Origin of the sequence: Pseudomonas sp. HY2-MNA-CIBAN-0224 (assembly GCF_040310285.1) — a bacterium.
Taxonomy (GTDB): Bacteria; Pseudomonadota; Gammaproteobacteria; order Pseudomonadales; family Pseudomonadaceae; genus Aquipseudomonas; species Aquipseudomonas helleri.
In genome coordinates this window covers 1-55,171 of the sequence record NZ_JBEOPQ010000034.1, presented here as the reverse complement: position 1 = coordinate 55,171, position 55,171 = coordinate 1, and the positions used below count along the sequence as shown (strand labels likewise).

Below are 55,171 nucleotides of genomic sequence, written 5' to 3'. Positions count from 1 at the left end.
GCTTGCTCGCGATCTTTTGATCGTTAAAAGATCGCGAGCAAGCTCGCTCCTACAGCTCGTGTTTACAGCGCGGAGGCCTCAAACCGGGCCTTGGCGCGGATCAGGTCGGCATCCACCGCATCCAGCCCGTCGATAAACGCCGTGGCAAACGAGCCGGGCCCTTTGGCTGTGGCTTCAGCCAGTTCGGCGGCCAGGGCAAAGTGCACATGGGCGCTCACCAGCGCGGTCAGGTAATCGCTGGCCACGGCGGTGTACGCCGCCACCAGCGCACCCAGCGAGCAACCCGACGCGGTCACTTTGGGCAACCAGGCGCTGCCACCGGCAATCTTGATGAGCCACGGGCGCGGCGGGTTTTGTGCATCAGCGACCCAGCCCACTACATGGTCAATGGCGCCCGAGGCCGACACGGCGGCAGTGTGCTCCAGCAACTGCACGGCGGCGGGCACCGCCTGTGCCGGGTCGTTGGAGGTGTCAAAACCACGGGCATGGCTGCCCAGCCCGGCCAGCCCGATGATCTCCGAGGCATTGCCGCGAATCACCGCTGGCTTGAACGCCAGCAATTGCGCGGCCACCGAGCCACGCCATGCCAGCCCGCCTGCGCCAATCGGGTCCAGCACCCAAGGGCGCCCGGCATCATGGGCAGCGGCCACGGCCAGGCGCATGCCTTCGACCTGCGCCGTGTTCGGCGTGCCGAGATTGATCAGCACCGCCCCGGCGATGCGCGCAAAATCGGCGGCTTCTTCCGGGTTGTCGACCATCGCTGGCGCGGCACCGGCGCTGAGCAGCACATTGGCCATAAAGTTGGCCGACACCACATTGGTCAGGCACTGCACCAGCGGCGTATTGGCCCGCAACGCCGCGTGCGTGGCAATCACAGACTCAATAGTCGGGGCAGCAAGGGCAGGGGAGTGATAGCTCATAAACACCTTCGTTGATAAACCAAAATATGTGACACACCCCCCTGTAGGAGCGAGCTTGCTCGCGATCTTTTGATCTTTAAAAGCTCGCGAGCAAGCTCGCTCCTACAGGGGATGTCTATTTCTTTTTAAAACACATGAGCCAAACGCAAGTTCAGTTGATAGTCGCGTTCAAACCCGCCGCGAACGTTCAGGTCCCTGGCCAGTGTCACCTGCACCTGATCCTTGGCGGTAACGTTGGTGGCGTACAGTGCGCGCCACTGATCAACCCGTGTGCGGGTGCCGTTGTCCACGCCGTCCAGCTGTTGCGCGCCGCCCCAGGTGTGGGAGTAGCCGATCGACACATGGGACGTGTCAGTCGGGTGATAACTCAACCAGTTGATCACCTGGTAAGAGCGGTCTTGCTTCAGCGTCTGATCACCGCCACCGGCGTCCGTGTTTTTGCCGTACCAGGTGATGTCGCCGATCAAGTCCCAGCTCCAGTATTGCCCGAAGCCCTGCACAAAGCCGCCCTGCACAATGCCCTTCCAGCGGTTTTCACCCAGGTTGAAGGCTTCGTGCTTATCGTAAGTACCGGTAGGCGCGACGATAAACGGCGAAATACCAAACCAGCGGCGCGCTTGCGGGTTGTTCACCAACCACACCGTCGAGGTCAGTTGCACGTCACCGATACCGCTGTTGCCATCAATGGACTGGCCGCCGATTTTCGCGTCATGCAACTGCCCGAACGGCAACACCACTTGCGGGTCAATCGTGTAGCCGAGCACCTCCATAAAATGCACGTAACGCAAAATGCCAATGTCAGACCTGAACCGATTACTGCCGTCGACTTTATTACCCGACGCATCGCGGTAAGTGTCGGCCGACGAATGTTGGTAATACAACAGCCCCAGATCAGTGCCCGGCGGCGCGGCAATGTAATCACCCGGGTCGGCTTCTGCGGCCTGGGTCTGTTGGGTGATGGATAGCAGGCTGAACAGCGTTAACGGTAAGGCGTAGTGGGTCTTCTTCATGGATTTATTGAAACGTCTGTCGTCATGTTTACGGGGATGTGGAAATCCGCAGGGGCGACGGTTGTTTCCTGTGGTGATCAGCGTACGCAGGCCGTGCTTATAATCAAAATCACATTTATCACTAACGATAGTGATATAAAAAAGCTGTCCATATGCCGTAAATACATAAGCTTATGACTTTTAATTTAAGCCGCGTATTGCGTTGACAGTCACGAAACAGGCTCATTAGTCTTCGCCCAATCTGAACAGAGGAAGACCCCCGTGGCCCTGAAAGTTTTATGGTATTTGAGCTTTGCCGACGGTACTTATCCGTGGTGCCCGGGCGGGTTATATCCGATTGATTTCGAGCGTTATCGAACGCTGGCGCACACCATTGAACAGGGCGGGTTTTATGGGGCGCATGTTGCAACTTGGCCGAATGATCCCTTTATATCGGCCTCGTTTGCGGCCAGTTATACCCAGCGCATCAAGTTCCTGATTTCTTTTTATTCGCGCATGGTCCCGGCCAAGTTATTGGCCCAACAAGCGCTCACGTTTGACCAACTGACCCAGGGCCGGTTGTTGGTCAATCTGGTCAATGGGCGTGACAACATCATGCAGGGCTACGGCATTACCACCTCCCATGCCGACCGCTACACCCTGGGCATTGATTACTGGCGCAAGTTTGCTTTTTCGTATGCCCAGGGCTGCAAAACCTACTTCCCGAATACCCCGCTGGAAATCCACCCGCAGCAAAAAGACGGCGTGCAACTGTGGGGCACAGGGGATTCAACGGCGGGCGTGGCCCACGCCGGCGAGTTGGTCAACGTGTACATGACCATGCTCCGTGAAGTGGCGGTAGTGAGCGAAAAGTTTCACAAGGCGCAGCAGGCTGCGCAGGCTGCAAAGCGCCAGTTCAGCGGGCTGGGCGCATTGGCCAGCGTGGTTGTACGGCCGACTGACAGCGAGGCGCTGGCGCACTTTTATGCGATGTTCGAAGCCACCGGCGTTGAGGTGTTGCGCGACAAAATAAACGAGTCCATCGTGCGGCGCAGTGGCGGCAAGTTCAACTTTGCCAACTTTGTCGCCCCGGATGCCAAGCGTGCCGGTTGGCTTGCCCGGCTACGTCAGCGGCAACTGCCGACCCTCGAAGAATTGCGCCTGGAAAACAACCTGTACGCCGGGATTACAGCGTGGTCAACGCTGGATGTATTCGGGACTGGCTCGTCGTCGGCGTACCTTGTCGGATCGCCCGACAGTATTGTGAATACACTGGGTATTTATCAACAAAAAGCCGGACTTAATGTCATTAGCCTGTCGGGTTGGCCCTTGCAGGAAGAAGCCGATTACGTGGCTAAGTTGCTGTTGCCCCGACTCATTTAATTAACAACTATTGATCTAAGGTGCTGCTAAAAGTTTATAAACAATTTTTTACAAGTGTTGGGAAACAAACACGTGTTCGGCAGTAGCGCTGTAACGCAACAGTCGCACTTACAACATTAAAACCTTAAACACCCGCAAATAAGGCACTTAGCCAGTTGGCACGTTCGCTGCAATAGCGTTGTCATCGTGAGATTGACTATGCCAATAGAAACTCGCCTATTTTCTATTCAGGTGGGGTAATAATTTGAAACGCGTGCACTTGGCTACTTCTGCTGTTAAACGGCATTCCTCCTTATTCGCTGTCAGCAGCGCCTTATTAACCCTTGCCCCGTTTGCCCTGGCCGATGACGCCAGCCCGAACGGCGAGCGACGTCTGGGCACGGTCACCGTGCAAGCCGCCCAACAAACCGAGGTGCAAGCGGCGAAAGCCAAACTCGACGAAGTGGCCGGCGGCACCAGCCTGGTCACTCAGGCGGAAGTCGAAAAGGGCCGCTCGGCCACCCTTGAAGACACTCTGGCCTATCAGCCGGGCGTGTATGCCCAGGCGGCGGGCGGCAACGATGCGATCAAGATCTCGATTCGTGGCTCCGGGGCTAACACCTCACCGGGGTATTTCCGTGAAGGCACCAAGTTTCTCTTTGACGGCCTGGCGCTGACCGGCGCGGGCGGTACACCTTATGAGTTGCTCGACACCCAGGGCCTGAACTACACCGAAGTGCTGCGCGGGGCCAACGCTTTTGAATACGGCGCCTTGTCGTTGGGCGGCGCCATCAACTTTGTCACCAACACCGGGCTGACTGCACCGGGCACGCGCATCAAGGTCGAAGGCGGCAGCTTCGGCTGGGAAAAAGAAACCCTCAGCACCGGCGGTGTGGTGGGCGATGCCGACTACTTTGTCAGCGTCGACAACTCCAAGCGCGACGGCTTCCAGGACTTCACCTACACCAAGGCCAAGGGCATCGTCAGCAACTTCGGCTACCGCTTCAGCCCCAAATTGGAAACCCGCGTGTACCTGCGTTATCGCGAGGAATACCACGAAAACTCGGGCCAACTGACCTTGGCCCAGTTGAAGAAAAAACCCTCGCAAACCAACATCGCCACCCGTGATACGCGCGGCGATTCGACCAAGCTCGGCTCCACCTGGATCGGCAGCAAAACCACCTACACCTTTGACGATGACGCCAAGCTCGAAGCCGGGCTGGTGTACCACGACTACCCGCAGATACTCAGCCGCAAAAGTACCGTCAACCCCAACTACTGGGATTGGCGCGACATCAACTACTCGCTTAATTACACCCGTACCGATCACCTGTTCGGCCTGTCCAGCACCAGCACGGCGGGCTGGACCAGCACCCAGCACATCAATGCTGGCGTGCGCACCTACAAAGGCAATAAAGACCTCGGCATCCTGCAAAAAGACGTGAAGTACGACGGCTCGTTTGACCACGTGTTCAGCCTCTGCAACGACCTGGGCCTGACCGACAACCTGTATCTGTCTACTGGCGTGTCAGCGATCCAGATCAAGCGCAACGTCAAGGTCTCGTACAGCGACCGCCCCAACACCAGCGGCCTGCCGAGCGAGTACCTCTACGATGAGTGGCGGTTCGCCCCGCGCATTGGCCTGCGTTATTACATCGCCCCCGACGTGCAACTGTTCGGTAACGTCAGCCGCACCATCGACCCGCCAAGCTCCTGGTCGATTTCCGGCTCGGGCGTCACCACCAACTACACCAAGCCACTGGTGCCACAAACCGCCAACACCGTGGAGTTCGGCATCAAGGGCAAATACGGCATCTTCGACGGCAGCCTGGCGTTCTATAAGTCGTGGGTGAAAAACGAGCTACTCAACGTGCAGGTGCTTCCGGCCACTGCCACCGCGGCTGCCGTGGTGTCTACCTCCAACGCGACACCGACCATTCACCAGGGCATTGAAGCCGGTTTGAGCACCCGCCTGTGGGAAGGCGCCAATGGCGACACCTTGAACTGGCGTCAGGCGTACACCCTCAACGACTTCCACTACGAAAACGACCCGCTGTTCAAAAAGAACGAACTGCCGGGCTTGCCCAAGCACATCTACCAGGCCGAGTTGCAGTACCAGTTTGCCAACGGTTTGTATGCCGGGGTCAACGTGCGCACTGCGTCCAGCACCGCCGTGGACTACGCCAACAGCTTCTACGCGCCGTCCTACACCCTGTGGGGTGCCCGCTTTGGCTTCGACGATCCGGGCAAAACCTGGCAGGTGTACCTGGACCTGAAAAACCTCACCAACAAGGCCTACGTGACTGCCGTGGCACCGTCGTATGACGTGCAGGGCAAAGACACGGCGGTGCTGTACCCCGGTGATGGTTTCGGCGCCTTTACCGGCGTGACTTACAACTTCTAAGCCTGCGCAGCCAGCGTCGCGAAGTACGCGGCGCTGGTGGAGGAAGCACATGACCCTGACCACAAGGCTTGCCCGCCTGGCGCTGATCGCCGGTATCGGGCTGCTGGGCGCCTGCAAACCGGCCAGCGAAGCGCCGCGCGCCATCGTCGTCAATGCCGATGCCAGCGCCAGCCAGCCCGATGACTACCGCGAAAGCAGCCCCGGCAAACCGGGCGGCACGCTGCGCCTGTCGACCTCATCCGACACCACCACGCTCGATTTGCATTCGATTTCCCACGGCAACACGCAATGGCTAGGGCGCATCCTGTTTGACTGCCTGGTGTACCAGGACGAGCAGGGCAACATCACGCCTTGGCTGGCCAAGTCCTGGGAAATTTCGCCAGATGGCAAGACCTACACCTTTCATCTTCGTGACGACGTGACGTACAGCGATGGCGAAAAATTCAACGCCCGCGCGCTACAGCTCAACCTCGAACACATGCGTGACCCCAAGACCAAATCACCGCTGGCGGCGGCCTACATCGCCCCGTACGTGGACGGTCGCATCATTGATGAGTACACCTTCGAAGCGCACCTGCGCGAACCCTATTCACCGTTTCTCGATGTACTGGCGCAGTCGTACCTGAGCATGCTGTCGCCGCGCCAGATCGTCGAGGCACCCAAATCCATTGCCGAACACCCCATCGGCACCGGGCCGTTTGTGCTCGAAAGCTATACGCGCGACCAAGGCCTGAACTTCGTCAAGCGCAAGGGTTATCACTGGGCACCCGAAGTCACCGGGCATCAGGGCGAGGCCTACCTCGACCGCCTCGAAGTGAGCATCGTGCCCGAGGCGATGATCCGCTTCAGCTCGCTGGAGTCGGGGCAGTCCGACTTCACCGTCGATGCGCCGGCGCAAAACGCCAAGGCCATCCGGCAAAACCCCGATTTGCATATCCGTAGCCTGATCCGCAAGGGCAACCCGTTTCGCAGCCTGCAGTTCAACACCGAGAAGTTCCCGTTTCAGGACGTGGTGGTGCGCCGTGCCGTGACCAAAGCGGTTGATCGCGATGGCATTGCCTGGATCGCCGGTTTTGGCGAGTACCAGCCTAAAAGCGATTTTCTGGCCAGCAACACGCGCTTCTACGACCCGGCCTACAAAGACGTGCTCAAGTACGACGTGGCCGAAGCCAACCGCCTGCTCGACAGCGCCGGTTGGGAGCAGCGTGACGCTGAGGGTTACCGGGTTAAAAATGGCCGGCGCCTGGCGGCCGAGTTGCTGACTTACGAAACCGGTGCCTACCCCAGCAGCATTGCCGTAGCGATTCAGGCTGACCTGAAAAAGGTCGGCTTCCAACTAACCATCGACCTCGCGCCGCTGCCGCAAATCCTCGAAAAACGCTATGCCGGCAACTTCCAGGTCATCGCCGCGGGCTACTGGCACACCAACACCCCGGACGGCCTGTACATCCTCTACCACAGCAAATCCATCAGCACGCCGAGCTTTATCGGGCAGAACATTGGCAGCTTTCGCGACGAGCCACTCGACGCCGCCCTCAGCGCTGCACGGCAGACCACCGACCCGGTTGAGTTGCAAAAGCTCTACAGCATCGCCCAGCAACGCCTCACCGAAAACGTCCCGGCAGCGCCGGTGTACGAGAGCCATGTGCTGGTGGCCTACCGCAACGCGGTCAAGGGCTTGATCTTCGACACCTCGCACAACACCCCGATTTTCACCACGGTCTGGCTCGACCAGGAGGCCAAATGAATCCGCTGCGCCTGATCCTTCGTCGATTGTTGTCCGGCATTGGCGTGCTGTGGGGCGCGGCAACCCTGACCTTTCTGGCCATCAACCTGAGTGCGGGCGACCCGGCGATGGCCATTCTTGGCGGGCCGGGGGCCAACCCGAGCGCCGAGCTGATAGCTCAGGTGCGCGCGGAATACGGCCTCGACCAACCCTTGATCGTGCAGTACGGCCAGTACCTGGGACGCCTGGCCCAGGGTGACTTGGGCGACTCGTACAACTTGCGCCGGCCAGTGGGGCAGGTCATCAGCGGGCAACTCGGCGCCACTGTGCAACTGTCGTTGAGCGCTGCGGCGCTGGCGGTGCTGCTGGCCGTGGTGGTGGCGGTGCTCAGTGCCAACCGGGCGCCGTGGGTGCGCTCGCTGGTGTCGGGCACAGAACTGGTGCTGTCGTCAGCGCCTTCGTTCGTGATCGGCCTGGGGTTGCTGCTGGTGTTCGCGTTTGGCTGGCACCTGTTGCCGCCGTCCGGCTCCAACAGCTGGCAAGCCTTGATCCTGCCCAGCGTGGCTCTGGCCTTGCCGGTGGCGGCAGTGCTCAGCCAGGTGTTGCGCCAGGAACTCGAAGACACCCTCGAACAACCCTTTATCGCCATGGCTCGCGCCCGTGGCCTGTCTGAAACCGGGGTGCGCCTCAAGCATGCCTTGCGCCATGCGCTGGTGCCGCTGGTGACCTTGTCCGGCTTTGTGTTTGCCAGCTTGCTGGGCGGGGCGGTGGTGATTGAACTGCTGTTCTCGCGCCAGGGCATCGGCCGCCTGATGCTCGACGCCGCCAACACCAAGGATGTGCCGCTGCTGCTGGGGATCACCCTGCTGGCGGCAGCGATTTATGTGGTCGTGAATTTTCTCGTCGACCTGATCAATCACCTGGTGGACCCGCGAGCGAAAGCCGTGTGACGCCATCTTTTCGCAAGGACTTGCCATGACCGACACCACTTCCTACCGCGCATTGAAGGCGCGTTTCCAACCGCTGTTCGACCAGATCGCGGCCGGGGCCATCGAGCGCGAGCAGCACCGCGAACTGGCCTTTGACGCCGTCAACCAACTGCGCGAGGCGGGCTTCACGGCGCTGCGTGTGCCGCAGGCTTTGGGCGGCGCGGGCGTCAGCTTGCCGGTGTTGTTCCAGCTGTTGATTGACCTGGCCGAAGCCGACTCCAACCTGCCGCAGATCGTGCGTGCGCATTTCGGTTTTGTTGAAGGGCGCTTGTCCAGCCGCGACGCCGCCTCGCAGGATTACTGGTTTGCCAAGGTGGTGGCCGGGCAATTGTGGGGCGCGGCCATGGCCGAGCGCAGTGACAGCAGCACCAATTCGGTGTCGCTGGCGCCCAACGACCCGCACAACGAAAACGCGGGCTGGGTGCTCAACGGCGAAAAATACTACTGCACCGGCACCATCTACGCGGACTGGGTGGCGGCGGTGGCGATGCACGACAAAGACTTTTTCAGCGTGGTGGTGGCCGTCGATGCGCCGGGCGTGACCCGTGAAGACGACTGGGACGGTTTCGGCCAACGCCTGAGCGGCAGCGGCACCACGCGCTTCGACCAGGTCGCGGTGGCGCCAGAGCACGTGCTGCGCCGTTTCAAACCCGGCGAACTGCGCGCCGAATCGTACATCTCATCGTTCTACCAACTGTTCCACCTCGCCACGCTGGCCGGTATCGCCCGGGCCGCCTTGCGCGATGCCACGGCTTTTGTGCAGGGCCGCACCCGCGCGTTCGGCGTGCCGGGCCAGTCCAGTCCCAAGGATGACCCGCTGGTGCAACGGGTGATCGGCCGCCTGTCGAGCCTGGCCTATGCCAGCGAAAGCCTGGTGCTGGCCACCGCCAACGTGCTGGAAGGCGTGCATCAGGCTGAACTGACCGACAGCGCGCAGGAAACCGATTACGTCGACGCCGACATTCGCACCTTCCAGGCCCAGCAAGTGGTGCTGGAGCAAGTGCTCGAAGCCACCACGCTGTTGTTCGAAGTCGGCGGCGCCTCGGCCACCAGCCAAGCCCGCCGTCTTGACCGGCACTGGCGCAACGCCCGTACCCTGGCCTCGCACAACCCGGCCATCTACCGCGAGCGGGCGCTGGGCAATTACTACCTCAACGGCATCAGCCCCGGCGCGGCCTGGCGTGCCCTGCATGAGCAGGACAGCGCCCACGGCGCCACCCGCGATGAAGCCAGCGCGGTTTAAGCCCGCCCTCAGGAGTTGCACATGAGCCAGTCCATCCACCCAGGCACCGTTGCCAGCGTGATTCAGGCCGAGCCGTTGTTCGCCATGCAATCGCGCAATGCGCGGCGCTGGGCGATACGCCCGGGCCTATTGCTGGCCGGGTTGTTCGTATTGCTGCTGTTGATCGCGGCTATTGCGCCGGGCTGGCTGGTGGCGGGCGACCCGCTCGACGCCAACTCGCGTCTGGCCTTTAGCGCCCCCAGCAGCCTGTTCTGGCTGGGCGCCGATGAAAACGGCCGCGACATCCTCACCCGGCTGGTCTACGCCGTGCGCCCGTCGCTGGTGCTGGGCGTGGCCGCCACCGCGGTCGGCCTGCTGTTGGGTACTTTGTTGGGCCTGACGGCGGGGCTCGGCCCGCGCTGGCTGGACGGCGCCGTCATGCGCGTGATTGACGTGCTGCTGGCGTTTCCCGACCTGTTGCTGGCGCTGGTGATCATCACCTTCTTCGGCCAGGGCCAGCTCAACATCATCCTCGCTATCGGCATCGCCAACGTGCCGCGTTATGCGCGTCTGGTGCGGGCGCAAACTCTGGTGGTGCGCGGCGCCGGTTACGTCGAAGCGGCCACCACCCTGGGGCTGCCCCGGCATTTGGTGATCTGGCGGCACGTGCTGCCCAACGCGATCAAACCGATTTTGATCCTGGCCACCATCGGCATTGGCGGCAACATCGTCAACGGCGCGGCCTTGAGCTTTTTGGGCTTTGGCGCCGCGCCGCCAGCGCCGGAGTGGGGCGGGATGCTCGCCATGGGCCGCAACTACCTGGCCAACGCCTGGTGGCTGGTGGCATGGCCCGCCCTGGCAATCACATTGACCGTGGTCTCGATCAGCGCGATCGGCCGCGAACTGTTGCGTCGCAGCGAAGGGAAACGGGCATGAGTACACAACCTCTGATCGATGTGCAAAACCTCTATGTGCGCTTTGGCGCGCACGCGGCGCCGACTCTCAAGGGCGTGAGCTTCCAGGTGCATCCCGGCGAGTGCCTGGCGCTGGTGGGCGAGTCCGGCTCGGGCAAAAGCGTGACCTCGCGCACCCTCGCCGGGCTCACCGGCGCCCGTGCCCAGGTTCAGGCCAGCACACTGGCGTTTGCCGGGCAGGACCTGCGCCAGTTCGATGAACGCACCTGGCGCAAAATACGCGGCGCACAAATCGGCTTTGTCATGCAGGACGCCCTGGGCTCCCTCGACCCGTTGCGCCTGGTGGGCAAAGAAGTCGCTGAACCGCTGCACCTGCACACCGACCTCGACCGGGCGCAGCGTGACGCCAAAGTCATCGAACTGCTGCGCGCGGTGGGCGTGCCCGAGCCGGAATTACGCGCGCGGCAGTACCCGTATCAATTGTCCGGCGGCTTGCGCCAACGGGCGCTGATTGCTTCGGCCATCGCCTGCAACCCGCGCTTACTGATCGCCGACGAACCCACCACGGCCCTCGACACCACCGTGCAGGCGCAAGTGCTGACCTTGCTCGAATCCCTGCGCGGCGAGAGCACCGCGATGCTGATCGTCAGCCATGACCTGGCCGTGGTCTCGCGGCTGGCCAACCGGGTGGCGGTGATGCACAACGGCATCATCGTCGAGCAGGGCAACGTCGACGACGTGCTGCACGACCCGCAGCATCCCTACACCCAATACTTGCTGCGCACGGGCAGGGCGGTGCACTTTCGCCGCAACCAAAGCGCGGCGCGTACCCCGCTGAGCATCGTCACGGCCAAGGCCGAGCAAACGCCGCCGCTGTTGCAGGTCAACGGCTTGAGCAAATCCTTCAAGGGGCCGGACGGCAAACAGCGCACCGTGGTCAATCAGGTGTCACTGCAACTGCGCCGGGGCAAAACCTTGGGCATTGTTGGTGAGTCCGGCTCGGGCAAAACCACCCTGACGCGGATGATCCTCGGTCTGGAAACCCCCGACAGCGGTGACATCCACATCAAAGGCCAGCCGTGGCTGAGCCTGTCTGCGGCAGAAAAACGCCAACTGCGGCGCAGCATTCAAGTGGTGTTCCAGGACCCACTCAGCTCCTTCGACCCGCGCTACAGCGTGCGCCGTGTGCTCAACGAAGCGCTGGAAGTGGCCGGGCACAAGCGCAGCGAATGGCCCCGCCGCGCGGAGGAACTGCTGACGCTGGTCAAACTTGACGTGGCACTGTTGGAGCGCCGCCCGATCGAACTGTCGGGCGGCCAGCGTCAGCGCATCGCCATCGCCCGCGCCCTGGCGGCGCAGCCGCAGATACTGGTGTGTGACGAACCGGTGTCGGCGCTGGACGTCTCGGTGCAGGCGCAAATCCTCGAACTGCTCGACGACCTCAAACAACGCCTGGGGCTGGCCTGCCTGTTCATCTCCCACGACCTGGGCGTGATCAACCACGTCAGCGACGACGTGCTGGTAATGAAAGACGGCGTGGCCGTCGAAAGCGGGCGCGTGCGCGACGTCTTCGACCACCCGCAACACCCGTACACCCAAGCCCTGCTGGACGCCATCCCGCACCTGGAAAGCGGCCGCCGCATGGCCTTCGACTTCCTTAAATTAGCCATTTAACCCGTAGTCGCAGCCTCGTGCCTCGTCAGCGGCTACAAAACCGGCCGTAAGGCCGTTGCGCAGTAAATGGATATGCCCACCTGACAACCACGTATCCTCACCGAGAACCCCCTGAGTGACCATCGCCCAAACCCTCCCGCACACGCGCCCGTTATCGCGGCGCGTGCCGATGATCATTGGCTGTGCGCTGTGCATGGAACTGATCGACTCCACCGTCGTCATGACCGCCTTGCCGCAAATGGCCAGCGACTTCGGCGCGCCGAGCATCCGCATGAACCTGGTGGTTTCGCTCTACATGCTCGGGGCTGCGCTGTGTGTGCCGGTCAGTGGCTGGGTGGCCGACCGCTACGGGCCGCGTCGATTATTCGTGATCGCCATCTCGCTGTTTATCGCCTCATCTCTGGCCTGCGCTGCTTCCAATTCCCTGCTGCAACTGTGCCTGGCGCGCATGCTCCAGGGCGCGGCGGGGGCGATGATGGTGCCCGTGGGGCAGTTGATCCTGTTGCGCTGGTCACCCCGTGAAGACCTGCTGCGCAACCTGTCGTACCTGACCATCCCGGCGTTGATCGGCCCCATGCTCGGCCCGCCGTTGGGCGGCCTGATGGTCACCTATTGGTCGTGGCACTGGATCTTCCTGATCAATGTGCCCATCGGTTTGGTCGGCATCGTGCTGGTGCTGCGCCATGTGCCGTACTACCCCGGCGTGCGTGAGCAGGGGCTCGACGTACGCGGGCTGGCGCTCAGCGCGGTGGCCATGGCGACGCTGGTGTTTGGCTTCGAAGCGCTGGGGCACGGCCTGTTGCCGCATCTGTGGGTGGCGCTGATGATCGCCCTCGGCGTGCTCTGCGGCGCGTTATACATCCGCCACGCACAACGCTGCGCCGAGCCGCTGCTGGACCTGAAACTGCTGCGCATCCCCAGCTACGGCATCAGCTTTTGGGGCGGCAACCTGCTGCGTCTGGGCACCTCGTCGTTACCGTTTTTGCTGGTGCTGATGTTCCAGCTGTGTTTTGGCCTGAGCCCGTTGCACGCCGGGCTGCTGACCTTGGCCGGAGGCGCCGGGGCCTTTGCGATGAAACTGCTGGCCGTACGCGTGGTGCGCCGTTACGGCATCCGCCGCACGCTGGTGATCAACGCCGTGTTAACCGGCCTCACCCTGGCCTCATGCGCGAGCTTTACCGACGCCACCCCCTACAGCGTCATCGTGCTAATGCTGTTCGGCAGCGGGGTGATTCGCTCATTGCAATACAGCACCCTCGGCGCGCTGACCTACGCCGACGTGCCTGCCGCACTGAGCAGCCGCGCTAGCAGCCTGTCGGCCATGACCGTGCAATTGAGCATGAGCCTGTCGGTGGGTCTGATGGCCTCACTGCTGGGCGTGTTGATGAACCTGCGCGGGCACAGCGTGCCGCAAACCAGCGATGTTGCCGCCATGCTGGTGCTCTGCGGCATCGCCTGCATGGCCTCGGCGCTGGTATTCCGCCGCCTCGCCGCCGGTGCGGGCGAAGCAGTCTACTGATGCACCCAACCCCCCTGTAGGAGCGAGCTTGCTCGCGATCTTTTTAAAGATCAAAAGATCGCGAGCAAGCTCGCTCCTACACGTTTTGTGTCGTGCGCCAAATCCCTCAATAGAAACTCCTCAAGCCTACACGCACTGCCGACCCGCCTGATTTCTAGCGCCTATTCATGCCGATACCGTGCGGCGCTCTCCTACAGGAAGGCGTCCTATGAGCAACAAGCAAGGCGTGACGCAAACACGTCGGCGTGCGGGTGGCGATGGTGGTCAAGGGGCTTCGTACTTTGACGACATGACCCCCGCCGAACTCAAAGAACGCGACGACGGTATCAAGGCCTACGAGGCCATTCAGGCCCGACAAGATGCCTACATGGAGCGACGCCGGGCTGAATCGGTAGCTCAGCAGAGCTCGCAGAAACCTGAGCGTCGGGGCTGTGTATTCGCCAAGTGCAGCAAGCTGCCCGATGCCGTTATCAACTACACCGACCCCACGGGCTTTGTGCCCGTCGACAGCCTGAGCGATTACGGCCATTTCGCGATTCTGGGTGCCCGTCAGGCAGACAGTTCCGGGCTGGTCCCGTTAGAAATCATCAGTGGTGCGGTACCGGCGGGTGTCGGCGGTTTGGCTTTGGGCGGCACAGCCATGGGAGTCGCAGCAACGGCCGGTGGAACCATGATTGCGAGCCTTTTGGCAGGCTTGGTGGCCTTTTTCTGGCCGTCTGATCTTGCCGACAGCGCCCTGTACACCGAAGACCAACTGCGCTCACTCAAACAAGCCCGTACCCGCATGCGCTTGTACGTTGAACAACAGGCAGATGGCGCGCTCAAGGGCTATGGCTTCTATACCGGCACAAAACCCGAATGGGAAATGATCGACGTTATCCAGTTCAGCCAGCGCGGCTCGCAATACGTGGCGGACTTTGGTGATGGCGTCGAACTGATCTGGACACCTGCGATAGATCCACACGACACGCTCGGCATCCCGCCGCTAAAAGGCGCTCCTCACATACCGCCTATCTGGATCTTCCCGCCGACCAAGAGCGCCGACACAATCATCGTCAACCCGATCTACCCGCCGGACTACAAGGACTTCATCCTGGTGTTCCCGGCTGATTCGGGGGTGGCACCACTTTATATTGTGTTGAGTGTGCCGGGTCCAAGAATGGACTATCACCAGGCACCCAAGTCTCTACCTGGTTTTTCGGATGCAGTTTCTGCCACGAAAAAAACATCTGTCAAAGGAGGAGGAAAGCTGAGACATCGCTGGAAAACAGCCAAGGGATTCATCTTGGAGTGGGATTACCAGCATGGAGCCATTGAACTGTATGACAAAAGAGGCAAGCACCTTGGTGAATATAATCACGTAACAGGTGAACAGAATAAACCTGCAGATTCAACCAGAAGGATTGAGCCATGACTCACACAATTTCGGCCTTCGATAAAACGACCGAACTTATGGTTTTTGAAATTGAGATTCCGCAAAAGAATCTCCCAGAGCTCAAAGTCATCATGGCGTGGACAGAGCCTGAAGATGAAATATTTGGATATGACTTGAGTTCTGAGCAGCTTCAGAAGCTTGAAGAACTCCTTGGTCAAAAAATTTATGACCATCGCTATGATTTTCAGCTAAGCAGCTATGCCTAGTTATTGGGGTAGCAGGCGCTGCCAATCCAGCGCCTGTCACTGCGCAATGCCTTACCCCAACAACCCGCGCCCGGCCAGGTTCTTCATCAGGTCGCCCACCCCGAACGTCCAGCGCGGGGCCTGGTCGCTGGTGGTCACGCGGTTGTGCAGGGCGCCCAGGGTGGTGGAGGCAATGCTCACCACATCGCCCGGTTTGTGGGTGAAGCCTTGGCCGGGATGGTCGCGGTCGTCGGTGGGGGCAAACAGGGTGCCGAGAAACAGCACGAAGCCGTCCGGGTATTGGTGGTTTTCGTTGAGGGTTTGCGCGGCGAGGTCGGCCGGGTCGCGGCTGATCTGGTTCATTGAGCTTTTGCCGTTGAGCACGTAGCCGTCTTGGCCTTCAACCCGCAAGGTCACTTCGCAGTTGCGCACGTCGTCGAGGCTGAAATGCTCGTCGAACAGGCGGATAAACGGCCCCAGGGCGCACGAGGCGTTGTTGTCTTTGGCCTTGCTCAGCAGCAGCGCGCTGCGGCCTTCGAAGTCGCGCAAGTTGACGTCGTTGCCCAAGGTCGCGCCGTGGATGCGGCCCTGGCTGTCGACGGCCAGCACCACTTCAGGTTCAGGGTTGTTCCAGCTGGAGCCGGGGTGGATGCCAATTACGTTGCCGCTGCCGACGGCGGCCAGTATCGGCGCTTTGGTGAAAATCTCGGCGTCCGGGCCGATGCCGACTTCCAGGTACTGCGACCACATTTTTTGTTCGATCAGCACCTGCTTGAGGCGCATGGCTTCGGGCGAGCCGGGTTTGAGGTCGCGCAGGTTGTCGCCGATGGCTGCTTGCACCAGGGCGCGGATTTCTTCGGCGCGCAGGGCATCGCCACCGGCTTTTTCTTCGATGACCCGCTCGATCATGCTGGAGGCAAACGTCACGCCTGCGGCCTTGATCACTTGCAGGTCGGTTGGGGCCAGCAAGTAAGGTTTTGCCGGGTCGCGCTGTTCGCCGCTGTTGGCCAGCAACGCCTCGATCGAGCCCAGCGACGTGCCGCTGATTTCGCGCATCGCTTGCAGGGGTTGATCATGGTCGAGCAACAGGCTCAGGGTCGCGAAGCGGGCACTGCAGTCGATCACTTCACCGTCACGAATCACCACCACGGCCGGGCCGCCGCGTTCGCCGGGGAGCCACACGCGACCGACCAGGGTTGCCCGTTGCCAGTCGTGCGGCAGGGAGTTTTCTATGTTCAAGTGCAGCGTGTTCATGGGGGCAATCCTCGAATTTTGGGCGAACGCCCCCCGTAGGAGCGAGCTTGCTCGCGATCTTTTGATCTTAAAAGCTCGCGAGCAAGCTCGCTCCTACAGGGGGTTGGGAAGGTTAATGAGAGTGGCGCGGCGGGCCGTTTTCCGGGATGACGCGCCAGTACAGGGTGGCCGGTTCCAGGCAGCCGCCGGTGGACAACTGGCCGACCAGTTGGCGGTACAGTTCCTGCCACGGGGTTTGCGACGGGGCCAGCGGTGGCAGCGGTTCTTTGCGGCGTTCGTCGAGTTCGGCTTCGTCCACCAGCAGGTTGACGCTGCGCGCATTGAGGTCGACGCGCAGGCGGTCACCGGTGCGCAGCAACGACAGGCCGCCGCCCACCGCCGATTCCGGGGACATGTTGAGGATCGACGGGCTGGCCGAGGTGCCGCTCTGGCGACCGTCACCCATGCATGGCAACGAGTCGATACCGGCCTTGATCATCGCCGACGGCGGGGTCATGTTGACCACCTCGCCACTGCCGGGGAAGCCCACAGTGCCGCAGCCGCGAATCACCAGAATGCAGCGCTCGTCGATGTCCAGCGACGGGTCGTTGATGCGCGCCTGATAGTCTTCCGGGCCTTCAAAGACGATGGCCCGCGCTTCAAAACTGTTGGGCTGCTCGGGGTCGCTGAGGTAGGTGCTGCGGAACGCCTCACCGACCACCGACATCTTCATGATCGCGCTGTCGAAGAAGTTGCCGCTGAGCACGATAAAGCCTGCGCGGTGCATCAACGGGTCTTCGTAGGAGCGGATCACATCGCGGTCGCCGGTCACACAATCGGCCACCACTACGCCCATCTTGCGGCCGCTCACGGTCAAGCAATCGCGGTGCAGACGGCCGACTTTGTCCAGTTCGTGCATCACCGCCGGAACGCCGCCCGCACGGTGGAAGCTTTCGCCCAGGTATTCACCGGCGGGCATGCAGTTGACCAGCAACGGCACGTCTTCGCCGACACGCTGCCAGTCGTCCAGCGACAGGTCGATGCCGCTGTGACGGGCGATGGCGATCAAGTGAGGCGGGCAGTTGGTGGAGGCGCCGAGGGCCGAGGCCACGGCGATGGCGTTTTCGAAGGCGGCGTGGGTCATGATCTGCGACGGGCGCACGTCTTCGCGCACCAGATCGACGATGCGCATGCCGGTGGCGTAGGCCATTTGCCCGCGCTCGCGGTACGGCGCCGGAATGCTCGCGCAACCCGGCAACGACATGCCCAACGCTTCGGCCAGCGCGTTCATCGACAGCGCGGTGCCCATGGTGTTGCAGTGGCCCACCGAGGGCGACGAGGCGGTGGTCAGGGTCATGAACCCTTCGTAGTCGATCTCGCCGGCGCTGAGCAAATTGCGCGCATGCCACAGCACCGTGCCGGAGCCGATGCGCTGGCCTTTGTGCCAGCCGTCGAGCATCGGCCCGCCGGACAGCACGATAGACGGCAAGTCGGTGGTAGCGGCGGCCATCAGGCACGCCGGGGTGGTTTTGTCGCAGCCGGTGGTCAGCACCACGCCATCCAGCGGGTAGCCGTGCAGCACTTCGACCAGGCCCAGATAGGCCAGATTGCGGTCCAGTGCGGCGGTCGGGCGGCGTGATTGCTCGGCAATCGGGTGCACCGGGAATTCCATCGGGATCCCGCCCGCATCGCGGATGCCATCCTTGACCCGCTTGGCCAGTTCAATGTGATGACGGTTGCACGGGGTCAGGTCGCTGCCGGTCTGGGCGATGCCGATAATCGGCCGGCCCGATTGCAGCTCGGCGCGGGTCAGGCCCTGGTTCATGTAGCGCTCAACGTACAGCGCGGTGAGGTCAGCATGGCTGGGATCATCGAACCATAACTGGCTGCGCAGGCGGCGTGGGGTGGATTCGGTCATGGCAGGCTCCAGCAAATTATTTTTATTCAGGCAAAGTGTTGTTGCGGCGTAACTGGCGGATCAATCCGGCGTGATCAAGCTCGCCGTCACCGGCCTCGACCATGGCTGCAAACAGCCCGTCGACGAGGCTGGCCACCGGCAGCGACAAGCCGAGCTTGTGCGCCTGGGCGAGGGCGGTGCGGGTGTCTTTGAGTTGCCATTTGGCCGGGCCACCGGGGGTGAAGTCGTTGGTCAGCATGCGCTGACCGTGTTGACGCCAGATCGGTGAATCGACAAAGCCGCCCATCAAGGCTTCATGCACCTTGGACGGGTCGGCGCCGCCGCGCTCGGCCAGCAGCAGGCCTTCGGCGACGGTGGCGATGGTGCTGGCCACGATCAATTGGTTGACCAGTTTTGACAGCTCACCGGTGCCGGCCGGGCCGACATGCACCGGGCGGCCCATGGCCGCCAGCACGGCGCGGCCTTGTTCGAAGGCGGCGGTTTCGCCGCCGACCATAATTGCCAGGCTTGCTTCACGGGCCCCGCGCTCGCCCCCCGACACCGGGGCGTCGAGGTACAGCAGCCCGCGCTCGGCGCTCAGCCGGGCGTGTTCGACGGCGGTGTCGACCGGGATCGAACTCATCACCACCACCAGCGCGCCCGGCGTCAGGGCCTTGGCGGCGCCGTTTTCACCAAACAGCACCTCGTCACAGGTCGGGCCATCGCTGAGCATGCAGATCAGCACCTGAGCGCCTTCGGCCGCCTCGGCCGGGGTGGCAAACACCTCGGCGCCCTGGGCGGACAATTCCTCGGCCTTGGCCGCCGAGCGGTTCCAGGCCCGTACCGGGTAGCCGGCGTGCAACAGGTTGCGGGCCATGGGCTTGCCCATGATCCCGGTGCCAATAAACGCTACGGTTTGCAGGCTCATGCCTTGCCTCCTACGGTTGCAGAGGTTGCGCCGGCTGCGTTGCCCAGCGACACCTTGTTACGTGGCATCAACACCATGCCCAGACCACCGGCGCCGACCAGTGCGGCAATCACCAGGAAGCCCGGGGTGTAGCTGCCGGTCACGTTGAACAGGTAACCGGTCAGGTAAGGGCCGATAAAGCCGCTGAGGTTACCGATGGAGTTGATCAGGCCAATCCCGGCGGCAGCGCCCAGGCCAGTGAGCACTTGCCCGGGGACGGCCCAGAACACGTTGATCGCGCTGTAAACGCCCATGGCCAACAGGATAAAACCGACCACGATGATCCACGGCTGGTTCAGCCACAGCGCCACCGCGATGGACACAGCGGCGAGCATGGCGGCACCACCGGCGTGCCAGTGACGTTCTTGCAGGCGGTCCGAACGACGGCTCCACCAGATCATCGCAACAGCGGCCAAGGCGTAGGGAATGGCGGTGATCAGGCCGTTTTGCATCAGGCCGATTTCCAGCCCGAACGAGCCACGGAACGAGGCCAGTACGGTGGGCATAAAGAAGTTCATGGCGTTGGAGCCCGAGGTGATGCCGAAGTACACCAGCGCCAGCAGCCATACCTGACGGCTGGACAACGCCTTGCGGATCATCTGCCATTTGGTCGGTTGGATACCCACCACCAGCGGTTTGTTGCGCTCTTCATGCTCCAGTGTGTTGATCAGCCAGTTACGCTGCGCATCGGTCAGCCAGTGGGCCTGACGCGGATGGTCGGTGAGGTAGAAGTAGCAGACCACGCCGAGAATCACTGCCGGTACGGCTTCGACGATGTACATCAGGCGCCAGCCGACGAAGCCCAGTGCGTCGCCCATTTCCATCAGGCCCACCGACAGTGGCGCGCCGATCACTTGTGCAATGGGTACGCCGAGGTAAAAGGTGGCGATCATGCGTGCCCGGTAGCGGCTCGGGAACCACAGCGACAGCAAGTAAATCACCCCCGGGAAGAAGCCGGCTTCAGCGATGCCCAGCAGAAAGCGCAGTGAGACAAAGTGCACCGGCGTCTGCAAAAAGCCCATGGCCCCGGCGATGATGCCCCAGGTCACCATGATCCGGGCGATCCACACGCGGGCGCCGTAGCGGTGCAGCAAGACGTTGCTCGGCACTTCGAAAATGAAGTAACCGAGGAAGAAAATACCGGCACCCAGGCCATACAGGGTTTGGCTGATACCAATGTCGTCGTTCATGCGCAGGGCGGCAAAACCGACGTTGTTGCGGTCCAGAAAGGCGACCACAAACAGCAGGATCAGAAAGGGGATCATGCGCTTGGTGACGCGCTTGATCGTTTGTTGCTCGATGTCAGTGACATCCGGAAGCGGGGTGGTGGTCATATCGCACGGCCTCATTTTTTATTGTTGTTTGTGGGAGCGGGCTTGCTCGCGATCCAGGCGACGCGGTGTGGCAGTAGACCGAATCGATACCATCGCGAGCAAGCCCGCTCCCACAGGGGAGGTGTAGAGCGGCTGTCAGTTAGTGTGCAGTATCTTCTATGTGCGCACGCACGATGACGTCGAAGTCCGGGTCGGCGGTAAAGCCCAGTGCACGGGCACGCGGGGCTTCTACCTTGCTTGGCCAGCTTTCGACAATACGCTGGATGGTTGCATCCGGCTCCCAGCGAATCAGTTGCGTGGCTTTGTCACCGGCCACCCGTTGCAGCGCCGCGACCATGTCGGCCACGGTGGTGGTCACGCCCGGCAGCGGGATGATGCGCTCGCCGCCCAGGGTTTGCGGCGACAGGGTCATGCCCAACAACATCGACTCGACAATGCGCCGTGGCGAGGTCAGGTACACGCGGGTGTCGGGGCGCACCGGGCATACGGCAGGCAGGCCCACCAGCGGCTCGCGGATGATCGAGCTAAAAAAGGTCGACGCGGCTTTGTTCGGTTTGCCGGGGCGCACCGCCACGGTCGGCAGGCGCAACACGCGGCCATCCACAAAGCCTTTGCGGGCGTAGTCGGCCACCAGCAATTCACCGACGGCTTTTTGCATGCCATAGGACGATTGCGGGGTGAGCACGGTGTCGTCGTCCACCACCTCCGGCAGCTTGCCGCCGAACACCGCGAAGCCGCTGGCGTACACCAGACGCGGCGCGGTGCCTTGCTTGCGCAGGGTTTCGAGAAGCAGCATCAGGCCGTGCAAATTCACCTGCATGCCCAAGTCAAAATCCGCTTCGGCGGCCGAGCTGACCACTGCCGCCAGGTGCCACACCAGGTCCACGCCATCGGTGACACGGGCGATCACTTCAGGGTCGGCAACATCGCCGGTCACCAGTTCAATGCGCGGGTCGCTGGGCACGTCTTCACCGGCAAAGGCGTCGAACAGCACAATGCGTTCGATGGTGCGCGGTGCTTCGCCTTCCAGCGTCAGGGTGTTCAAATCTGCCAGGCGTTGAGCCAGTTGCTTGCCGATAAAGCCGGTACCGCCAGTGATGAGGATGCGCATGTGAAGCTCCTGTTTCTTATAGTTGTTTGAGCGGTGTAATCAGTCGGCTTGCACCGTGCGTTGCTGCTGTTCGCCCAGCCCTTCGATGCCCAGGCGCATCTGCTGGCCGGCGCGCAGGTAAACCGGCTCAGGCTTGACCCCAAGGCCCACGCCCGGCGGCGTGCCGGTAGAAATCACATCGCCCGGTTGCAGCGACATGCAGCGGCTCAGGTAGGCAATCAGCGCCGGGATCTGGAACACCATGGTGTTGGTATTGCCGTTCTGGTAGCGCTGTCCGTCGACCTCAAGCCACAGCTTGAGGTGGTGCGGGTCGCGGATTTCGTCACGGGTCACCAGCCATGGACCAATGGGGCCGAAGGTGTCAAAACCCTTGCCTTTGTCCCAGGTGCCGCCGCGTTCCAGTTGCCATTCACGCTCGGACACATCGTTGATCACGCAGTAACCGGCGACGTGGTCCAGGGCGTTGCTCTCGTCGATGTAGCGGCCGCCTTTGCCGATGACGACACCCAGCTCGACTTCCCAGTCAGTTTTGACCGAACCGCGAGGGATTTCGACGTCATCATTGGGGCCGCAAATGGCGCTGGTCCACTTGTTGAAAACCACCGGCTCCGACGGCACGGCCAGCCCGGATTCAGCGGCGTGGTCGGCGTAGTTAAGGCCGATGCAAATGAACTTGCCGACCTGCCCGACGCAGGCGCCGATACGTGGCGAGCCGTTGACCAGTGGCAGGCTGGCCGGGTCGATTTTACTCAGGGCTTCAAGGCTTGCAGGCTCCAGCGCCTTGCCAGCGACATCGGCGATATGCGCCGACAAATCACGGATATTGCCTTGGGCATCGAGCAGACCGGGTTTTTCCTGACCTTTTTCGCCGTAGCGCAGCAGTTTCATAAAAGCTCCTGTTCTAAAGTTGAAACCTGTTTTTGTAGGAGCGAGCTTGCTCGCGATCTTTTGATCTTTTAAAAGCTCGCGAGGCAAGCTCGCTCCTACAGTGGGAATTAGTTGCTCATTCCGCCATCAATAATCTGCGTGGTGCCAGTGGTGTAGCTGCTGGCGTCGCTGGCCAGGTACACCACCAATTGCGCGATTTCTTCGGCGCTGCCGATGCGGCCCATGGGCTGGCGAGCCACGAACGCCTGATACACCTCAGCCACCGAACGCCCTTGCTCACGGGCCTGTTCGGCAATGCGCTGGCGCAGCGAAGGTGAATCCACCGTGCCTGGGCATATGGCGTTACAACGAATCCCTTGACTGATGTAATCGGTCGCCACCGATTTGGTCAAGCCAATCACCGCCGCTTTGCTGGCGGTGTAAGCAAAACGGTTCGGTACGCCCTTCACGCTGGACGCCACCGAGGCCATGTTGATGATCGAGCCGCCACCGTTGTCCAGCATGCCCGGCAAGAACGCACGGATCATCCGGTACATGGCGGTGACGTTGAGGTCGAAAGAGAATTGCCAGGCACTGTCGTCGCATTCCAGCAGTGCGCCGCTGTGCACGTAGCCTGCGCAGTTGAACAGCACGTCGAGGGTGCCGACTTGCTGGCGAATGGCGTCGATGGCTGCCGGTTGCGTGACGTCCAGCGATAACGCCTGAATACCCGGAATGTCGTGCAAGGCATCGACGTTCAAGTCGGTGGCGATGACCGTGGCGCCTGCATCGCGCAAGGCCAGTGCCGAGGCACGACCAATGCCGTTTGCCGCCGCGGTAATCAAAACGCGTTTGTTGGCGAGGTTCATGAGTGCGGATCCATTGTTCTTATGGGGCCAACACTAATGTTGCGCTGCGATAATCGCCAATGAGATATTCTCAAGCCTTAATAACGGGAGGTTATCGGATGGCGGATGTCGCGTTCAATCAACTGTGCAACTGGTTACGGTTCCGCCATTTGGTGCTTATCGACACCCTGGCGCGCACGCAAAACATGCACGCCACGGCCCAGGAAATGAACATCAGCCAGCCGGCGGTGAGCAAGATGCTGCGCGAGATCGAGCACCAATTGGGCTTTGATGTGTTCCAGCGTTTGCCGCGCAGCATGTCGCTGACGGACCTTGGCAGTCACGTGGCGCGCTTTGCGCAAATCGCCCTCAATGACACCCAGCAGTTTGTGGTCCAGATCAACCACCTGCGCCAGGGCGGGCATGGCTTTCTGAAAGTCGGCACCATCTACGCGGCTGCGGCGGTGGCAGTGCCCGCGGCGATTGTCGAGGTCAAACAACAATGGCCCTTGCTCACGATCGAAGTGTTGGAAGGCACCAGCGCCAACATGCTGACCATGCTCGAACACAAGGAGCTGGACCTGGTGGTGGCGCGCTTCACCCTCGACCGTCACCGTGAATTGTTTGATTTTCAGCCGTTGGCCCCCGAGCCGCTGTGTCTGGTTACGGGCAGCCAGCACCCGTTGGCGGGCGCCAGCGAAACCCCGCTGACCGACCTCGGCAGTTGGCCCTGGGTGGTCTACCCGACCGGCACACCGATGCGCGCGCGGCTGGAGCGGGCGTTTATCGAAGCCAACATGCAAACCCCGGAAAACACCGTCGAAACCGTGTCGCTGCAAACCACCATGCAACTGCTGCAAACCGCCCCGGTGGTCGCGATGCTGGCCGAGTCCATGGCTGAACCGGAAATCCAGGCCGGGCGCCTGACCCGTCTGGCGTTGCCGTTTCCGCTGGTGCTGGCTGACTACGGCATCATCACCCGGCGCAACGAACCGCCGAGCTGGTCGATGCAGGCGTTTATCGACGCGTTGTTAAGCGGCCCCGATGCCGTGCGCGGAGCCCGGCAGACGCCTTGATAACGCGCGGTTATTAACCGATGGGATCTTGTGATTGGGCAGCGCGCAGGTGGGCATTTAGAGTGCAAGTCGCCCACCCGCCGATGTGTTGCGCGGGTAGGGCGCCACCGCTCACTAGAGGCGCGTATGAAAACAATAAAAAGCTACAAAACGCTGACGATTTTTTTCCTGTTCATGATTGGAGTCGTCAACTACCTCGATCGCAGTGCCCTGTCCATCGCCAACACCACCATCCAGAAAGACCTGGCCATCAGCCCCATGCAAATGGGCGTCATGCTCTCAGCCTTCTCCATCGCTTACGCCTTTTCGCAATTACCCCTCGGCGCGTTGATCGACAAACTCGGCAGCAAACTCGCCCTGGGCGGTTCGCTGGTGGTGTGGTCGGTGGCGCAAGCGGCCTTTGGCCTGTTCAGCAGCTACGGCCATCTGGTCGGCCTGCGGGTGTTGCTGGGCATCGGCGAAGCGCCGGTGTTCCCCTCGGCAGCCAAGGCCTTGTCCGAATGGTTCGACACCCAGGAACGTGGCACGGCCACCGGCTGGGTGTGGTCCTCGACCTGCATCGGCCCGTGCCTGGCGCCACCCTTGCTGACGTTGTTCATGGTCCATCTGGGCTGGCGCGGCATGTTTATCCTCACCGGGGTCATCGGTTTGGTGTTGGCGCTGTGTTGGTTCAAATTCTACAAAAGCAAAGCCGAATACATGGCCGCTACCGGCCGTGCAGAGCCGGTGGCCGTGCAACAGAAAGCGGCGCCGAAACTGCGCTGGACCGCGCTGTTCAAAGAGCGCAACACCTGGGGCGCGTTTCTCGGCTTTATGGGCGTGATCTACATGATCTGGCTCAACCTGACCTGGCTGCCGGGCTACTTTGAGCGCGAACACGGCCTGGACCTGTACCGCACCGCCTGGGTGGTGTCGCTGGCCTACCTGTTTGGCGCCTTGGGCACCATCGTGGCCGGGCGTTGCTGCGACAAACTGGTGGCGCGCGGCATGCGCGTGCTGGCCAGCCGCAAACTGATGGTCATCCTCGGCTTGCTCGGCGGGGCGCTGTTCACCCTGATCGTGGCCTTCACCACCAACGTCGTCGCGTGCGTGGTGCTGCTGTGCCTGACCATGTTCTTCATCAACATCTCCAGCGCCACCGCGTGGATGATCGTCAACACCATCGTGCCGTCAGAGCGAGTTGCCTCGTTTGGTTCGATCCAGAACTTCGGTGGCTACCTGGCGGGTTCCATCGCACCGATCCTCACGGGCTTCAGCGTGCAACAGAGCGGCTCGTTCTCATCAGCCTTCATCATCAGCGCAGTCGTCGCCCTGTGCTCGGCGTTTGCCTACTTTGCACTGCTAAAAGAACCTTTAGCGCCGGTGACGCACATGAAAGGCACAGCGGCTACGGCGTAGATCAGCGGCCCCCAAATATCCTGTAGGAGCTTGTGATCTTTAAAGATCGCAGCCTTCGTCCCTCGACAGCTCCTACAGGGGGACACCTCTTTCGATTAATGTGCACGCTAAACCTGTAGGAGCTGCCGCAGGCTGCGATCTTTTGATCTTGAAAATCGTCACATCAACTAGAAAATCGGGCTGTGTAAAACCTTTGTAAGCTGTCACCGAATTTAATTTCGCGGGTCGCCGCTTCGATACTCTGAACTCAGCCTTCTTTTGGTGAGTGACGCGTGTGAACACGAGCAGACGACACACTTTTATCTGGGCGCTCAGTGCGCTGGTTGTGCTGGCCATTGCTTGGGCGCTGTATGCCCATTGGCCCGCCATGGCGCACAAAGACCGCCCCATGGGCATGGGCGGGCGGGCCGAGCCGGTGGCGGCGGTGGCGGTGGTGCCGCAGGATGTGCCGGTATACATCGATGCCCTCGGCACGGTCACGCCCACGCAGAGCGTGACGGTGATCACGCAGGTCGACGGCATTCTGGCCTCGGTTGACTTCAAGGAAGGCCAGCAGGTGCGCAAAGGGCAGGTGATCGCCCGCATCGACGACCGTGCGCTGAAGGCGCAACTGGCTCAAGCCCAAGGCATTCTGGCCCACGATCAGGCGGTGTTGAGCAATGCCCAGCGTGACTTGGCGCGCTACCGCGAGTTGATCAAGGCCGGTTCCATCAGCCAACAAACCCTCGATACGCAAATCTCTACGGTGGCGCAGCAACTGGGCACGGTGGCGGCCGATCAGGGCAGTGTGCAAAACCTTGAGGTGCAGTTGAGTTATTGCACCATCACTTCGCCGGTGGACGGGATTGTCGGGTTGCGCCAGGTTGACCCCGGCAACTATGTGACCACCGCCAGCACCTCCGCGATTGCGGTAATCACGCAGATGAAGCCCGCCACGGTGGTGTTTGCCGTGCCCGAGGACTACCTGGGGGCGATCAATCAAGCCAGGGCGGCAGGCGTTGTCAGCGTGCTGGCTTATGACCGCAACAAGCAAAACCTGTTGGCCAGCGGGCAACTGCTGGCGCTGGATAACCAGGTCGACACCAGCACCGGCACGATCAAGGTCAAGGCGCAATTCGATGACGCCGACCATGTGCTGTTCCCCAATCAGTTCGTCAATGCGCGGCTCAAGGCGCAGACGCTGGATCAAGTGCCGGTGGTGCCGACCCGGGCCATTCAGCACGGCAGCCAGGGCGATTTCGTGTTTGTGGTGGCGGGCAGCAAGGCCAGCCTGCGCAACGTCAAGTCCGGCCCAAGCGTGGGCGATGTCACCGCGATTCTCGACGCTTCGGTCAAGCCGGGTGAACAGGTGATCACGGAAGGTGCAGACAAGCTCGACAACGGCTCGGCCATTAAAGTAGTCGCACAGTGAGTCGCCGCTGATGAACGTCTCTCGTCCCTTTATCGAACGCCCGGTGGCCACGTGTTTGTTGATGGTCGCGATCTTGTTGCTGGGGATTCTGGGCTACCGCCTGCTCTCGGTGTCGGCGTTGCCGGAGGTCGATTACCCGACCATTCAGGTGTTTACCCAATACCCCGGCGCCAGCCCCGAGGTGATCAGTTCGTCGATTACCGCGCCGCTTGAACGCCAGTTGGGCGAGATGCCTGGCCTGAAGTCCATGGGCTCTACCAGCTCCGATGGCGCCTCGGTGGTGACCTTGCAGTTTGATCTGGCGCTGTCGCTGGATGTGGCTGAGCAAGAGGTACAGGCCGCGATCAACGCCGCCGGCACTTTTTTACCGGCCAACCTGCCGTACCCGCCGGTGTACAGCAAGGTCAACCCGGCCGATGCGCCGGTGCTGACCCTGTCACTGACCTCGGATGTGCTGCCGCTGACCAAAATCGAAGACCTGGCCGACACCCGGCTGGCGCAGAAAATTTCGCAGATCAGCGGCGTCGGCCTGGTCACCATCAGCGGCGGCCAGCGCCCGGCGGTGCGGGTCGAGGCCAATACCTCGGCGCTGAATAACCTCGGGCTGTCGCTGGACGATCTGCGCACCTCCCTGGGCACCGCCAACGTCAACCAGGCCAAGGGCAGCATCGACGGCAAGTTTCAGGCGTATTCCATTGGTGCCAACGACCAGTTGCAATCGGCCGAGGAATACCGCGATTTGGTGATCGCCTATAAAAACGGCGCCGCGATCCGCCTGTCACAAATTGCCACCTCGACCCAAGGCCCGGAAAACCCGCGCCAGGCCGCCTGGACCAACCAAACCCCGTCGATTGTGCTGAGCATCCAGCGCCAGCCGGGGGCCAATGTGATTGAGGTGGTCGACCGCGTGCAACATTTGCTGCCCACGCTGCGCGCCAGTTTGCCGGGCACGCTCAAGGTGGCGGTGCTCACCGACCGCACCCAGACCATTCGCGCCTCGGTCACCGACGTACAGTACGAACTGGCGGTTGCCGTGGTGCTGGTGGTGTTGGTGATCTTCTTGTTTTTGCGCAATGTCGCGGCCACCCTTATTCCCGCCGTGACCGTGCCCTTGACCCTGCTCGGCACCTTGGCGGTGGCCTATGCGCTGGGTTTTTCGCTGAATAACCTGACCTTGATGGCGCTGACCATAGCCATCGGTTTTGTGGTCGACGATGCCATTGTCATGGTCGAAAACATCAGCCGTTACCTGGAGGAAGGGGATACGCCGTTGCAGGCCGCGCTCAAAGGCTCGGCGCAAATCGGCTTCACCATCATATCGCTGTCATTGGCGCTGATTGCGGTGATGATCCCGCTGTTGTTCATGGGCGACGTAGTGGGGCGGCTGTTTCGTGAGTTCGCCATGACCGTGGCCGTGACCATCGTGATTTCGGCGGTGATTACCCTGACCCTGACGCCGATGATGTGCGCGCGCATGCTCAAGGCGCACCCGCACCCGCAGGCGCGCCGCGAAGACTTTTTCGACCGCATTAACCAGCATTATGTGCGCGGCCTGAACTGGGTGCTGGCGCACCGCACCCTGGCGCTGCTGTCGGTGGTGTTCACCGCCGTGCTCACGGTGCTGACGCTGACGGTCATGCCCAAGGGCTTTTTCCCTAAGCAGGACACCGGGCTGATTCAGGGGATTTCCCAAGCCTCGCCAACTATTTCGTTCCAGAAGATGCAGGTCGAGCAACAGCGCCTGGCCTCGCGCATTTTGCGCGACCCGGCGGTGCAGAGCCTGTCGTCGTTTGTCGGCATCGACCAGACCAACCCCACCATCAATCAGGGCAATCTGCTGATCAACCTCAAGCCGCGTGACCAGCGCGACAGCGCCAGCACGGTGATCCGGCGCCTGGCCGATGCCAACGCCGACGACGCCGGGATCCGCCTGTACCTGCACTCGGTGCAAGACCTGACCCTTGACGCCAGCGTGGCCACCACCCGTTACCGCCTCGGCCTGCAGGCCACCGACCCGCAGGTATTGCAGGAATGGACCGGCAAGCTGATGGCGGCGATCAAGCAAGACCCGACCTTCACCGATGTGCAAAGCCAGGCGATGCAGTTCGGCAATCAGATCCAGCTCACGTTTGACCGCGCCACCGCTTCGCGTCTGGGCATTACCCCGCAGGCGATTGACGACGTGCTCTATGACGCCTTCGGCCAGCGTCAGGTGTCGACCATTTACACCCAGCTCAACCAGTACCACGTGGTGATGGCCACCGACCATCCGCCGAAGAACCTCGCGGATTTGCTCACCGGGCTCTACGTCGACATCCCCGGCGGCGGGGTGGCGCCGCTGTCGAGCATGGCGACGATGCAGGTGGTGCAGACGCCGCTGACGATCAACCGGCTGGGGCAGTTCGCGTATGCCGACATCTCGTTCAACCTGGCGCCTGGCCAAACCCTGGGCACGGCCCTGAACCAGCTCAAGACCATCGAGCAGCAGGTGGCGATGCCGGCCTCGGTGCAAGTGTCGTTGCAGGGCGCGGCGGCGACGTTTGAGGCGTCGTTGGCCAATCAGGCGGTGCTGGTGCTGGCGGCGATTGTGGTGGTGTACCTGATGCTGGGCATGCTCTACGAGAGCTTCGTGCACCCGATCACCATTCTCTCTACCTTGCTTTCGGCGGCGCTGGGGGCGTTGCTGGCGCTGCTGGTCACCGGCACCCAGTTCGACATCATCGGCTTGATCGGCATCGTGCTGCTGATCGGTATCGTGATGAAAAACGGCATCATGATGGTCGACTTCGCCCTCGACCTGGAGCGACGAGAAGGCTTGAGCCCGATGCAGGCGATCAAGCAGGCGGCGGCATTGCGCTTTCGGCCGATTCTGATGACCAGCATGGCCTCGCTGTTCGGCGCCGTGCCGTTGGCGCTGGGCACCGGCATTGGCTCTGAACTGCGCCACCCGTTGGGGATCGCGATCATTGGCGGGCTGCTGCTCAGCCAGTTGCTGACGCTGTTTTCGACCCCGGTGATCTTCCTCGCGATGCATGACCTCGGGCAGCGCCTGAAGGGTCGCCGCACAGCCAGGGCGGATTGATCGCGATGAACCTCAGTGCGCCGTTTATCCAACGTCCCATCGCCACCACCTTGCTGGCTGTCGGGCTCGCGCTGTTTGGCGTGCTGGCGTTCAACCTGCTGCCGGTGGCGCCGCTGCCGGAGGTGGATTTCCCCACCATCAGCGTCAGCGCCAAGTTGCCGGGGGCCGACCCGCACACCGTCGCCACCTCGGTGGCCACGCCGCTGGAACGTCAGTTCGGGCAGATCGCCGGGGTCACGCAAATGACCTCGTCGAGCAGTCTGGGCACGACCCGGATCAACTTGCAGTTCGACCTTAATCGCGACATCGACGGCGCCGCCCGCGATGTGCAGGCGGCAATCAACGCCGCGCGCAGCAACTTGCCCAGCGACTTGTCGGGCAACCCGACCTACCGCAAGGTCAACCCGGCTGACTCGCCGATTATGGTCATCAGCCTGACCTCCGATGCGGCCACGCCGGGGCACATGTACGACGTGGCCTCGACCCTGCTCGAACAAAAGCTCCTGCAAACCAGCGGTGTGGGTGACGTGACGGTGGGCGGCGGGGCCTTGCCGGCGGTGCGGGTCGAACTCAACCCGGACCGCCTCAACCATTACGGCGTGAGCCTTGAACAGGTGCGCGAGGTGATCGCCGCGTCAAACGTCAACCTGCCCAAAGGCACGATCGATATCGGCGCACAGGGCAATGTGATTGCCGCCAATGACCAGCTCTATAACGCGCCGGACTACGGCGCGCTGGTGGTCAAGCAGAACAATGGTGACCTGGTGCGCATCAGCGACCTGGGTTACGTGAGCGAAGACGTCGAAGACCTGCGCAACTATGGCTTGTACAACGGCCAACCGTCGGTATTGCTGGTGATCTTCAAGCAGCCGGGGGCCAACGTGATCGAGACGGTGGACGCGGTCAAGGCCGAGCTGCCGTTTCTGCAAGCGTCGATTCCGGCCTCGATCAAGCTCAACATTTTGATGGACCGCACCACCACCATTCGCGCCTCGTTGCGCGACGTAGAAATCAGCCTGATCGCCTCGATTCTGCTGGTGACGCTGGTCACGTTTGCGTTTTTCCGTGATTGGCGCAGCACCCTGGTGCCGGCCATTGTCGTGCCGCTGTCGCTGCTTGGCACCTTTGGCGTCATGTACTTCATGGGCTACAGCCTCAACAACCTGTCGTTGATGGCGTTGACCATTGCCACCGGGTTTGTGGTCGATGACGCGATTGTGGTGGTGGAAAACATCATGCGCCATCTGGAGCGCGGTGAATCGCGGGTACAGGCGGCGCTGGCCGGTGCTCGGGAGGTGGGCTTTACCGTGCTGACCATCAGCGTGTCGCTGGTGGCGGTGTTTATTCCGCTGCTGTTGATGGGCGGGATCGTCGGGCGTTTGTTTCGTGAGTTTTCGGTCACTTTGTCGGTGTCGATTGCGATGTCGATGTTGGTGTCACTGACCATCACGCCGATGCTGGCGGCGGTGTTTTTACGTGCCCCGGCAACCGCCCAACACCCGGAGGCGGCGCCGGACTCGCGTTTTCATCGCTTCTACGACCGCACCCTCGGCTGGGTGATCAATCACACCCTGCTGATGGGGCTGGTCACGCTATTGGTGATCGTGCTGGCCGGGGTGCTGTACGTGCGGGTGCCCAAGGGCTTTTTCCCGCAGGAAGACACCGGGCGCCTGAACGGCAGCATCATGGCCTCGCAAAGCATCTCGTATGGCGCCATGCAGCAGGACTTTCTGGCGATCAACCGCAAAGTGTTGCTCAATCCCAACGTGGAAGCGGTCGGCGGTTTTATCGGCGGCGCGGGCGGCGGAGGCGGTTCGGTGAACACCGGGCAGATGTTTATCTCGCTCAAGCCCTTGAGTGAGCGCAAGGCCAGCGCCGACCAGATCATCGCCCAGATCCGCAAAACCCTGGGCGACATGCCGGGCACCCGGTTATTCCTGCAATCGGTGCAGGACATCACCGTGGGCGGGCGCCAGAGCGCCGCGCAGTACCAATACACGCTGACTGCCGACGACCAGAGCAGCCTCGACGTGTGGGTGCCCAAGGTGCTGGCGGCGTTGCATAAACTGCCGCAGCTCAAAGACCTCAATACCGACCAGCAAGACAACAGCCTTGCGGCCAATGTGGCGGTCAACCGCGACACGGCGGCGCGGCTCGGGGTCAGCCTGTCGGCGATTGACCAGACCCTGTACGACGCCTTTGGCCAGCGCCAGGTGTCGACCCTTTACCGCGCCGCCAACCAGTACCACGTGGTCATGGAAGTCGCCCCCGAATACTGGGCCGACCCGTCTGCGCTCAAATCAATTTACCTGCCGCAAGGTGCCTCGACGGCCAGCAAGACCAACACCGCGCCCAACCTGGCGAGCAACGCCAATGCGACGTTGATCCCGTTGTCTGCGGTGGCGCAACAGTCGGTGGCGCGCACGGCGATTTCCATCAGCCATCAGGGCACCTTCCCGGCGGTGACGGTGTCTTTCAACCTGGCCCCCGGCGTGTCCATCGGCCAGGCCACCACGTTGGTGGATGACGCGGTAGCGCAACTGCGCATGCCGGCCAGTGTGGTCGGGCACTTTGCCGGAACGGCACAGGTGTTTCAGTCGTCGGTGTCCAGCGAACCCTGGCTGATTCTGGCGGCGATTGTCTCGGTGTACATCGTGCTCGGCATGCTCTACGAAAACCTGATCCACCCGCTGACCATCCTCTCGACCTTGCCGTCGGCCGGGGTGGGGGCGTTGATTGCTTTGCTCATGACCGGCACCGAGCTGTCGATCATTGCGCTGGTGGGGGTGATTTTGCTGATCGGCATCGTCAAGAAAAACGCGATCATGATGATCGACTTCGCCATTACCGAAGGCAAAGCGCTGGGCCTCAGCCCGCAACAAGCGATCCGCCGCGCCTGCCTGATTCGCTTTAGGCCGATCATGATGACCACCCTGGCGGCGATGCTCGGCGCCTTGCCGCTGGTGCTGGGCATCGGCTACGGCTCGGAATTGCGTCGCCCGCTGGGCATTTCCATCATGGGCGGGTTGCTCTTCAGCCAAGTGCTGACGCTGTACACCACGCCCGTGATTTACCTCTGGCTGGACCGCTTGTCGCAACGTCTGCGCCGGGCGCCCAAGGAGACCACCCGATGAACCTCAAACCGCTGCTGCTGGCCATGACCTTTAGCCTGACCCTGGCCGGGTGCATGGTCGGTCCGGACTATCAAAAACCGGCCATGCCATTGCCCATGGGCTTCAAGGAGGGCACGCAGTGGCAACGGGCCGTGGCCAACCCCCAAGGCGCGCTGAACAGCCAGTGGTGGCTGGCCTATAACGACCCGGTGCTGACGCAGTTGATCCAGCGCTCGGCCACGGCCAACCAGTCAATTGTTGCTGCCGAGGCGGCGTATCGCGGCGCGCAGGCACAAGTGTCATCGAGCCGTGCCGGTTTGTGGCCGACCCTGGGCGCCGGGCTGTCCGGCTCACGCGGGGTGGGCGGCAGCGGGTCCAGCAGCGGGGCGGGCAGCGCAGGCGGGGTTGAAAACTCGGTCAGCGCTACCCTGACCGCCAGTTGGGAGCCTGATTTATGGGGCCAGGTGCGACGCGGCATTGAGTCCAGCAGCGCCTCTGCACAAGCCTCGGACGCCTTGTTGGCCGGGGTGCGTTTGTCCATCAGCTCCAGCGTGGCGAGCAATTACCTGGCCTTGCGCCAACAGGACATCGACATCGGGTTGTTGCAGCAACAGCAGCAGATCAACCAGCAATTGCTCGACATGATCCAGGCCGAATACGCCCAGGGCACGGCGGCCAATGACCAACTGCTGCAAGCCCAGGACCAACTGAGCACCGTGGTGGCCGCGTTGCAGACCGCGCAGCGCTCTCGCGAGCAATACGAGCATGCGCTGGCGGTGCTGGTGGGCGAGGCACCGTCGCAATTCAGCGTGGCGGCGCTGGCGCAGCACGCCTTTGCGGTGCCGCGCCCGCCGTTGAGCTTGCCCTCGGATTTGTTGCTGCGCCGACCCGATGTGGTGGCTGCGGAGCGCACGGCAGCGGCGGCCAACGGCAAAATCGGCGTGGCTGAAGCGGCGTTTTTCCCGACCCTGGACTTGACCGCTGAAGGCGGTTATCGCGCCAGTGCGCTGGGCAGTCTGTTTAGTGTGCCGAACCGCATCTGGACCCTGGGCCCGGCATTGGCTGCGACCCTGTTTGACGGCGGCGCCCGCGAGGCGGCGGTGCAACAGGCGCAAGCCAGCTACGACCAGGACGCGGCGACCTACCGGGGCACCGTGTTGTCGGCCTTGCAGAACGTCGAAGACAACCTGTCGGCGATCAACCACCTGCACGTGCAGGCGGACACCTACCAGCAGATCTACACGCGCAATCAGCAACTGTTCGGCAGCCAGCAGGCGCAGCTAAAAGCCGGCACCGTCAGCCAGCAGAACGTCCTGACCCAGCAATTGATCTTGTTGCAGACCGAGCAGAACCTGCGCGACACCCAGGGGCAATTGAGCCAGGGCAGCGTGGCGTTGATCCAGAGTTTGGGCGGGGGCTGGGCAATAACCCCGTAGGAGCTGGCGCAGGCTGCGATCTTTTGATCTTTTAAAAGATCGCAGCCGTCGTTCCTCGGCAGCTCCTACAGGGCGTTACGCTTTGTAAGGCTTGTTGGGCAGCAGCAAACGTTCGGCGACGACGCCGAAGATCAGGCCCAGAGCGGTCCACAGTACCGCTTGAATGCCCAGCGAGGCGACGCGGAATTTCCACAGCAGCAGGGCCGAGAAACCGTCCGGTGCTTCATTGAACGTCGGGAACAAAAAGCCTGCGATCGAGACAATTACCAGGTACAGCACCACGCCCTTGATCACGCCGTTCCACAGACCCGAGCGGGCAATGAACTTACGGCCTGCACTGACGGCAATGATCGCGGCGGCCAGCGACACCAGCAGCATCAGGAAGAACAACTGCGTGCGCTTGCCGATGGTGTCCGGGTTGCCCACGGCTGGCGGGTTGGCCGGATACACCAGCCCCGGCACCAGATACAGCACCACAAAGGCGGCCAGCGCCAGCAGTGCGGCCAGGCCACGCGGGCCGACGTTACCGACACGGCCCAGTGAGTAGGCGAACACCAGGGCAAAAATGCCGCCCAGCGACACGCTGTACACCAGCACCCCGGTCAACAGGCCGAAGGTGCTTTGCACTTCGCGGCTGACCAGTTCGGGTTCTTCTTCCTCGGCGTCACCGTGGGAGTGGGAATGGGACATGCCTTCTTCGAAGGCAATAGCGCGATCAATCTCGGGTTCGCCGAACACCTTGGCAAAGCTGAAAGCCAGCAGGCCGGCCAACAGACCGACAAGCATGCCCCTGACGAGTAAACGACCAGTCATGTGAAACCCCTCGGATCAGTGGCAGGGAAAGCCCAGCAGGTGGCGACCGTCGTGTACGAACTCGTGCACGTACATGCCCTTGAAGACGGCGGTGGCGCCTTGTTCAGCACCGACGAAATAAATCGCCAGCAACAGCAACAGGCCACCGAAAATCGCCCACGGCAGTACATCGCGCAGGGGAATGGCAGGAATGGAGAGGTCAGAGTGAGTAGCAGCGTTAGAAACCATGATTACCTCTGGGATTACGCGTCCCGGCAAGAGTGCAAAGGCAAAGGAAGATCTGGCTCTCGGCAAGGTGCCGACTACAGTGGCGCGACCGCGTCGGATTCGGACCGACTTCTTTCCTTCGTAACATACTGAAACAACGCTGGCAGTGTACGCGCTTGGCCCGGGAAATACCCAGAGGAACCTTGTAACTCTAGTGGGAGCGGGCTTGCTCGCGATTCAGGCGACGCGGTGAACCTGCACTACCGCGTTGCTGCCATCGCGAGCAAGCCCGCTCCCACAGGGTGTTTGCAATACTGACATATGCGGTTAAACGATGACGGAGGGTGCTGTGCATTCAGTGACTAGCCTTTGGGTCTGTCGACTCATCGAGACGCTCTATGCCCCAGTTTCCTGCTTCTCACCGCCTGCGTCATGGTCGGTTCAGCGAGCCAAACCGAATCTACCTGCTGACGGCCAATACGCTTAATCGGGAACCTGTTTTCCATGACTGGCGCGTGGGCAGGCTGGTGGTTGAACAGTTGCGGAGCGCGCAAGAGCAAGGTTTCGTTGATTCGCTGGCATGGGTGGTAATGCCAGATCATTTTCACTGGCTGGTAGTGCTTCAGCGCAGCTCACTTGACCAATTGATGTGCCGTACCAAGTCGTTGAGTACAAGAGCCATCAATCAGGCCACCGGTCGAACAGGCAGTCGATGGCAGCAGGGCTACCATGACCATGCTTTACGCAATGAGGAGGACTTGAAGCGTATGGCCCGTTATGTCATTGCCAACCCCTTGCGTGCAGGGCTGGTCAAGAGAGTGGGAGATTACCCTTTGTGGGATGCCATATGGCTATGACCCCGTTCAAGCGTACTCCCACCTCAGTGGTTGTCAGGCGGATGGCGCCACTCGGGCTGGGTCAATACGTTTACCCGGCTCACGGCCTTTTCTGGCCGAGCGCAATAACATCAATGTACCCAGCAGCGCCGTAGCGGCGAGGAAGTACATGCCGGCATGGGTGCTGTCGAATTGCTGTTCGGCCCAGGTTTTAACCGTGGGGGCCAGGAAGCCGCCGAGGTTGCCCAGGGCGCCGATCACGGCGATCCCGCTGGCCGCGGCGGCGCCACTCAGAAAGCGCGTCGGCAAGGTCCAGAACAGCGGTTGCACGGTGATAAAACCGGCGGCCGCCAGGCAGAACGCGAGGATGACCAGCGGCAGGCTGGCGCTCAAGGTCGAGCCGACCATGCCGACCGCAGCCAGGGCCAGCATCAGCGCGGCAAAGCGGGTTTGCAGGCCTTTGCGGTCGGCGTAGCGGGTGACCGCGTAGAGCACGATCACGGTGGCGATCCACGGGATGGACGTCAGCAGGCCGACTTCCAGGCCGATGCCGGTGCCGAGCAATTCAGCGATGCGCGTCGGCAGGTAAAACAGCACGCCGTACACGCTGACCTGGATGGTGAAGTAGATCAGGGTGAAGTACAGCACTGTCGGGTTGATCAGCGCCGAGCGCCAGGACGACGGCCCTGTATCGGCCTTGAGCAGGTGTTCTTTTTCCAGTTCGTGCTCGACTGCGGCTTTTTCTTGCTCGGTCAGCCATTTGGCTGTGCGCGGTTTGTCCGTGAGGTAGAACAGCGCAAACACGCCGATGACCGAGGCGGCGAGGCCTTCGGTGACGAACATCCATTGCCAGCCGGTCAGGCCAAATTGCGCGCTTTCCAGCAGCCAGCCCGACACCGGGCCGCCGACCATCAACGACACCGGCACGCCGAAGTAGTAAATGCCGTAGGCGGCGCCGCGCTTGTTCTGCGGGAACCAGTAGGTCAGGTACAGCACCACGCCCGGCGACAGGCCCGCTTCGGCCACGCCGAGCAAAAAGCGCAGGATGTAGAAGCTGGTTTCGTTGTGGGCAAACATCATGGCGGCCGACACCAGGCCCCAGGTGATCATGATCCGGCTCAGCCAGATGCGTGCGCCGACTTTGTGCAACATCAGGTTGCTGGGCACTTCAAACACGGCGTAGCCGATAAAGAAAATGCCCGCGCCCAAGGCAAACGCGGCGTTGCTCAGGCCGGTGTCTGCCTGCAGGGCATGTTTGGCAAAGCCAATGTTGGAACGGTCAATGATCGCCATCGCGAACATCAAGGCAACAAAGGGCAGGATGCGCCAGCGAATCTTGCTGAGCGCCTGATTCAACACAGGATTGGACATGGGTGGCTCCGATTATTTTTTTGTGGAGTTCAACAACAGGGACAGCGATTAACGGGCTCTCAAGGCGGAGCGGGCATAGGCCGCGACGATGACAAAACAGCCCATTGGCAACAGATACGCCACGGCGGTGGAGGAGTGGTCGGCGACCAGGCCCATCACGTAGGGCAGCAGGGCCCCGCCAACAATGGCCATGATCATGAACGAGCTGCCGCGCTTGGTATGCGCGCCGAGGTTTTTCACGCCCATGGCGAACAGGGTCGGGAACATGATCGACATAAAGAAGAAGGTCGCCACCAGGGCTACCACCGACACGCCTTCAACCCCCAGCACCACCACCGCGCACAGCGCCACGTTGATCAGTGCGTAAATCATTAACAGGCGCTGGGCATTGACGCGGCCCATCAGCCAGGTGCTGAAGAAGCGCCCAAACATGAAGCTGAGCATGGCCACCGAAAGCAGATACGCCGCTTGCTGGCTGCCCATCTGCGCCCAGTGCTCGGTGACGTAGTTGATAAAAAACGCCCCGACGCCGACTTGCGCGCCGACGTAAAAGAACTGGGTGATAACCCCGGTGACAAACTCGCGGTGTTGCCACAGGCCTTTATCACTCAGTTGCTGGGCCTGAACTTCTTGCTCGCGCAGGTCCGGCAGCGGGGTGCGGGCGATCAGCACGGCGACCAGCAGCACCAGCGAGGCAATCACCAGATAGGTCATTTGCAGCGACTGGGTGGTGTCAGTGCTGTTGGCACCACTGAAGAACAGCGCACCGCCAATCAAGGGGCCAAAAAACTGCCCGAGGCCATTGAACGACTGCGCCAGGTTCAAGCGCCGCTCAGCCCCGGCGGGTGAGCCCAGCACCGTGGCATACGGGTTGGCAGCGGTTTCGAGGCAGCCCAGGCCGCAGGCAATTACAAACAGCGCGAACAAAAAGAACTGAAAGCTTTGCGCGGCCGCGGCGGGCATGAACAGCAGGGCGCCGCAGGCATACAGGCACAGACCGAGCAAAATTCCCGCCTTGTAGCCGTATTTGTCCATCAAGAACCCGGCGGGCAGGGCGATCAGAAAATAGGCGCCGAAGTACGCGCTTTGCAGCAAGCCGGACTGGGCCTTGCTGACGTGCAGGGTTTCCTGGAAGTGCTTGTTGAGCACATCCAGCAAGCCATACGACAACCCCCACAGAAAGAACAGGCAGGTCACCAGAATCAGTGCCCAGCGGTAAGACGTCACCGCCTTGGTAAAGGGCGGCGCGGCGACGTTCGAGTGCTTGAGTGACATGACGCATCTCCTTCTTATTGTTGTGAGCGACTTGCATGGATCATTTCTTGTGGGAGCGGGCTTGCTCGCGATGGCATCTGTGCGGTGGATCAGGCAGCGCGCGTCGCCTGTATCGCGAGCAAGCCCGCTCCCACAGGGTCAGTGCATGGTTTGCTCATGTCAGTGCCCGGTCCAGGTGGGTGTAGCCGCCGTCGACCACCAGCCATTGCCCGGTGGTGTGGGAGGCGCGGGGCGATAACAGGAACAGCACGCTGTCGGCGATTTCTTCTGCGGTGGTCATGCGCTGGCCAAGGGGGATTTTCTCGACGATGCTCGCCAGCTTGGCGTGCGGGTCGTCGAAGCTGTTGATCCAGCGCTCGTACAGCGGGGTCATGACCTCGGCGGGGATGACTGCGTTAACCCGCACGCCATCGGCCAGCAACGAGGTGGCCCACTCGCGGGTCAGCGACAGTTGCGCGCCTTTGGCGGCGGTGTAGCCACTGGTGCCGCCCTGGCCGGTGAGGGCGGTTTTGGAGCTTATATTGACGATGGACCCACGGCTGGCCTTGAGCGCGTCGACGCACAGGTGGGTCATGAGGTAGTAGTGGATGAGGTTTTTTTCCAGCGATTCGACAAAGGCCGAGCGCCCGGCGTCCAGGCCCACGCTGTCATTGACGCCCGCATTATTGACCAGCCCGTCGATGCGCCCGAAGCGTTGCAGAACGCGGGCGACAGCGGCGCGGCAGGCGTCTTCGTCGCGCAGTTCAACCTGAATAAACAGGCTTTGTGCGCCGCGTTGATCCAGTTGCCGGGCCAGTTCATCCGACAACGGGCTGTGACCGAAAATCACCGGGATCGCGCCTTCATCGGCCAGCCCCAGGGATATCGCGGCACCAATGCCGGAGCCGCCGCCGGTGACGATAAAGACCTTGTCTTGCAGATGCAGATTCATCGTGTCACTCCTTCAAGCCCGTAGATGGAGCAGGCGTTGGCGCCCCAAATCGCCGCTTGTTCAGCGGCGCTGAGGATGTGCAAAACGCTGTCGACCAGGGTGTGGGTGGTGCGGTAGTCGCTGGCTAGCAGGCACACCGGCCAGTCGGAACCGAACATCAAGCGTTCAGGGCCAAACAGGTGCAGTGCGGTGTCCAGGTACGGAGTCAGTTGCTCGGGCTGCCAGTGCTGCCAATCGGCCTCGGTCGCCAGCCCCGACAGCTTGCAACTGACATGGGGCAGCGCGGCCAGCGGCGCCAGTTGCTCAGCCCATTGGCGCAGGTTGTTGGCCTGCACGTTTGGCTTGGCGAGGTGGTCGAGCACCAGGTGATGCTGGTCATGGCGCTGGCACAGCTGCGTCGCGGCGCTCAGGTCGCAGGCCTTGATCAGCACTTCATAGACCTTGCCCTGGCGCTGTAACGTCGCCAGGCCACGGTTGAAGTCGGCCCGTTGCATGAACTCGGCAGGCGCGGGTTCGTCTTGCAACTGATGACGAAACCCGCGCAGCACCGAGGCCTGCGCCCAGCGTTCCAGCGAGTGTTCAAGATCGGCGGCGCACAGGTCGACCCAGCCCACCACGGCGCGAATCCACGGGTAGTGCCCGGCCAACTGCAACAGCCAGTCCGTCTCGTTTTCGCAGGCGCGGGCTTGCACGGCAATGCAGCCGTCGAGCCCTGCCTGATCGAGCAAGGGGCGCAGGTCGTCGGGCATAAAGTCGCGGCGCAAGCCGGGCATGTCGTGGCTGATCCACGGGTAACCGGCTGCGTCATACCGCCAGAAGTGCTGATGCGCATCCAGGCGTGGTGGCTGTGTGGACGACATTGTTGTTGTACTCCGTCCCTTAAAACGCTGGTTTAGCCCCGATAGCGGTACTGCTCGCGGGAGGCGGCTTTCATCTGGATCGAGAAGCCCGGCGCCTGTGGCGGCATGTAGGCGGCGTCGCGGATCACGCAGGGGTCTTCGAAGTGTTCGTGCAGGTGGTCGACAAACTCCACCACGCGGCCTTCGTGGGTGGCGGCGATGCACAGGTAGTCGATCATCGATAGGTGCTGCACGTACTCGCACAGGCCCACGCCACCGGCATGCGGGCAGACCGGCAAGTTGTATTTGGCGGCCATGAGCATGACGGCCAGCACTTCGTTGACCCCGCCCAGGCGGCAGGCGTCGATCTGCACCACGTCGATCGCTTCGCGCATGATCAGTTGCTTGAAGACGATGCGGTTCTGGCACATTTCGCCGGTGGCGACCTTGACCGGGCTGACGCCCAGGCGGATTTTGCGGTGGCCTTCGACGTCGTCCGGGCTGGTCGGTTCTTCGATAAACCACGGCTGGGCGAACGACAGTTCACGCACCCAGTCGATGGCTGCGTCGACTTCCCAGACCTGATTGGCGTCGATCATCAGCTTGCGGTCCGGACCGATCACTTCGCGGGCGATACGCACGCGGCGGATATCGTCTTGCAGGTCGTGGCCGACTTTTAATTTGATGTGCGAGAAGCCCGCGTCGACGGCTTCCTGGCACAAGCGACGGAGCTTCTCGTCGGCGTAGCCCAGCCAGCCGGCCGAGGTGGTGTAGCACGGGTAACCTTTAGCTTCGAGCAGGGCCAAACGCTCGGCTTTGCCGTGGGCGCGCTCGCGCAGCAGGGTCAGGGCTTCGTCGGGGGTGATGCAGTCGGTGATGTAACGAAAATCAATGCAGCGCACCAGTTGCTCAGGGCTCATGTCGGCCACCAGACGCCACACCGGCTTGCCTTCGGCCTTGGCCCAGAGGTCCCAGGCGGCGTTGACCACTGCGCCGGTGGCCAAGTGGATGGCGCCCTTGTCCGGGCCGATCCAGCGCAGTTGGCTGTCGCTGGTCACGTAGCGCCAGAAGCGGCCCATGTCTTCGGCGATCCACTCAAGCTTGAGGCCGACCATCAGGCCTGCGAGGGCTTTGATCGAGGCGCAGCAGATCTCGTTGCCACGGCCGATGGTGAACGTCAGGCCGTGGCCTTCGAGGTTCGGGGTGTCGGTTTCGAGGATGACGTAGGCCGCGGAATAGTCCGGGTCCGGGTTCATCGCGTCCGAGCCGTCCAGCGATTGCGAGGTGGGGAAGCGAATGTCTTCAACCCGTACAGCAGTAATGGTAGTCATGGCGTTCTCCGGCTTATTCGGCGTCGACAGTGCGTTGGTTTTGTTCACCCAGGCCGCTGATGCCCAGGCGGATGTGCTGGCCCGCACGCAGGTACACAGGGTCTGGTTTGATGCCCAGGCCGACGCCGGGCGGGGTGCCGGTAGAGATCACGTCGCCGGGTTGCAGGCTCATGAACTGGCTGAGGTAGCTGACGATTTTGGGGATCTGGAAAATCATCGTGCGCGTATTGCCGTTCTGGTAACGCTTGCCGTCGACTTCCAGCCACAGGTCGAGCTGGTGCGGGTCGGCGATTTCATCACGGGTCACCAGCCATGGGCCGAGCGGGCCGAAGGTGTCGCAGCCTTTGCCTTTGTCCCAGGTGCCGCCCAGTTCCAGCTGGAACTCGCGCTCGGACACATCGTTGATCACGCAATAGCCGGCCACGTGTTCCAGCGCGTCGCTTTCGCTGATGTAGCGGCCACCTTTGCCGATGACCACACCCAGTTCGACCTCCCAGTCAGTCTTGCGGGAGTTACGCGGGATTTCGACGTTGTCGTTCGGGCCGACGATGGCGCTGGTCCACTTGTTGAACACCACCGGCTCAGCCGGGATGGCCGCACCGGTTTCAGCGGCGTGGTCGGCGTAGTTGAGGCCGATGCAGATGAACTTGCCGACTTGGCCGACGCATGCGCCGATCCGTGGCGAGCCTTGGACGAGCGGCAGGGTGGCCGGGTCGATGTCTTGCAGGCGGGCAATGCTTTGCGGGCTGAGGGTGTCGCCTGCGATATCCGTGACCACTGCGGACAAGTCACGCAGATCACCGTTGTTATCGAGCAGAGCGGGACGTTCCTGGCCTTTTTCGCCGTAGCGGAGCAGTTTCATAAAGAGTCCTCGAAATAGGTAATCACATGTGTGGGAGCGGGCTTGCTCGCGATTGCCTCAGCGCAATGTTTCAGACAAACCGAGTCGCCAGCATCGCGAGCAAGCCCGCTCCCACACAGTCAAAAAAGGGCTGTCAGTTGCTCCAGCCGCCATCAATGATTTGTGCAGTGCCGGTGGTGAAGCCGCTGGCGCTTGAGCCCAGGTACAGGGCCAATTGGGCGATTTCTTCGGCGGTGCCGATGCGGCCCATGGGTTGGCGGGCGGCGAAGGCGGCGTACACCTCGTCCACGCTGCGGCCTTCGCGTTCCGCTTGCTCGCGGATGCGCTGGCGCAGGGAAGGGGAGTCGACGGTGCCGGGGCAGATGGCGTTGCAGCGGATGTTCTGGCTGACAAAGTCTGCCGCCACTGAGCGGGTCAGGCCGATCACCGCGCCTTTGCTGGCGCAGTAAGCAAAGCGGTTAGGCACGCCTTTGACGCTGGAGGCCACCGAGGCCATGTTGATGATCGAGCCGCCGCCGTTGCTCAGCATGCCCGGCAAGAAGGCGCGGATCATGCGGTACATGGCGGTGACGTTGAGGTCGAGGGCGAAGTTCCAGTCTTTTTCGCTGCATTCCAGGATGTTGCCGCTGTGCACCACGCCTGCGCAGTTGAACAGCACATCCAGCGGGCCAAGCTCGTTGGCCAGGCGCTCAATGGCGGCGGCATCGGTGACGTCCAGAACAATTTTGTGAGCGCCTGCAAGGGCCTCAAGGGCGCCAGCATTGATGTCGGCGGCGAAGACTTCGGCGCCAGCGGCGAGGTATGCCTGGACACTGGCGTGGCCAATGCCTTGGGCTGCGGCCGTGATCAGCACGCGTTTGCCGGAAAGATCCATGGGTACTCCGTAACGATGTGATTGTTTTTATTGTTGGCCTGAACCCTTCGCCATTGTGTCTTTTGGACTAATGGTCAGGCCATTGCGGGCGTAGCAACTGGCAAAACGACGCAGCGGCGGGATACGTTTTTAGCTATGATCGCTGTACGTTATCCGTCCAATGGTCAGGCCATTGAACCTTTTTTAGCATGCACCTCACGCTTCAACAAGTGACTTTTTTTTCAAAAAGCGCTCGCGAGCCGTTGCACAGACCAGAGCCAATTTCACGATGCCATTCCAAGTTATTGATAACCAGAGACTTTATCGGCAAATCGCCGATCAGTTGCGGGCCTTGATCGACAGCGGTGAATTCCCGCCGGGCAGTCGGCTACCCGCCGAACGCGAATTGGCCAAGTTATTGGGCGTGAGCCGGGCGTCGGTGCGCGAAGCAATGATTGCCCTGGAAGTGATCGGCCTGGTGGACGTGCGCGTCGGCAATGGTGTGTTGGTGTGTGAGCCGCCGGTGCAGGCGGTTTCCAATGAGCCGGTGATGGCCCAGGCCACCCGTGACCAATGGCGCGAACTGGACCCGGAGTTGGGCATTGCCGTGGATTTCAGCGCCGAGATCCCGCCGTTTGCCTTACTCCAGGCGCGGCGCTTGATCGAGCCTGAAGCGGCGGCGCTGGCGGCCGTGAACGCCAGCGATGAAGAACTCGCCGGGATCCGCGAAGCGTTTGAGCGCAACGTACAAGACAACCGCGAGGGTTCGCACACGCACCCCGGCGACCGCTTGTTTCATATCCGCATTGCCCAGGCATCGGACAACCCGGCCTACGCATTGATGATTCAGCACTTGCTGGGGCACAGCTACGGCAGCATGTTCCAGCGCCTGCAAAGCCACTACACCTCAGATGACATGCCGCACCGCTCGGAGGACGAGCACCGGCGCGTGCTTCAGGCACTGGAGCAACATGACCCGCAGGCGGCGCGTCAGGCCATGGCTGAGCATCTGGATGAAGTGATCCGCATCTTCAGCCGCAACGCTCAGTAAGGCTCAACTTCCAGCCAGGACTCGGTGACGCGGCGGTCGAGTGCTTCAAAATCGGCCATGCCGATCACGCGGGTGGTGTTGAGGCCGCGCAGGTAGCCTTTAAGCTCATGGGCCATGGCATGCAACTTCTCGGCGTCGGCAGGTTCAGCATGCAACGCGTGCTCGTACAAGGTCAGGTAGTCGTCTACACGGTCGCGGTACTCAGGCAGTACCGCTTCACGGATCAGGTCGAAGGTTCGCAATTTTTGATTTTTATTCAAGTGGCACCCTTTGTCGGTTGAGGGGCTGCTGTTTTGGTAGATCGCGCCTTGAATGTATCTCACGTCCGGGGGTGGTATCCAGAGGTGGGTAACGGGGAGGTGCTGGAGGGTTTGAGAAACGGGTTGCGCTGCAACCCTTCGCAGCCTGCGGCAGCGACTACTTGTTTTTTTGAAGGTGTACTGCGTATTTTGGTGGCTTGGGCTTAGTCGTTCAGGTCGCCACTGCCTGTTTGAATCCATGGACCATGCACAAGGAGCCGTACGGAAAGCCAATGCGCCAAATCTGGAAGTCGTTTCGAGCGTTGTATTTTGCCTCGCTGATGATGTTGATCGGCTCAGGTTTGTTGAGCACCTACCTGGCGTTGCGCCTGGCTGCCGATGACGTCGACGGTTTATGGGTCGGTGCCTTGATGGCGGCCAACTATTTTGGTCTGGTGCTGGGCGGCAAGCTTGGGCACCGGCTGATTGCCCGCGTGGGGCATATCCGGGCGTACGCCACCTGTGCCGGGATCGTCGGCGCGGCGGTGTTGTGTCACGGTTTGACCGACTGGCTGCCGATCTGGCTGCTGCTGCGTCTGATCGTCGGCCTTGGCATGATGTGCCAGTACATGGTCATCGAGAGCTGGCTTAACGAGCAGGCCGACGCCAAACAGCGCGGCGTGGTGTTCAGCCTGTACATGATCGCCTCGTACCTGGGGCTGGTGCTCGGGCAACTGATTCTGGTGGTTCACCCGCAACTGGGCCTTGAACTGCTGATGCTCGTGGCTATGTGTTTTGCCTTGTGTCTGGTGCCGGTGGCCATGACCCGGCGCATCCACCCGGCGCCGTTGCGGCCCGCGCCCATGGACCCTAAATTCTTTATCAAGCGGGTGCCGCAATCGCTGATCGCGGTGATGGGCGCAGGCCTGTTGATTGGTGCGTTCTACGGCCTGGCGCCGCTTTACGCCTCACAACAAGGGTTGTCTACCGAGCTGGTCGGTTGGTACATGGGTTGCTGTATTTTTGCCGGGTTGCTGGCGCAATGGCCGCTGGGCTGGTTGTCGGACCGCTATGACCGGCCGCTGCTGATTCGTGTGTTTGCGCTGCTGCTGTGTGTGGTGGCGTTACCGCTGGCGATCTTCCCGCAGGTGCCTGTCGAGGTGCTGTTCGTGGCGGGGTTCTTGAGTGCATTGCTGCAGTTTTGCATCTACCCGCTGGCCGTGGCCTTCGCCAACGATCACATCGAAAGCGAGCGCCGGGTGTCGCTGACCGCCATGCTTCTGGTCACCTACGGCGTTGGCGCCAGTGTCGGCCCGCTGGTGGCCGGGGTGCTGATGAAAGTGCTGGGCAGCCATATGCTGTATGCGTTTTTCAGCTTCACCAGCTTGATTCTGGTATGGCGCATTCGCCCGAACGCGGTCACCAATTTGCACCAGGTCGACGACGCACCGCTGCAACACGTTGCCATGCCCGACAGCATGTCCACCTCGCCCTTGGCCGCAGCGCTTGACCCACGGGTCGATGAGCAGGTGGTGCAGGAGCAAATGGTGGACGGGGTCGAGCCTGAGAGTGAGCCAGAGATTGAGCCTGAAGTAGCCCCGGAGTTCGGCGGCCCCGAGGCTGACCCCAAACTGTAGGAGCGAGCTTGCCTCGCGATCTTTTAAACATCAAAAGATCGCGAGCAAGATCAGGCCGGGCACTCAGTAAAAATCGTCATCTTTGTCGAACCGGCGGGCATCGCGCTGCAACTGGTAAACAAACCGCTCGACCTGGCGCTGAACCGCACCGCTGATGTTGTGAAAGCGCATGCCGGCAAAGGTGATATTCAGCCGCTCTTCGAAGTACAGATGGCGCAACTCGACCGGGGTGGTCATGTGGCCAAAGGGCAGGGCGGCGCTGAAGCGCTCGTACACCTGGCCCAGCTGGATGAGCTCGCTGATGTCGCCCTCAAAACGCAATTTGCAGCCGGTGGCTGACACGTCCAGCAATTTGCCCTTGATGGCTTTGCCGAGCTTGTCGCCCGCCACGTTGACGTCCACCAGGTGCGCCAGTTTCAGGGCCGCGCGGAACGCATTGCGGCGCTGGTGGTAGATCACTTCTTTGGGCAACGCGCCGTGATAGCAACGGTGCGGGCCGCTGTCGTCGATGCTCAGCGGGGTGTTGCATTCCCAGGCAATGCGCACGCCGTCGTGGAAACCTTCGACCCGAAAAGGAATGCCCGCCGCCAGAAAACGCTCGCCGTCCCGTGGGACCATCTCGTCCAGGGTCATGAGCTGGTTGTCACGGTCTACATCCACCATGTAGCTCTGAAAACGTTGGGTGCGGTCGTTGAAGGTGATGATCAGCGGGTCATGGCTCTCTTGCAGCATCCGCAAATTTGAGGCGATCTCCATCGGCGTCGTCAGCACCTTGGGTGGTTGCGGAGCATCTTGGGCATCTAGCACGGGTCGTCAATCTCCAGACAAAAAACGGCAACACGCAAAAAAGGGCATTCTGCCATCATGCTGCGGGTGTAGATAGTGCAGGCTCAGGCCTGGCTGTAAGCGCGGTGTTTGTTGAGGAGCGAGGTGGTGCCGCGCGCGTCATACAGCGAGGGTGTTTCGCCGCCGTGGAGGATGCGCAGTTGGTTGGCGGTGATCGCCTGTTGGGTCTGGATCGACTGGCCGTTCGCCTGGTTGGCGGCGTGGCACTGAGCCAGCAACTGGTTCAGCAACTCGCTTTGGCTGAGCAACTGATCGCCCACGCTTGAGTGGCTGGCAAGGCTTTCGAGGCCGCTGCGATTGGTAGGCAAGCCGAGGCTGGCAAGGATTTCGCTGCGTTTGCGGCCATGCTGCTCAAGCAAGATAACCAATGAATGCTTGCGCGCCAGAATGTTTTCCAGCAGCACCATGTCGCGCCCCTTGAGGGCGACAGACTCGTCCTGCAACAGGCCCAGCAGTTGCTCGGCAGGTGCCAGGTCGTCATTGATCAGTTGCAGCAGATTCTCGTCGTGCATGTCGGGCTCTAGGAATTAGGCGTCCAAAAGCCTGGCACCGGCCCTGGGCCTAGCGCTCGGCTTCGATATTCAGCAGTTTGCTGGCGACCTTGTTGCTGTCGACGGTGTAACTGCCCTCGGCAATGGCTTGTTTCAACGCGGCCACACGTTCTTTGTTGACCACTGGCTGATCGCGCAGCGAGTCGCTGACTTTCTGCAGCTGTTGAGCTTGCGGGCTCAGGTGCACAGATTCACCGCTCGCGGCTTCGGTGCCGGTGTTTTCAGCGGTTTTGGCTGCAGGGGCCGCTTGCGTGGCGCTGCCTGCTTCCTGGTTGGCGTTGCTGCGCGTGCTGCCGGGCAGGGGTGGGGCGCTGTTGAGACGACTAAAGTCGATAACCATAACGAAAAACCTCTGGGTATTTGGACGCTTGCCTTGTTTTCGGCCAAACCCGAGAAAACTTTAGGCCCGATTAATCATAGCTTCACACATTGCTGTACTGATCTGCGTCAACGCCGGCTGAGAGAAACACGCCAACCGCTCTACAACGCGACTTCAACCTGACCGGGCGCCGTCACACGGGCCTTGATGATCCGGTTTGAATTCAGGTTTTTAACCCGGATCTGCTCGCTGAGGCCGCCATCGGACAGCGCTTCGCCGGGCATTTTGACACTTAAAGTGCCACTGCGGGCACTGATAATCACGTGGTCACCCTTGCGCACTGTCGCGGCCTGCTCCAGGTGCGTGAGTGTCAGCACTTGGTCGGAGACCACCGGGCGCAGCAGTTTTTGCCCCACCGCCAGCTCCACGGCGGTGAGATACCCCTGGCTGATCAGGCCGACATCGCGCTCGCGCAAGGTCACATCACCATAGTCGATAATCGCCCCGCGCTTGAGTGGATGCGTGACCGTGACCACATCTCGGAATAACTTGACCTGTGCCGGTACAAAGATGGTCCACGGCGAGCTACCTTCACAGCGTACCCTGACCGTCACGCGGCCCATGGGCTGGGCAGGGCTTTCGAGGGTGGCTGTCAAATCCTTGTCGCAATGCGCCAGGCGCACGCGCGGGTCTAGCTGATTGACCTGGATCTCGTAGCGGCCCTCAATTTGCCCCGTGGCCAAATAGTCTTCGACGGTGAACTCAAGAAACCCCTGGGTCACGCCGATAAGCTGGTCAGGTGAGGTAAACGTGTCGGCACCGGCAGGTGTGCCTACACTCAGCAGGCACACGGGCGCGAGCAGGCGCAGTGCGCAGCGACGCAAGGGCTGATAGCGTGATCGGTGGCAGGTTTTTGTCGTTTTCGGCTTCATGGCGGATAAATAGCAAAGCCCGTGCCGTTTACCGGGCAGCGTGTCGCAACTTAACGATTTATAAAGGAGCTGAGTATGGCTGGGGTGATGGATGCGGTTAACCAGCGCACTCAACTGGTCGGGCAAAACCGCCTGGAGCTGTTGCTGTTTCGTCTGGGGGGGCCGCAGCTCTACGGGATCAACGTGTTCAAAGTCCGCGAGGTGCTGCAATGCCCCAAGCTGACCGTGATGCCCAAATCCCACCCGGTGGTGTGCGGCGTGGCCAGCATTCGCGGCGCAACCATCCCGATTCTCGATCTGGCGATGGCCACCGGTGCGGGGGCTCTGAGAGGCCATAGCAATCCGTTTGTGATCATCACCGAATACAACACCAAGACTCAGGGGTTTTTGGTGGGCGCGGTGGAACGCATCGTCAACATGAACTGGGAGGCCATCCATCCGCCACCCAAGGGCACCGGGCGTGACCATTATTTGACAGCTGTGACTCAACTGGACGATCAGTTAGTCGAAATCATCGACGTTGAAAAAGTGCTGGCTGAAGTGTCGCCCTCACCGGAAACCATCTCTCACGGTGTGGTGGACGTCGAGACCCAGGAAAAAGCTCTGTCGTTGCGGGTGCTGACCGTGGATGATTCGTCGGTGGCGCGCAAACAGGTTGCCCGTTGCCTGCAATCGGTCGGGGTTGAGGTGGTTTCACTCAATGACGGGCGCCAGGCGCTGGAGTACCTGCGCGCAATGGTCGAGCAAGGCAAGGACCCGGCGCACGAGTTTTTAATGATGATTTCGGACATCGAAATGCCCGAAATGGACGGCTACACCCTGACCGCCGAGATCCGTAACGATCCGCGGATGAAAGACTTGCACATCATTCTGCATACGTCGTTGTCCGGTGTTTTCAATCAGGCGATGGTCAAGAAAGTCGGCGCGGATGACTTTTTGGCCAAGTTCCGCCCTGATGACCTGGCATCCCGGGTTGTCGACCGGATCAAGGCAGCAGATCACAGCTAGGGGCGATGCCCATGGCGATCAATAGGTTTTTAGAGGCACGATCACTTGTCGACGGCTAATTTGGATTTTGAACAATTCCGGGTCTTCCTGGAAAAAGCCTGTGGCATTTTGCTCGGTGAAAACAAGCAATACCTGGTCTCCAGCCGTCTTAACAAACTGATGGAGCAGCAGGGGATCAAAACCCTGGGCGAGCTGATTCAGCGCATCCAGAGCCAGCCGCGCAGCGGCTTGCGCGAGCAGGTGGTCGATGCCATGACCACCAACGAAACCCTGTGGTTTCGCGACACCTACCCGTTTGAGGTGCTGAAGAACAAAGTCCTGCCCGAGCTGATCAAGGCCCATCCGGGCCAGCGCCTGCGCATCTGGTCGGCGGCGTGCTCGTCGGGGCAGGAACCGTACTCGCTGTCGATGGCGATTGATGAGTTCGAGCGCAGCAACCTGGGGCAGTTGAAAGCGGGCGTGCAAATCGTCGCCACCGAACTGTCCAGTTCGATGCTCAACATCTGCAAAAGCGGCGAATACGACAACTTGGCCATCGGCCGCGGCTTGTCGCAAGAGCGTTTGCAACGTTACTTCGAGCCCAAAGGGCCGGGCCGCTGGATGATCAAGGCGCCGATCAAAAGCCGGGTCGAGTTCCGCCCCTTCAACCTGCTGGACAGCTACGCCGGGTTCGGCAAATTCGACGTCGTGTTCTGCCGCAACGTATTGATCTACTTCTCGGCTGAAGTGAAAAAAGACATCCTGCTGCGCATCCACAGCACCCTGAAGCCGGGTGGCTACCTGTTCCTCGGTGCCTCCGAAGCGCTGAACGGCCTGCCGGACCACTACCAGATGGTCCAGTGCAGCCCGGGGATCATCTACCAGGCGAAATAAACGCTGCCTCGCGATCTTTTAAAAGATCAAAAGATCGCGAGGCAAGCTCGCTCCTACAGGGAAGGGGTATCCACCTCTGGACGGCAGAAAAGCGGCAGGCAGCGGAAATCCGTTGCCGCTTTTGTCCCGTTGCCGCTTTCCATTCTCCCGCAACCCCTTGAAACACGGCCCTGCGCAAACTGGCACGGGGTTTGCTGTGTTCATGTCATGTAATGCCTGAAGTACACGCTCAGGCCAGTCCACACAGGTTTCCCGACATGAGCATCAGCTTCGATAAAGCGCTCGGTATCCATGAGCAAGCCCTGGGCTTTCGCGCCAAGCGCGCGGAAGTATTGGCGAACAACATCGCCAACGCCGACACCCCGAACTACAAGGCTCGGGATCTGGATTTCGCGTCTGTGCTCGCCGCACAAAACGATAAAAACCAGAACGGCACCTTTGCCTTGAACATGACCAACAGCCGTCATATCGAAGCGCAAGGCCTGAGCAGTGGCGACGAGTCGCTGCAGTACCGCACGCCGATGCAGCCGTCCATCGACCAGAACACCGTGGACGCTCAGCTCGAACAGTCGAACTACGCCGAAAACGCGGTGAACTTTCAGGCCAGCTTTACGCTGCTCAACAGCAAATTCAAAGGGCTGATGTCGGCCCTGCGTGGAGAATAAGCCATGTCCCTAGCCAGTGTTTTCAACATTGCCGGCAGCGGCATGAGCGCTCAGACCACTCGCCTGAACACCGTCGCCAGCAACATCGCCAACGCCGAAACCGTGTCGTCGAGCATCGATCAGACCTACCGCGCCCGGCACCCGGTGTTCGCCACCATGTTCCAGGGCGCGCAGGGCGGTAACGGCGACTCGCTGTTCAACAATCAGGACGCTGCCGGTCAGGGCGTGCAGGTGTTGGGCGTGGTCGAAGACCAGAGCGAGCTGCAAGCACGTTATGAACCCAACCATCCGGCTGCCGACGCCAAAGGGTACGTGTACTACCCCAACGTCAACGTGGTTGAAGAAATGGCCGACATGATTTCTGCCAGCCGTTCGTTCCAGACCAACGCAGAAATGATGAACACCGCCAAAACCATGATGCAGAAGGTCCTGACCCTGGGTCAGTGATAAGGGGCGACACTCATGAGCGTGACCGATACCACCAGTGGTTTGACCCTCAATCAGATCCTCGCCAACTCTGCCCGGACCACCACCACCGACACCAGTGTGGGCGCGGCATCCCGGGCGGTAACCGGCAACCAGTCGCTGGGCAAGGACGCCTTCTTGCAGCTGCTGGTGACCCAACTGAAAAACCAGAACCCGCTCGACCCGCAGGACAACACCGCGTTCGTCGCGCAGTTGGCGCAGTTCAGCAGCCTGGAAGGCATCACCACCCTCAACGATACCGTGACCTCGTTGTCGGGCGGCTTGCAGTCTTCGCAAGCGTTGCAAGCGTCGTCGCTGGTGGGTCGCTCGGTGATCGTGCAAACCGGCGAAGCTTATGTCGACCCGTCGAGCGGCAAGCCGTTCAACGGCACTGTGGTGGTCAAAGACGCGGACTCGCGGCCGACCATCACCATCAAGGATGCCGACGGCGAAGTGGTCAGAACCATCGACATGGGTGTGCAGAAGGCCGGCAATGTCGACTTCACCTGGGACGGCAAAGACGCCGACGGCGAGCTGCTGGAGAAGGGCTCTTACACCTTCAGCGCCTCGACCAAAACCGACGCCGGTACAACGGCGTTGACCACCTACCTGCCAGCCACGGTTAACAGCGTGACCCTGAGCAAGACCGGTGGCGAAATCATGCTCAACCTCGCCGGGCTGGGCAGCATTGGTATATCAAAAGTCCAGACGATAGGCCTTTAAGGAGAGACATATGTCATTCAATATCGGCCTTAGCGGCCTGTATGCAGCCAACAAACAACTCGACGTGACCGGCAACAACATTGCCAACGTTGCCACCACGGGCTTCAAGTCTTCGCGTGCCGAATTCGCGGACGTGTATTCGGCCAGCAAGCTGGGCGTGGGCAGCAAGACCATCGGCAGCGGCGTCAACCTGGCCAACGTGTCGCAAAACTTTGGCCAGGGTGCGGTCAACAACACCGGCAACCTGCTGGACATGGGCATTGAAGGCAGCGGCTTCTTCGTGCTGAGCGACAACGGCGCCCTGAGCTACACCCGGGCCGGTACGTTCAAGGCCGACAAAGACGGCTACGTGACCAACACCAATGGCACGGCGCGCCTGCAGGGCTACGGCGTTGACGCTAACGGCGTGATCAACACCAGCGTGTTGACCGACCTGCGCATCGATACCTCGAACCTGGCGCCTAAAGCCAGCAGCAAAGTGGATTCGACGATCAACCTGAACTCCACGTCGGACGTGATCAATCAGACCACCACGCCGTTCGACCCGAATGAAACGTCGTCCTACAGCAAAAAATTCAGCACCACCATTTACGATACCCAGGGCAACCCGCACCCGATGGATCAGTACATGGTCAAGACCGGTTCCAACACCTGGAACACCTACACCCTGATTGACGGCCGCAACCCCGATGGCAGCGTGGCCACCGGCGAAAACGCCAAAGCGCCCGTGCCCTCGACCATGAGCTTTGATTCCAGCGGCGGCTTGGTCAGTGTGACCACGCCTAATCCGGTGGCCGGTGGGGACCCGATCGTCAGCAGCACGCTGACCATCAGTAACTGGATGCCGGGCGCGACCGTGAACGGTGCGTGGGTGTCCAATGGCGCGGGGGCCAACGAGAAGGGGATTGCCATCAACATGGCCAATACCACTCAGTACAATACCGACACCGCCCGCAACCCGCCTACCCAGGACGGCTACGCGACCGGCCACATCAACAACCTGACCATTGATGGTTCGGGCGTGATGTTCGCCAACTTCAGCAACAACCAGAGCCGTGCCATTGGCCAGATCTCCTTGGCCAGTTTTACCAACGAGCAGGGCTTGCAACCGGTAGGCGGCACCGCCTGGAAAGAAACCTACGCCTCGGGACAGGCCGGTTTTGACGTGCCGAAAACCGGCACGTTGGGCGCCATTGCCTCTAACTCGCTGGAAGACTCCAACGTCAACCTGACCAACGAGCTGGTCGACTTGATCAAGGCGCAGAGCAACTACCAGGCCAACGCCAAAACCATCTCGACCCAAAGCACCATCATGCAGACCATCATCCAGATGACCTGATAACCGCCCGCAAAACTGTAGGAGCGAGCTTGCTCGCGATCTTTTAAAAGATCAAAAGATCGCGAGCAAGCTCGCGCCGACAGGGGGTTACAG

The 55,171-nt window shown here is 61.3% G+C and carries 48 protein-coding genes; 25 read left to right on the top strand and 23 right to left on the bottom strand.

From position 1 onward, the window contains the following. Positions 1–62: 62 nt before the first annotated feature. On the bottom strand, positions 63–920 hold the full coding sequence (gene thiM / locus AAEZ03_RS16075) for a hydroxyethylthiazole kinase (RefSeq protein ID WP_048370739.1): 858 nt from the start codon (positions 918–920) through the stop codon (positions 63–65). A 125-nt stretch (positions 921–1,045) separates the two neighbouring features. Continuing rightward, positions 1,046–1,930, bottom strand: a complete 885-nt coding sequence (locus AAEZ03_RS16070; protein ID WP_123749856.1) for a transporter — start codon at positions 1,928–1,930, stop codon at positions 1,046–1,048. Positions 1,931–2,191: 261 nt separating this feature from the next. Between AAEZ03_RS16070 and AAEZ03_RS16065 the strand changes: the two genes are divergently transcribed. From AAEZ03_RS16065 to AAEZ03_RS16020, 10 genes are all read left to right on the top strand, one after another. Next, on the top strand, positions 2,192–3,292 hold the full coding sequence (locus tag AAEZ03_RS16065; protein WP_350579918.1) for an LLM class flavin-dependent oxidoreductase: 1,101 nt from the start codon (positions 2,192–2,194) through the stop codon (positions 3,290–3,292). Between the two features lie 253 nt (positions 3,293–3,545). Beyond that, the gene (locus AAEZ03_RS16060; protein ID WP_350579926.1) at positions 3,546–5,675 is read left to right on the top strand and encodes a TonB-dependent receptor family protein; all 2,130 of its coding nucleotides are present in this window, start codon (positions 3,546–3,548) and stop codon (positions 5,673–5,675) included. 49 nt (positions 5,676–5,724) lie between these two features. After that, positions 5,725–7,422, top strand: coding sequence for an ABC transporter substrate-binding protein (locus AAEZ03_RS16055; protein WP_350579915.1), 1,698 nt, complete (start codon positions 5,725–5,727; stop codon positions 7,420–7,422). Next, the gene (locus tag AAEZ03_RS16050; RefSeq protein ID WP_048370734.1) at positions 7,419–8,351 is read left to right on the top strand and encodes an ABC transporter permease; all 933 of its coding nucleotides are present in this window, start codon (positions 7,419–7,421) and stop codon (positions 8,349–8,351) included. Before AAEZ03_RS16055 ends, AAEZ03_RS16050 begins: the two co-directional genes overlap by 4 nt. Positions 8,352–8,376: 25 nt before the next feature. Further along, positions 8,377–9,633 (top strand): acyl-CoA dehydrogenase family protein, encoded by a 1,257-nt coding sequence (locus tag AAEZ03_RS16045; protein WP_350579912.1) that lies wholly within the window; start codon positions 8,377–8,379, stop codon positions 9,631–9,633. A gap of 84 nt (positions 9,634–9,717) precedes the next feature. Continuing rightward, positions 9,718–10,548, top strand: coding sequence for an ABC transporter permease (locus tag AAEZ03_RS16040; RefSeq protein WP_315975358.1), 831 nt, complete (start codon positions 9,718–9,720; stop codon positions 10,546–10,548). Next, a complete protein-coding gene (locus AAEZ03_RS16035) occupies positions 10,545–12,200 on the top strand; it encodes a dipeptide ABC transporter ATP-binding protein (RefSeq protein ID WP_350579909.1) in 1,656 nt (551 codons plus the stop codon). Before AAEZ03_RS16040 ends, AAEZ03_RS16035 begins: the two co-directional genes overlap by 4 nt. Positions 12,201–12,369: 169 nt before the next feature. Continuing rightward, positions 12,370–13,719 (top strand): MFS transporter, encoded by a 1,350-nt coding sequence (locus AAEZ03_RS16030; RefSeq protein WP_350579922.1) that lies wholly within the window; start codon positions 12,370–12,372, stop codon positions 13,717–13,719. Positions 13,720–13,927: 208 nt separating this feature from the next. Beyond that, positions 13,928–15,133, top strand: a complete 1,206-nt coding sequence (locus AAEZ03_RS16025; RefSeq protein ID WP_350579906.1) for a colicin E3/pyocin S6 family cytotoxin — start codon at positions 13,928–13,930, stop codon at positions 15,131–15,133. Beyond that, complete coding sequence (locus tag AAEZ03_RS16020; protein ID WP_123749863.1) at positions 15,130–15,360, top strand: DUF7683 domain-containing protein; 231 nt, start codon at positions 15,130–15,132, stop codon at positions 15,358–15,360. Before AAEZ03_RS16025 ends, AAEZ03_RS16020 begins: the two co-directional genes overlap by 4 nt. Before the next feature lie 51 nt (positions 15,361–15,411). Here the strand turns inward: AAEZ03_RS16020 and AAEZ03_RS16015 are convergent, their stop codons facing one another. The 7 genes from AAEZ03_RS16015 to AAEZ03_RS15985 form a co-directional block, all read right to left on the bottom strand. Further along, complete coding sequence (locus AAEZ03_RS16015; RefSeq protein WP_350579903.1) at positions 15,412–16,593, bottom strand: fumarylacetoacetate hydrolase family protein; 1,182 nt, start codon at positions 16,591–16,593, stop codon at positions 15,412–15,414. 112 nt (positions 16,594–16,705) lie between these two features. Then, on the bottom strand, positions 16,706–18,490 hold the full coding sequence (locus tag AAEZ03_RS16010; RefSeq protein WP_350579901.1) for an IlvD/Edd family dehydratase: 1,785 nt from the start codon (positions 18,488–18,490) through the stop codon (positions 16,706–16,708). Positions 18,491–18,512: 22 nt separating this feature from the next. Further along, positions 18,513–19,397: an NAD(P)-dependent oxidoreductase gene (locus AAEZ03_RS16005; protein ID WP_350579899.1), complete on the bottom strand. Its 885-nt coding sequence runs from the start codon at positions 19,395–19,397 to the stop codon at positions 18,513–18,515. Continuing rightward, positions 19,394–20,770 (bottom strand): MFS transporter, encoded by a 1,377-nt coding sequence (locus AAEZ03_RS16000; protein WP_123749866.1) that lies wholly within the window; start codon positions 20,768–20,770, stop codon positions 19,394–19,396. The genes AAEZ03_RS16005 and AAEZ03_RS16000 overlap by 4 nt, the downstream gene beginning before the upstream one ends. 139 nt (positions 20,771–20,909) lie before the next feature. Then, positions 20,910–21,881, bottom strand: a complete 972-nt coding sequence (gene denD / locus AAEZ03_RS15995; protein ID WP_350579896.1) for a D-erythronate dehydrogenase — start codon at positions 21,879–21,881, stop codon at positions 20,910–20,912. Between the two features lie 39 nt (positions 21,882–21,920). Continuing rightward, on the bottom strand, positions 21,921–22,769 hold the full coding sequence (locus AAEZ03_RS15990; protein ID WP_048389519.1) for an ureidoglycolate lyase: 849 nt from the start codon (positions 22,767–22,769) through the stop codon (positions 21,921–21,923). A gap of 107 nt (positions 22,770–22,876) precedes the next feature. Then, on the bottom strand, positions 22,877–23,617 hold the full coding sequence (locus AAEZ03_RS15985; protein ID WP_350579894.1) for an SDR family oxidoreductase: 741 nt from the start codon (positions 23,615–23,617) through the stop codon (positions 22,877–22,879). A 98-nt stretch (positions 23,618–23,715) separates the two neighbouring features. Here AAEZ03_RS15985 and AAEZ03_RS15980 point away from each other — a divergent pair, with 98 nt between their 5' ends. The 6 genes from AAEZ03_RS15980 (at position 23,716) to AAEZ03_RS15955 (ending at position 35,112) form a co-directional block, all read left to right on the top strand. Next, entirely contained in the window at positions 23,716–24,672 is a 957-nt protein-coding gene (locus AAEZ03_RS15980; protein WP_048370713.1) for a LysR family transcriptional regulator, read from the top strand. Between the two features lie 126 nt (positions 24,673–24,798). Then, a complete protein-coding gene (locus AAEZ03_RS15975) occupies positions 24,799–26,070 on the top strand; it encodes an MFS transporter (protein WP_350579891.1) in 1,272 nt (423 codons plus the stop codon). A 274-nt stretch (positions 26,071–26,344) separates the two neighbouring features. Continuing rightward, on the top strand, positions 26,345–27,481 hold the full coding sequence (locus AAEZ03_RS15970; protein WP_350579888.1) for an efflux RND transporter periplasmic adaptor subunit: 1,137 nt from the start codon (positions 26,345–26,347) through the stop codon (positions 27,479–27,481). A gap of 10 nt (positions 27,482–27,491) precedes the next feature. Further along, complete coding sequence (locus AAEZ03_RS15965; protein WP_350579885.1) at positions 27,492–30,563, top strand: efflux RND transporter permease subunit; 3,072 nt, start codon at positions 27,492–27,494, stop codon at positions 30,561–30,563. Between the two features lie 5 nt (positions 30,564–30,568). Continuing rightward, positions 30,569–33,697, top strand: a complete 3,129-nt coding sequence (locus tag AAEZ03_RS15960) for an efflux RND transporter permease subunit (protein WP_350579882.1) — start codon at positions 30,569–30,571, stop codon at positions 33,695–33,697. Beyond that, the gene (locus tag AAEZ03_RS15955; RefSeq protein ID WP_350579879.1) at positions 33,694–35,112 is read left to right on the top strand and encodes an efflux transporter outer membrane subunit; all 1,419 of its coding nucleotides are present in this window, start codon (positions 33,694–33,696) and stop codon (positions 35,110–35,112) included. The genes AAEZ03_RS15960 and AAEZ03_RS15955 overlap by 4 nt, the downstream gene beginning before the upstream one ends. Positions 35,113–35,187: 75 nt before the next feature. Here AAEZ03_RS15955 and AAEZ03_RS15950 read toward each other — a convergent pair whose 3' ends face one another. After that, a complete protein-coding gene (locus AAEZ03_RS15950; RefSeq protein ID WP_278940130.1) occupies positions 35,188–35,925 on the bottom strand; it encodes a CbtA family protein in 738 nt (245 codons plus the stop codon). Between the two features lie 15 nt (positions 35,926–35,940). Next, positions 35,941–36,153, bottom strand: a complete 213-nt coding sequence (locus tag AAEZ03_RS15945) for a CbtB domain-containing protein (protein ID WP_048370696.1) — start codon at positions 36,151–36,153, stop codon at positions 35,941–35,943. Positions 36,154–36,530: 377 nt separating this feature from the next. Here AAEZ03_RS15945 and AAEZ03_RS15940 point away from each other — a divergent pair, with 377 nt between their 5' ends. Beyond that, complete coding sequence (locus AAEZ03_RS15940) at positions 36,531–36,989, top strand: REP-associated tyrosine transposase (protein ID WP_350579876.1); 459 nt, start codon at positions 36,531–36,533, stop codon at positions 36,987–36,989. 33 nt (positions 36,990–37,022) lie between these two features. On the opposite strand, the gene AAEZ03_RS15935 is transcribed toward AAEZ03_RS15940, so the two are convergent. The 7 genes from AAEZ03_RS15935 to AAEZ03_RS15905 form a co-directional block, all read right to left on the bottom strand. Next, positions 37,023–38,339, bottom strand: coding sequence for an MFS transporter (locus AAEZ03_RS15935; protein WP_123749880.1), 1,317 nt, complete (start codon positions 38,337–38,339; stop codon positions 37,023–37,025). Positions 38,340–38,387: 48 nt separating this feature from the next. Further along, positions 38,388–39,614 (bottom strand): sugar MFS transporter, encoded by a 1,227-nt coding sequence (locus AAEZ03_RS15930; RefSeq protein ID WP_153331591.1) that lies wholly within the window; start codon positions 39,612–39,614, stop codon positions 38,388–38,390. A 154-nt stretch (positions 39,615–39,768) separates the two neighbouring features. After that, a complete protein-coding gene (locus AAEZ03_RS15925; protein ID WP_350579871.1) occupies positions 39,769–40,545 on the bottom strand; it encodes an L-fucose dehydrogenase in 777 nt (258 codons plus the stop codon). After that, positions 40,542–41,405 (bottom strand): amidohydrolase family protein, encoded by an 864-nt coding sequence (locus AAEZ03_RS15920; RefSeq protein ID WP_350579868.1) that lies wholly within the window; start codon positions 41,403–41,405, stop codon positions 40,542–40,544. Before AAEZ03_RS15920 ends, AAEZ03_RS15925 begins: the two co-directional genes overlap by 4 nt. A gap of 32 nt (positions 41,406–41,437) precedes the next feature. Beyond that, complete coding sequence (locus AAEZ03_RS15915; RefSeq protein ID WP_048370685.1) at positions 41,438–42,715, bottom strand: L-fuconate dehydratase; 1,278 nt, start codon at positions 42,713–42,715, stop codon at positions 41,438–41,440. A gap of 13 nt (positions 42,716–42,728) precedes the next feature. Next, on the bottom strand, positions 42,729–43,577 hold the full coding sequence (locus tag AAEZ03_RS15910; RefSeq protein WP_048370683.1) for a fumarylacetoacetate hydrolase family protein: 849 nt from the start codon (positions 43,575–43,577) through the stop codon (positions 42,729–42,731). Between the two features lie 133 nt (positions 43,578–43,710). After that, positions 43,711–44,451 (bottom strand): SDR family oxidoreductase, encoded by a 741-nt coding sequence (locus tag AAEZ03_RS15905; protein ID WP_153335749.1) that lies wholly within the window; start codon positions 44,449–44,451, stop codon positions 43,711–43,713. A gap of 268 nt (positions 44,452–44,719) precedes the next feature. On the opposite strand from AAEZ03_RS15905, the gene AAEZ03_RS15900 reads away from it, so the two are divergent. Beyond that, positions 44,720–45,481 (top strand): FadR/GntR family transcriptional regulator, encoded by a 762-nt coding sequence (locus AAEZ03_RS15900; protein WP_048370678.1) that lies wholly within the window; start codon positions 44,720–44,722, stop codon positions 45,479–45,481. Here AAEZ03_RS15900 and AAEZ03_RS15895 read toward each other — a convergent pair. Next, on the bottom strand, positions 45,475–45,741 hold the full coding sequence (locus AAEZ03_RS15895; RefSeq protein ID WP_048370819.1) for a hypothetical protein: 267 nt from the start codon (positions 45,739–45,741) through the stop codon (positions 45,475–45,477). The two genes, AAEZ03_RS15900 and AAEZ03_RS15895, sit on opposite strands and share 7 nt — an antisense overlap. A 272-nt stretch (positions 45,742–46,013) precedes the next feature. Here AAEZ03_RS15895 and AAEZ03_RS15890 point away from each other — a divergent pair, with 272 nt between their 5' ends. Further along, positions 46,014–47,357, top strand: coding sequence for an MFS transporter (locus AAEZ03_RS15890; RefSeq protein ID WP_350579862.1), 1,344 nt, complete (start codon positions 46,014–46,016; stop codon positions 47,355–47,357). A 63-nt stretch (positions 47,358–47,420) separates the two neighbouring features. On the opposite strand, the gene AAEZ03_RS15885 is transcribed toward AAEZ03_RS15890, so the two are convergent. The 4 genes from AAEZ03_RS15885 to flgA all read right to left on the bottom strand — a co-directional run bounded on the left by AAEZ03_RS15885 (position 47,421) and on the right by flgA (position 50,005). Further along, on the bottom strand, positions 47,421–48,113 hold the full coding sequence (locus tag AAEZ03_RS15885) for a flagellar brake protein (protein ID WP_153330132.1): 693 nt from the start codon (positions 48,111–48,113) through the stop codon (positions 47,421–47,423). 134 nt (positions 48,114–48,247) lie between these two features. Next, positions 48,248–48,715, bottom strand: a complete 468-nt coding sequence (locus AAEZ03_RS15880; RefSeq protein WP_048370672.1) for a flagella synthesis protein FlgN — start codon at positions 48,713–48,715, stop codon at positions 48,248–48,250. Between the two features lie 49 nt (positions 48,716–48,764). Further along, positions 48,765–49,094 carry a flagellar biosynthesis anti-sigma factor FlgM gene (gene flgM, locus AAEZ03_RS15875; RefSeq protein ID WP_048389533.1) on the bottom strand — a complete coding sequence of 110 codons (330 nt, stop codon included), beginning with the start codon at positions 49,092–49,094 and terminating at the stop codon, positions 48,765–48,767. A gap of 140 nt (positions 49,095–49,234) precedes the next feature. Next, positions 49,235–50,005: a flagellar basal body P-ring formation chaperone FlgA gene (gene flgA, locus AAEZ03_RS15870; protein WP_350579858.1), complete on the bottom strand. Its 771-nt coding sequence runs from the start codon at positions 50,003–50,005 to the stop codon at positions 49,235–49,237. 75 nt (positions 50,006–50,080) lie between these two features. On the opposite strand from flgA, the gene AAEZ03_RS15865 reads away from it, so the two are divergent. The 6 genes from AAEZ03_RS15865 (at position 50,081) to flgE (ending at position 55,078) form a co-directional block, all read left to right on the top strand. Beyond that, positions 50,081–51,013 carry a chemotaxis protein CheV gene (locus tag AAEZ03_RS15865; protein WP_048370668.1) on the top strand — a complete coding sequence of 311 codons (933 nt, stop codon included), beginning with the start codon at positions 50,081–50,083 and terminating at the stop codon, positions 51,011–51,013. 45 nt (positions 51,014–51,058) lie between these two features. Continuing rightward, positions 51,059–51,886, top strand: coding sequence for a protein-glutamate O-methyltransferase CheR (gene cheR / locus AAEZ03_RS15860; protein WP_153335753.1), 828 nt, complete (start codon positions 51,059–51,061; stop codon positions 51,884–51,886). A 257-nt stretch (positions 51,887–52,143) separates the two neighbouring features. Beyond that, positions 52,144–52,551 carry a flagellar basal body rod protein FlgB gene (flgB, locus tag AAEZ03_RS15855; RefSeq protein ID WP_048370664.1) on the top strand — a complete coding sequence of 136 codons (408 nt, stop codon included), beginning with the start codon at positions 52,144–52,146 and terminating at the stop codon, positions 52,549–52,551. Between the two features lie 3 nt (positions 52,552–52,554). After that, complete coding sequence (gene flgC / locus AAEZ03_RS15850; protein WP_048370663.1) at positions 52,555–52,998, top strand: flagellar basal body rod protein FlgC; 444 nt, start codon at positions 52,555–52,557, stop codon at positions 52,996–52,998. A gap of 15 nt (positions 52,999–53,013) precedes the next feature. Further along, positions 53,014–53,739 (top strand): flagellar hook assembly protein FlgD, encoded by a 726-nt coding sequence (gene flgD / locus AAEZ03_RS15845; protein WP_262124277.1) that lies wholly within the window; start codon positions 53,014–53,016, stop codon positions 53,737–53,739. A 10-nt stretch (positions 53,740–53,749) separates the two neighbouring features. Then, positions 53,750–55,078, top strand: coding sequence for a flagellar hook protein FlgE (gene flgE, locus AAEZ03_RS15840; RefSeq protein ID WP_048370659.1), 1,329 nt, complete (start codon positions 53,750–53,752; stop codon positions 55,076–55,078). The last annotated feature ends 93 nt before the right edge of the window (positions 55,079–55,171 follow it).

Coding starts and splice junctions, on each gene's coding strand:
- thiM (WP_048370739.1), bottom strand. CDS start 920: ATGAGCTATCACTCCCCTGCCCTTGCTGCCCCGACTATTGAGTCTGTG.
- AAEZ03_RS16070 (WP_123749856.1), bottom strand. CDS start 1,930: ATGAAGAAGACCCACTACGCCTTACCGTTAACGCTGTTCAGCCTGCTA.
- AAEZ03_RS16055 (WP_350579915.1), top strand. CDS start 5,725: ATGACCCTGACCACAAGGCTTGCCCGCCTGGCGCTGATCGCCGGTATC.
- AAEZ03_RS16050 (WP_048370734.1), top strand. CDS start 7,419: ATGAATCCGCTGCGCCTGATCCTTCGTCGATTGTTGTCCGGCATTGGC.
- AAEZ03_RS16045 (WP_350579912.1), top strand. CDS start 8,377: ATGACCGACACCACTTCCTACCGCGCATTGAAGGCGCGTTTCCAACCG.
- AAEZ03_RS16040 (WP_315975358.1), top strand. CDS start 9,718: ATGCAATCGCGCAATGCGCGGCGCTGGGCGATACGCCCGGGCCTATTG.
- AAEZ03_RS16035 (WP_350579909.1), top strand. CDS start 10,545: ATGAGTACACAACCTCTGATCGATGTGCAAAACCTCTATGTGCGCTTT.
- AAEZ03_RS16030 (WP_350579922.1), top strand. CDS start 12,370: ATGATCATTGGCTGTGCGCTGTGCATGGAACTGATCGACTCCACCGTC.
- AAEZ03_RS16025 (WP_350579906.1), top strand. CDS start 13,928: ATGAGCAACAAGCAAGGCGTGACGCAAACACGTCGGCGTGCGGGTGGC.
- AAEZ03_RS16020 (WP_123749863.1), top strand. CDS start 15,130: ATGACTCACACAATTTCGGCCTTCGATAAAACGACCGAACTTATGGTT.
- AAEZ03_RS16015 (WP_350579903.1), bottom strand. CDS start 16,593: ATGAACACGCTGCACTTGAACATAGAAAACTCCCTGCCGCACGACTGG.
- AAEZ03_RS16010 (WP_350579901.1), bottom strand. CDS start 18,490: ATGACCGAATCCACCCCACGCCGCCTGCGCAGCCAGTTATGGTTCGAT.
- AAEZ03_RS16005 (WP_350579899.1), bottom strand. CDS start 19,397: ATGAGCCTGCAAACCGTAGCGTTTATTGGCACCGGGATCATGGGCAAG.
- AAEZ03_RS16000 (WP_123749866.1), bottom strand. CDS start 20,770: ATGACCACCACCCCGCTTCCGGATGTCACTGACATCGAGCAACAAACG.
- denD (WP_350579896.1), bottom strand. CDS start 21,881: ATGCGCATCCTCATCACTGGCGGTACCGGCTTTATCGGCAAGCAACTG.
- AAEZ03_RS15990 (WP_048389519.1), bottom strand. CDS start 22,769: ATGAAACTGCTGCGCTACGGCGAAAAAGGTCAGGAAAAACCCGGTCTG.
- AAEZ03_RS15985 (WP_350579894.1), bottom strand. CDS start 23,617: ATGAACCTCGCCAACAAACGCGTTTTGATTACCGCGGCGGCAAACGGC.
- AAEZ03_RS15980 (WP_048370713.1), top strand. CDS start 23,716: ATGGCGGATGTCGCGTTCAATCAACTGTGCAACTGGTTACGGTTCCGC.
- AAEZ03_RS15975 (WP_350579891.1), top strand. CDS start 24,799: ATGAAAACAATAAAAAGCTACAAAACGCTGACGATTTTTTTCCTGTTC.
- AAEZ03_RS15965 (WP_350579885.1), top strand. CDS start 27,492: ATGAACGTCTCTCGTCCCTTTATCGAACGCCCGGTGGCCACGTGTTTG.
- AAEZ03_RS15960 (WP_350579882.1), top strand. CDS start 30,569: ATGAACCTCAGTGCGCCGTTTATCCAACGTCCCATCGCCACCACCTTG.
- AAEZ03_RS15955 (WP_350579879.1), top strand. CDS start 33,694: ATGAACCTCAAACCGCTGCTGCTGGCCATGACCTTTAGCCTGACCCTG.
- AAEZ03_RS15950 (WP_278940130.1), bottom strand. CDS start 35,925: ATGACTGGTCGTTTACTCGTCAGGGGCATGCTTGTCGGTCTGTTGGCC.
- AAEZ03_RS15945 (WP_048370696.1), bottom strand. CDS start 36,153: ATGGTTTCTAACGCTGCTACTCACTCTGACCTCTCCATTCCTGCCATT.
- AAEZ03_RS15940 (WP_350579876.1), top strand. CDS start 36,531: ATGCCCCAGTTTCCTGCTTCTCACCGCCTGCGTCATGGTCGGTTCAGC.
- AAEZ03_RS15935 (WP_123749880.1), bottom strand. CDS start 38,339: ATGTCCAATCCTGTGTTGAATCAGGCGCTCAGCAAGATTCGCTGGCGC.
- AAEZ03_RS15930 (WP_153331591.1), bottom strand. CDS start 39,614: ATGTCACTCAAGCACTCGAACGTCGCCGCGCCGCCCTTTACCAAGGCG.
- AAEZ03_RS15925 (WP_350579871.1), bottom strand. CDS start 40,545: ATGAATCTGCATCTGCAAGACAAGGTCTTTATCGTCACCGGCGGCGGC.
- AAEZ03_RS15920 (WP_350579868.1), bottom strand. CDS start 41,405: ATGTCGTCCACACAGCCACCACGCCTGGATGCGCATCAGCACTTCTGG.
- AAEZ03_RS15915 (WP_048370685.1), bottom strand. CDS start 42,715: ATGACTACCATTACTGCTGTACGGGTTGAAGACATTCGCTTCCCCACC.
- AAEZ03_RS15910 (WP_048370683.1), bottom strand. CDS start 43,577: ATGAAACTGCTCCGCTACGGCGAAAAAGGCCAGGAACGTCCCGCTCTG.
- AAEZ03_RS15905 (WP_153335749.1), bottom strand. CDS start 44,451: ATGGATCTTTCCGGCAAACGCGTGCTGATCACGGCCGCAGCCCAAGGC.
- AAEZ03_RS15900 (WP_048370678.1), top strand. CDS start 44,720: ATGCCATTCCAAGTTATTGATAACCAGAGACTTTATCGGCAAATCGCC.
- AAEZ03_RS15890 (WP_350579862.1), top strand. CDS start 46,014: ATGCGCCAAATCTGGAAGTCGTTTCGAGCGTTGTATTTTGCCTCGCTG.
- AAEZ03_RS15885 (WP_153330132.1), bottom strand. CDS start 48,113: ATGGAGATCGCCTCAAATTTGCGGATGCTGCAAGAGAGCCATGACCCG.
- AAEZ03_RS15880 (WP_048370672.1), bottom strand. CDS start 48,715: ATGCACGACGAGAATCTGCTGCAACTGATCAATGACGACCTGGCACCT.
- flgM (WP_048389533.1), bottom strand. CDS start 49,094: ATGGTTATCGACTTTAGTCGTCTCAACAGCGCCCCACCCCTGCCCGGC.
- flgA (WP_350579858.1), bottom strand. CDS start 50,005: ATGAAGCCGAAAACGACAAAAACCTGCCACCGATCACGCTATCAGCCC.
- AAEZ03_RS15865 (WP_048370668.1), top strand. CDS start 50,081: ATGGCTGGGGTGATGGATGCGGTTAACCAGCGCACTCAACTGGTCGGG.
- flgB (WP_048370664.1), top strand. CDS start 52,144: ATGAGCATCAGCTTCGATAAAGCGCTCGGTATCCATGAGCAAGCCCTG.
- flgC (WP_048370663.1), top strand. CDS start 52,555: ATGTCCCTAGCCAGTGTTTTCAACATTGCCGGCAGCGGCATGAGCGCT.
- flgD (WP_262124277.1), top strand. CDS start 53,014: ATGAGCGTGACCGATACCACCAGTGGTTTGACCCTCAATCAGATCCTC.
- flgE (WP_048370659.1), top strand. CDS start 53,750: ATGTCATTCAATATCGGCCTTAGCGGCCTGTATGCAGCCAACAAACAA.